Below are 56,362 nucleotides of genomic sequence, written 5' to 3' on the forward strand. Positions count from 1 at the left end.
CCACGTCAGGGTCTGGGAACCGTCGGTGGGACGCTCCCAGACCACCGCGATGAAGTCCTCGACGAACTTGTCCAAGGTCGCGTGCTGGAGCGGCGGGTTCTCCTGGTTACTGCTCATGGTCTTCACGTAGCGCGTGGGCTCACAGAACCTGGGCCGGCTTGCGGCTCGTGGCCTGCTTTGTAGGCGTCCTCGTCGCCGCCGGCGCCGGCGAACCGGCTGGCTGGGCCAGTGCGGCCATGCGCTGGATGCGGGCGCGCTGCTCATCGCTCATGCCGCCATCGTCCTGGGCGCCCGTCTGGCTACTCCTCTGCTGGGGTGCGGCTGGTGCTGCGCTAGGAGCCGGGGCAGTAGCGGCTGTGGTGGCCTCGATCTGGCCGCTCGTGGCCTGGGCGACGGCGCGCCGGTAGGCGAAGGCCTCCAGGTCAGGCACACCGGCGTGCAGACGTCTGAATACCTGCACGGTGTTATCCAGGAGGTGCTGTGCCGTGCGGGTCTGGCCTTCCTGCCGGTAGAGGTCGGCCAGGGCGTCGGCCAGGCGCAGTGCGGACAGCGCGACCAGAACGCCGCTGGAGAAACCGGGGCGCATATGCGCCGTCGAGATCAGGCCAGCGGCCAGCACGATGGCGTCGCTGGTGGGGTTGGACTCGGAACTGCGGGTCTTGGTCTGTGCGTGGCGGCCCACGGCCTGCGAGGCGCGTTCCATCATGGCGCGCTCGGGCGTGCCGGGCTCGTAGCCGTGAGCGACGGCGGCCAGCAAGCCGGCGACGTCGGTGGTGGCGTCAGCCAGTGCTGTGGCGTCGGTGGGGTCGAGGCCGGCAAGGCGTGTGCGGTAGACCTCGAGGGCCACCCCACGCGCCTGAAGCTGCGCAGAGCTGGCCACCGTCTCACGAGCGGGCAGTGTTCCCTTCCAGGCGTCGCGCCAGGTGTCGACGGCGTGCTGGGCTGCGGCTGGTGTGTCGGGCCAGCGCGTGCGCAGCCTGTTCAGTGTCAGGTCGCGTGCGATCTTGCCGCCGGCGTACCACTGCGCCTTGTGACCCTTGGGCTTGTGCAGCGCGACGCTGTAGCCCACGACGACGTCGGTGCGTCCACGCGCGAATCGCGGCCGCGCCCGCACGCCAAGCTCACGCAGGCGCAGCACAAAGTCGCGCTCACTGCTCGCTGAGGTTGCTGCGGCGCGAACGCGGGACAGCAGGATCTCTCGGTCGGTGCGGTCCTGGCCGCGCCGGGCGGAGGCTTGCAGGTCGGCGGCGGTGTCGGCGCGTGCGCTACGGGCGTGCTCACGGGACTCGATGACCTCCAGCCCGTACTTGTGCTCGAGCTTGTTGCATGCGGCGCTGGCCTTGACCATGTCCTGCCACTTGCTCCACTTGGTGCCGTCCTCCCGAATGATGTTGACGGCGATGTGGATGTGGTCGCCACCGTTCTTGGCGGACCCGTGGTGAATGGCGACCCACCGGCACTCAGCCTTGCCGTCAGCGCCGCTGAAGCCCATCTGGTCGGCGAAGTCGCGCGCGATTTGCTGCCACCTCTCATCGCCCTGGGCAGCCTCCTCGGGGCTCAGGGACAGGGAGCAGTGCCACACGTGGTCAGCGACTGGCCCCTTGATGACCTCACGTACACCAGGCTCACCGGTCTTCTCGTCGATCTTGTCCATGTTGACCACGCGCCGGCTGCCCGTGGAGCGGGTGCCGGTCTCGTTCATGAACTGGTCGACGTACTTGGCGATCTCGAATCCCTGGGCGGCACTGAGCCTGTCCCACGCGCCCCAGCGGCGCATGATGACGTCCGAGCCGGCCACCAGGTGCGGGCTGGTGTGCTCGTTGGCCCGCCCCCGGCCGACAAGGTACTGAAGCAGCCCGGCCGTGTTGCCGCCGTCGCTGATTGCGTTGATCATGACCGGCGCACCCCGACCAGGATCGCGTTGATGTCATCGTGCAGCTGGTGAACCTCAGCCACTACAGCGTTGAAGCTCGACGGGATCTCACTGGTGGTGTTGGCATGGTGCGCGACCTGGTTGAGGTTGGTGGTCACGCCGACGAGCTGACGCCGGTAGTCACGCAGCTGGGCTACCAGCTCGTGCACGCCACCCACGTCCACGCCGTCACCCGCGCTGGCCGGGTGCAGCGCGCAGTCCACCAGGATCTTCGCCATCGACTCCCCCGACACCTCGGAGCGAGTCTCCAGCAGAGCACGCTCCTCATCCGTGAGGTACACCGTCAAGCGCTGACGTCGAACACCCTGCGTGCGCGCGCTACGACGACGATCCAAACGCGGCCCGCGCGTTACGACGCCCGCGTCGTCTGCGGTGCTCGTCACCGCAACCACCTCAATTCATGCCCAGCGCAGCGACCCGAAAGGGACCACACGACAAGTGTGCCAAGCGAGACGCGACAAGTCGAGCGCAAACCTACCTAGCACATGTGCTAGGTACTATCTTGCTCCGCGTACGCGGTACCAGACCCGTGGTTACGTTTTGGCAAATGCTAAATGGCTCTGACTTTGCCGCCCCGCCAGGGTGACCACGGGGTAATGATCAATGGGTGTTAGGCGGCGGACGGATGGCGGGCGGCTACGGACACCGGCCGCCGTGCCCATTGATTCCCGACGCTTCCCGGCCCCGGGACCCGCTCACCGACGACTCTGGGTGAGCCCGGGTGGGTGGTTGGGTTCGGGTTTGGTCCGGTCTGGCGTCGAGCGCCAGGGGGCGCTCGACGTTTGGGTCCATGCGTCCTCGTCGCCGTATTTCACCTGGCGTTAGCATTCGGGGTGTGGAGCAGGCGATGTCGATGTTGGTTCCCTCAGCCAGGGAGATGGTCCGCACGTTGGCGTCCGCCTATCCCGACACCGACGTGTGCGTACGCGCACTGCCCTGGAGATGCCGGTGCTGCGAGAGAATCACGCCGGCCTTCGGCCTGGTTCACGTCGATGGCTGTGTTCAACCGGTCTACATCGTTGACGCGGCCTCGGGACTCGGACTGGAGTACGCGCGCGACCTGCTGGAGATTGTCGGACACCCGTTGGTACGCGCGATCAAGGTGCGCACCTTGCGCTCGGGCCGTTCGACATTTACCACCGGCTGTGTCTACTGCGACACGCTGATCGAACCTGGACCTGTCCGAGCAAGGCTCATCGAGATCATGATCGACAACACTGTCGAGGACATGCCACTGATGCTGCGTCTACCGCGACCCGAGCTCGAGATGCACCTACTCAACCAAAGCATCCCCGCCATGTTCTGCTGAGCCCAACTGATTGGTTGTCGGGTACTCATGACGTCGTGAGCACCTGCCGATCAGCGCCACCGAGGGTGTCCTCGTACGGTCGAGACGGCAGGCACCACCGGTGTGCGCCCACGTTCTACGTAGTGGGTGAACGGCCGCCAGCGGGGCGGTCGCACCCTGAACGTAGGAGAAACCGTGACACCCACCGACATGAACCCGGTCGACGAGCTGCTGGCTGCTGAGAGCGACCGTGACAAGCGCGCGCGTGAGCTCGGCACCGCACTGACCGCGCTGCTGGGAGACGTCGAGACCTACAGGACGGCGTGGAAGCAGGCACTGGCCGCCGGCTTCGCCAGAACCGACCTGCTGCGCGCCGGATTCATCGACCCGGCCAAGCTCCCCCGCCCCAGGCGCACCTCCACCGCGACCCCTGCGCGAGAGGCACCAACAGCAACCAGCCCACGCACTGAGTCGGACAGCTAAGCAGGAACGTAAGGGGACGAGAAGATGACAGCGACTGAACAGACCACGCAGCAGACCATGGAGCGCACCAGTACGGCGCGGGCGAGCGTCGAGCTGAGCGAGCGGGGAGGCTCGGTGTCGATTGACGGCACCTTCCACGCCCTACGCGCCAGCAACGTCGATGACGCACGCATGGAAGCCCTCGAGCTGCTGCGCCGCTTCGCCGGCGACGTCGGCGGCCCCGTCACCGTACGCTCCACCGAGCCGTCGGGGGTGTTCAACTTCCTCATCAACCCTGACGGCTCCACCTACCTGCCCGCACACGACGATCCCGCACCGGCGCAGCCCACTCCCCCAACGCCTGCGCCACCCGCCAGTCAGCCCGCCGAGCACACGGAGACACCCACCACGGCGCCCTCACCCGCGCCGGCCACCACCACTACGCCACCTGCTGCCCTGCCGCCGGCCCTCCCGCAGCCCGCGGCGCCGGTGGTTGCGCAGCCAGCACCAGCACGTCCTCCCTCAGGCGCCGCGCCTGGTGTCGATGAGCGTGAGCCCTCCGTGCCGGCTCCGGTTCACCAGCCTCGGCGCAGGGAGGTCCAGGCCGAGCTGCGCCGTCAGTCTCTGCTGGAGGAGATCACGACCCAAGGTCCCGCCCACCACGGTGTGAGGGGCATGCTCAACGCAATGGGCTTGAAGCTGGCGCCGTCGAAGGCCGAGCTGATGGAGCGTGACAACATCACCAAGGTCTCTCGTCACTGGGTCGGCCCCAGGACAATTGCCGTGGTCAACGGCAAGGGTGGGAGCAGCAAGACCCCGTCAACGATCCTGCTTGCTGCGCTGCTGGCTCGTTACGGGGGCGGCAACGTCATCGCCTGGGACAGCAACTCCACCCGCGGCACGCTGGGCTGGAGGACAGAGAGCGGTGGCCATGACGCGACCGTGGCCGACTTGCTCCCCCGCGCCAGCTACCTGCTGGGGACCGAGGCAAGAGCATCGGACCTGGAGGCTTTCACTCACCACCAGAGCGTGGACCGCTTCGACGTGCTGCGCTCTGACCCCACGCAGCTGGCCAGCGAGCAGCCGGCCGATGAGGTCAGCTTCCGGGCCGTGCACGCGGTCCTGGCGCGCTACTACCGCATCATCCTGATCGACACGGGCAACGATGAGTCGTTGCCTGCGTGGTCGTCCATGATCGAGCGCACCGACGCGATCGTGGTGCCGACCATCACCCGTCCGGAGCACGCTGAGTCGGCCAGGCTCCTGCTTGACGGGCTGGCTCGCAGCGGCCGGCACGGTGAGCGGCTGGCTGAGCAGGCCACCGTCATCGTCTCCCAGGCCTCGGCCTCTGAGCCGTCGCCGGCCCGCTACGTCGAGGTCTTCAACGGCATGGCGCGAGCCGCGGTCGGTATCCCCTACGACCCGGCGATGTCCAACAGCCCGCTGCTGCTGGACTCGCTGGGAGCTGCCACCAGGCGTGCCTGGCTCGCCGCCGGCGCCGCCCTGACCGACGCCCTGACCTGAACCCGCGTCACCGCGCATTGAGGGGGTCCCCCAGGCACTGCCTGGGGGACCCCCTCATCCACGCCGGGGAACAAACGCGGCTGGCTAGTCGATGGCTGAGCGCACGGCGCTGACCCTCCACGCGCCGTCGGTGTTGGTCAGGGTCAGCCAGTAGCGGGTGGTGCGTATCTGCCCGTTCCAGCCGTTGTCGGCGTAGGCCCTGGTGCTGACGGCCCGCTGGCGCTGCGCCTTGGTCGCGGTGTCGGGTACTGGGTCGTCTATGTGGCGGTCGATGTGCTCGACGACGTCGTGGGCCTGGTGCTGCTGCATCATGGTCCACCGGTTGTCGGGGCGGGCCAGGTCGGCGCCGCCGGCCCTCTGCGCGGTGGCGGCCAGGTCTCCGGTCAGTAGCGGCCTCGCGCGCGTCCACACTGCCTGAGAGCTGGTATCGGTGCGGGCGTCGTGCACCGACAGGGCCACGGCCACCGCATCGGCCACGGAGTCGGGGTCGGAGTCGTTGGTCTCGCCGAGCACCACCGGGGTCGGTAGCGGGCTCGCCGCCGGCGGAGCAGAGGCGCTGCTGGTCGGCACAGGAGCCTCAGTGGGCTCCTGGCGGTGGGAGCAGGCAGCCGTTCCGGTTGTCAGTGCGGCCGCGGCCAGGGCCGCGAGTACTGGAGCTGCTGATCTCATGGGTGCCTCCTCGTGGGCTAGTTGATGTGGACGTAGTAGGGGCCGCCGACCATCTGGTAGACGGTGGTCTCTCGGACAGGGATGCCCTCGGTGGCAGCCTCAACAATCGTGTTGTTGCCGGCGTACAGGGCGACGTGGCCGTCCCAGCAGACCAGGTCGCCGGGCTGGGCCTGGTCCTGACTCACGCGTGAGCCTGCGGTGCACTGCGTCGCTGAGGAGTGGGCCAGCTCGATGCCGGCGGCGGCGTAAGCAACCTGCACCAGGCCAGAGCAGTCGTAGCCGACGGCATCGTCAGCCGCGCCCCACACGTAGGGCTTACCGAGCTTGGATCGAGCTGTGGCCAGGATCTTTGAGCCTCTCGAACCATCGCCGCCGCTGCTACCTCCGCTGCCTCCGGTCTTGGCCTGGGCGACTTTCTGGGTGATCTGCTGGACGTAGTTCTGAGTGTCCGTAAACGGCGGGATACCCCCGTACTCCTCGACCGCTCCCGGGCCGGCGTTGTAGGCGGCCAGGGCCAGGTTGAGCACCTCGCCCTTGACCTTGCCGGCGTCGATGAGCTTCTTCATCTGGGCAGCCAGGGAGCACATGAAGTGTCCCTGGGAGTAGATCGCGTCGTGGCCGTTCATTGGGTCGGCCTTCCCGTCTCCGTCGCCGTCCTTGCCTTCCGTCTTCCAGGTGTCGGGCATGAACTGTGCGAGCCCCACAGCTCCGGCCTGGCTCTTGGCCTGGGGCTGCCAGGACGACTCCTTGCCGATCTGGACGGCGATCACGGCTGCGCTGATCTCGGGGCAGATCTTGCCCGCGCGGGACACGTCGGCCTGGTACTCGGCCGGCACATTGACCGGTACCGTCCCGTCTGCTTTCTTCTCGTCCTCACCGTCCTTGCCTCCGCCGCCGGAAGCGAACATGAGCGACATGGTCAAGGCAGGCACCACCAGAAGCACCCCAATGACCCCTTTGGCCTTCACAGGTGCATCCCCTCTCCACGCGCGCGGGGGCGCTGCTGCTGGGGTGTGTGCGTGGGCCTACCCCCGCCTCCGCCGCCGTCGGACGGCCCTGGAGTACCAGGGGCCTGCTGTGGGGTCGCTGCGGCCACAATCGCCTTGATCCGGTCCGGGTTGAAGCCCGCCGTGCGCTGCCCGTCCACCTCGATGATCGGCGCCTGGCGTAGCCCCTCGGCCCTGAACTGCTCCACCAGGTCCGGCCGGCTGCTCAGATCAATGGCCTCGTAGGCCACTCCGGCCTTGTCGAGCTGGCGGCGGGTCATCTTGCAGCCGGGACAGTTCGGTGTCGTGTACACGGTCAGCTCTGGCGCCTCCGCCTGGACCTGGGATGCGTCCTGTTCCCGCTCGGTGGCAGGCATCGGGGTCGCCGTGCTAAGGGCGTCCGTGGTGGTGTCGGGCCATGTGGCCCTGACCTGGTCCATCATCTCGGCGGTCGTCATCGTGGACTTGCCTGCGGGGGTGGCGACCGTGACCTGCCCCGGGCTGGTGGTGATGACACGGCAGTCCATACCGTTGCCACGCATCTCAAGCAGCCGCCCAGCGGCGCCGGCCTCGAGAGGGTTCCCTGGGCTGGTCTCGAACACCGAGACGCGGGCGTCGCCGCCGGCCAGGGTCGCCTGGGCCTGTGCCCAGCGCTCCAGTGCGGAGGCCTCCTGCAGCTCCCACCAGCCAGCAGACGAGGCGACACGCATCGATGCCCAGGTGGTGGCCACGCTCTGCTCTCCGTCACGCAGGACAGCGTTGTCGACGTCCCAGGTGGCCTCCCGCTCCGACACCAGCCGGGATCCTGCGGCACGCTGCTCATCACTGAGCGGCTGCGGGTCCGTCCACGGCCCCACCTCACCGTTGGGGACCTCCTTGCGGTCCACGACCTCGAACGTCTGCCCCTCAGGATTAGCACCGACAGTGATGGGGCGGTGCGAGGAATCCATCACTTTGGGCCGCACCCACACCCTGCCTCGCTCCATGTCGAGGCTCGTCGACAGCTCTGACTCCGGCACCCCGTGGAGGACCTGTCGTTTCAGGCGCGCGGCCTGCTCGTTGAGCATGTGGAAAGCTGCCGTGCTGCGAGTTGGGTGGGCTAGCTCTCTCTCGGCGCTCCTCAAGCCGGCCTCGATGCTCTGGGCAGCGGCGTCGAAGGTCTCTGGGCGCATGCCCAGGATCGTGGCCGCAGCCTGGGCGTCGGTCATCTCGCGCACACCCGGGTCAACAGCCAGGTCGGGAGACAGCCACTCCACAATTCTCTCGTCATCAGCCGCAAGAGTCCCGTCCCGCAGCTCGCGGGTCAGTGACCCACCTGGACGGATCGCGAGCCCGTTATCGCGCCCAGAAGCGTCTCGATCCAAGAAGAACGTGACCGCCTGCTCGGCCCGAGCGCCCCCTAGCCATCCACCGGCGTCAGCGGCCGGAGTGAGGACCTGCACCCTGACCGTCCCGTCCGGCCTCACAACCGGGTCGGCGACCTCGAGGCCATGTTCTGTGAACGGCACCGCGTAGGGCCATATCTCCTCAAATGCCACACTGACTGGCTCCTGATTGGCACGTGCCACGGCGTCAGACAGGACCAAACGTGCGTCTGCCTCGCTCAGCTGTCGTGCCGGCACGTCACCCTCGAGGTCCAGGTCAAACCCGTACCGGCTGACCCCGATCTGCCCTCTCATCCCACGAGTAAACGACCCATCAAAGGTCGGTACAGGGACCAGCTCAACATCTGCGGTGACGGCCCCTGCTTGCGGGTCGAACCGTGTCGTTACCTCCTCGGCGTCGATCCCTTCCGGGAGGACTGCGTCAAGACGCCCCAGAAGCTCGCCAGCTAGGGCGCTGTTCGACAGGTAGTGCTCCCAGTCACGGCCCAGCTCCTCAGCGAGGTCGCTCAGCGCCACGCTGCGGTCCTGCACGCCAGGGACGCTGTAGGTGACTTCCTGGTTCTGCTCGTCCCACAGAACCTCGACGTCAACGATATCCGGTACCCCTGCGGGCTGCCCACCAGCCCAGTCAACCCCACGCCGCAGCCGCGTGGGGGCCTGAAGCCCCTCAATCAGCGTGCGCACCTGCTCGGGCACATTCTCAGTGACCCCGTAGAGCACCCCTGCGTGCGTCTCATCGACGTACACCACCGGCTCGGTAAAACCCTCACTCATCGACTTCTCCTCTACAAGAATCGGTCTGCCTGGTCACCTGCTACCAAGCTCGTACCTTTCTCGTAGGACGTGGGCGCACGCCGCTCAGACAAGCAGCGGCGCCAGCACAAGGGCCTTGTGCTGGCACCGGATCGTGGGGGAATACTGTTGTGGTCAGTCCTGGTCCGGGTGGTCAGCGTTGGCCGTGTGGATCAGGTTGTAGGGGCTGGTGGCGCGGTCTCGTAGCTGGACGCTCATGAGCTTCATGCACTTGATGACGTCGTCGGCGTCGACGTCGTGCAGGAGGACCTTCACCACGGGGATGCCATCATGCTGGGCTGCGACCTTCTCCCAGTCCTCGGCTTGGGTGACCTCGTGCTCATGCCGGTCAGCGGCGTAGACGTAGACCATCCACCTGGGGTCCTCGCCGTGGCTGTGGGCAGTCATGTCGATAGCGAGGATCTGCCACCTGTCGTGGTCGAGGCCTGCCAGCTCGTAGAGGTCGCCGCTGGTATTGGTCATACTGATCTCTGCGCATGAGGTTCCCCTCCAGTCGGGGTATGTCGTGCGAGCGTCAGGGACTCTGGTCGGTTCGGTAGGTCTGATGTCCATGACGGTAACGATGACACACGGCAGTGACACGGGTTGCTGGCTGTTAAGACACTGCAATCCAGCCCATGGTGGATGGTTGACGACTGCCCGATCTGTGCGGCCTCCATCCCCGGCAAGAGGGTCGACGGACGGGATGGTTCGGGCGACGGGGTTCAGGCGCTGGCGAGGTACTTCTCGACGGCGTCGCGGATGACGGCACTCCTGGTAGTGCCGTGAGCTCTGACGTACTCGGCGAGCGCCGCGTCGGTGGCGGGGCTGAAGCGCACGTGGCGGGCCGGGGAGCGGCCAGCACCAGTCGCGTGGTTCTCCCCCAGGTTGGGGCGCCCTCGGAAGATCGCGTCGAGCTCGTCGTCGCTGACGCGACTGCCCGGGCTGGTGCGCAGGGTGGTGCGCACGGGCTTCACGTGGCCGGCGACGATGTCCTCGTCGTAGGCGTCATAGTAGGCGTCGTCATTGCGCTCGTTGATCTCGGTCATGATCGATTCTCCTCTCCTGTGGTTCAGCGGTCGTCCCGCGGGACGATATAGCGGTACAGGTCTGTTACTTCCATGGCGTGGAAGATCTTGCGGTTACCGCGTCCGTCGACGGCGACGCCGACCTCGATGTAGCGCATGGCATGCTGATGGGGCAGGCCAACGAACATGAAGCTCCTCTCCCCTGGCCGCCTCGCCGGAAGGTCAGCGTATCCGGCGTGGTGCAGCACCGCGTACACGGCGTCCTCGCGGGGAATCCCGTGCTTGTCGGCGGAGGGGGAGAACTCGAACGGCATGCCATTATGGTAACACCATAATGGTGGTGGGGCAACCCTTCGTCACTCTTTGCTGGTGCAGGTTCTCGCGAGTCGGCAACGAAAGGTGACCGTCTACCCGTCTTCTTCCGCCGTCCCGGCCACCCGTACTGGTCCCGAGCGTGAGCCGACGTGGTGCAGGTCGGTGAGTGGCCTGCTTGTACCGGGCTCGGTGGTGACCAGAGCTGTACCTCGTGCGGGAGGCGGGGTCAGCATGGGGCACCGACCGGTGGCTGCTGTTGGTCAGGGCCGGCGTCGACTCGGCGTTGGGTGGCGTTGGGGGTGGGGTGCAGGCCGCTGAGCGCCGCGCACTGCTGGTCGGTGTTGACGGCGAGGTAGCGGCCGGTGGTGGCCAGGGACTCGTGGCGCATGAGGCTTTGGACGACTCGGCTGTCGGTGCCTGCGCGCAGGAGTGATGTCGCGAAATAGTGGCGCAACTGGTGGGCGGTTGCGGGCGCGTCGGCGCGGTCGAACGCGTCGCTGATGACTCTGCTGACGGTCTTGGCCCGCACAGGCACGGCCGGGTCCTTGGGGGACGGGAACCAGAGACCACGACGGGGGTAGTGACTCGCCTGCTGGAGGATGAGCTGGTGGGCGGGGAGGGTATCGGTTCTGCCTCCTTTGCCGGTGATGGTGATGGTGCCGGCGACGGGGCTGATGTCCTCTCCGCGGATCTTGGCGATCTCGTGGACACGCATGCCGGCGTAGACGGCGAGGATGATCTTGGTTCGGGTGCCCTGGCGCAGTGGGAGTGCGAGGACAGCGTCGAGCTGGGCGTCGGTGACTGGTCGGGGGTGGCCGGCTGGGGTCTTGGGTCTGGGGACGCGGGTAGTGGGGTCGTCGGCGCGGTGGTCGGACTGGAGGAGCCACTTGCTCCAGGCTCTCAGGATCGTGAAGTAGGCGTTCTTGGTGGCTGCGCTGGGGAGGGCGGCGAGCCAGGTGCTGATGGCTTGTGGGGTCAGGGCTGCGGGGTCGGTGCCGGTGGCGGTGGTGATCTGGTTGATGACGCGGATTCGTTCGGTGATGGTGCGGGCGGAGAGGCCTTGTCCCTGCATGGACGCCTCCCACGCCTTGACCAGGAGGGTGGGGGCGTCGTCTTCTCCAACAATTCTTAAAGGTGTTGTCATTACTTAATGATTGATCCCTGGCGCTGCGTTCCGCTGGGGTTTAGGGCAGAGCGGTGCAGGTCAGTCATCGCAGCATGTAGCGCGAACGCCGGGCCCCGTGACAACACGGGTGCACCGGCGTTCCCTTCCATTCCGCGCCGTGACGCGGCGGCAGCATCAGGTTATCCCACGGGCGCATCTCCTTCTAGGGGTGCGGTGGCCGGCCTCGGGGTATCTGGCCGGCGGGTGTCGGGGTCAGGGGTCTGCCGTCGTTGAGGCGTTGCTCGGCCTCGGTGACGCCAGCCTCGATCCAGTCGGCGATGAGTTCGTGGTAGGCACGGAAGGGGGTGTCTGGTTGGGCGCTCTCTAGGCGCCATACGGATCGTGCCCGGCCTGCGAGCTCGGCGGGGATACGGACGGTGATCTTCTTGAGGACTGGAGGGTCAGCGCCGTCATTGCCAGCCTTGCTGCTATTGCCAATATTGCTGGCAATGCTGGCATTAACGGCTTGGCCAGCGGTGAGTGCTGCGGGATCGGGGCCGCCGGCTTTCGGAATAGAGACTTTCCGGCGGGGCTGAGGCTTCACCTGGCCACCTCCGCATCCTGGTTGGTGAGGATGTGGCGTGCTACGGCCTCGATGGCGGCGACGTAGTCGTATGCCTCCCGCTTGGGTACGGGCACATGGTTGGTGGCTGCGACTGCCACGACCTCGCGCTCGGGGAGAGGGTGGTCGATCACGTCGGAGCTGTAGATGGCTCTGAGCTCTTCACGCCATACGGCGCGGTCGAGCCGGTCGTTTCGCCATCGGTTGATGAGGATGCCGGCGACGCTAAGGCCTGGGTTGTAGTAGCGCTTGACCGTGTCGATCGTGACGGTGAGCTCGGCGACGCCCTCGACGGACGATGCGCGGGGTTCAGTGACGATGAGGACGCTTGTGGCGGCAGTGAGCGCACTGAGGGTGAGCGCACCCAGCGACGGCGGGCAGTCAATCAGGACGACGTTGTACTCCTCGATGGCGCCGCCCATGGCGGTGCGCAGGTGAAACTCTCTTCCGGGGCTGGTATCAGCCTCACGTGAGGCGAGCTCGCGTTGTGCGGGGATGACGTCGATGCCGGTCCAGGCAGGGCCGGCGGGGTGGATGGCGGCGGCCAGGGCACCGGCGCCTGCCTGGCCGGTGGCCACGGCGGTGAGGACGTCGTGGAGGGTTCGGCTCTCGTCGTCGAGCTCGACGTCGAGGATTGATGTGGCGTTGGCCTGGGGGTCGGCGTCGATGACGAGGACGCGGTGCCCGTTGCGGGCGAGGGCGTCGGCCAGGTTGACGGTTGTGGCGGTTTTTCCGACGCCGCCTTTCTGGTTGGCGACTGCGATGATGGTGGTGGTCACGGTGTTGGCTCCTTGGTCTTTAGTGGTTGGCCTGCTGACGGCCGGCGTTGTAGCCCTTCTGGTAGGCGTTGCGCACTGATCGGGCGACGCGCTGGAGGACCAGTGTCCGGGCTGTCATCTCGTTATTAAGCGCACGCTCCAGGTAGGAGACTTTGTGCTGAGCAGCTTCGAACTCGGTGTCGTGGGCAGGATCGTCTCGGGTTGTGTGATCGTCCAGGTCTCGAATCATCGTGATAAGGCTGTCGATCTCATTGAGGAGGCGTTGGATGTACTGCTCTGCCTTGTCTTTGAGGTCTTCTTGTGCCATCCATTGCTCGTAGGCATTGCCTCGGCTACAAGTGGCCAGGTCGGCTCGGATTGTGTCGATGTCGATGGTGCCGGCGACCGCCTCGGCTTGGGGCGCGGCGAGGTTGAGAGAGGTGATGACCTGGCGAGCCCTGAGGTTGGCGGCACGGTGGTCTGCGAGTTCTCGCTCGTGAGCAGCTGCTGTGGTGCTCATGTTGATTCTCCGTTCTGTTGCCTATGGCTCAGAACGGGGGCTCGTCACCGAAGGAGGTGGAGCCGCCCGTGGCCCACGGGTCGTCCGCGGCGCCGCCGGCGGGGGCGTTGTACCCGGACTGGCCCTGGCCACCGAAGCCGCCACCGCCGTTGTAGCCGCCCTGCTGGGGGCCGCCCTGGTTGTATCCGCCCTGACCGCCCTGGTTGCCGCCGAAGCCGCCACCCTGGGGGCCGCCCTGGCCGCCGCCGAAGCCACCCTGGCCGCCGCCGCGCGGCTGGCGGGTGACCTGAGCCTTGGCGTAGCGCAGGGAGGGGCCGATCTCATCGACCTGCATCTCTACGACTGTGCGTTGCTCTCCTTCTCGGGTGGTGTAGGAGCGCTGGACCAGGCGGCCCTGGACGATGACGCGTGTGCCCTTGGTCAGTGACTCGGCCACGTTCTCTGCGGCGTCGCGCCAGCTTGAGCAGGGCATGAACAGGGTCTCCCCGTCCTTCCACTTACCGGTCTGGCGGTCGAAGGTGCGCGGCGTGGAGGCGACCGTGAAGGAGGCCACCGCTGCCCCGGAGGATGTGAAGCGGAGCTCGGGGTCCGCGGTGAGGTTCCCGATGATGGTGATGATGGTGTCTCCGGCCATGATTGTTGGGTCCTTTCTTGAGGTTGTCGGTCGTTTAGAGGTTGTCTTCGAGGATGATCTGTACCTTGTCGACGAACTCCTCGGGCCCAACTTCTTCCAGGCGCTGGCTGATCTCTCGGAGTGCGTCGTTGAGTCGGTCGACCTCGTTGAGGAGGTTCTTGATGTCTTCGGGTGCGTGGGCGATGAGGTTGAGGTCGGCGTCTGCGGAGTGGTTGACGTGGTTGAAGACCAGCGCGTCGTCCTCGTAGTCGACGGCGATGTCGTCGTGTCCGATGCCGACGATGGCGATGGGCCAGCTCCCGGCGGTGACGGTGAGCTCGTCGGTACCGCAGCTCCAGGGGCCGCTGGTAGCGGCGGTAAGGCGGGCGCGGATGCCAGTGAGGTCTAGAGGGCCAGCCAACACGCTTGAGGCGGTCATGCTGACTCCTCGGGAGTCCAGGTCTTAACTTGGACGGAGTGACCGGCAGTGATGAGATTCAGGAGCTCCTCATATTCGTTGAGGTGCTCCTTGGTTAATAAGCCTGAGTTGCTTACTTTGCTGCGAAGGTCACTGGCCTGCTTCTCAATCACGCGGACGAGAAGTGCCTTCTGCCTAAAAGTGAGGGTGATGGTTTCGAGCGTCATGCGGCTTCTCCGCTCTGTGTGTCAGTGGGCCCGGCTGTGGTTGCGTGTGGGGCCGGTTCGATGTGGATGGTGCCAGCGGCGATGGTGTTCTCAATGGCCTCGAGTGTTGTGAGTGTGTCTTGGAGGTAGGTCTCACCGGCGGCGACGCGGTCGCGAACTTCGTTAGTGAACCTGTTTACGGCCTCCATGAGTAGGAGGTGCTGCTCGAAGGTCAGTCGCTGCATGGGGCTGCTCCTTCGGTGTCGAGGAAGTCGTAGATGCTTGTCTGGCCAGGCAGGATCTGCTGGTCACCAATGTTTTCAACGGGGATGTCGGTATTACTCATGATGCGCTCATCGCCTCTTTTATGGTTGTGATGATGTCGCGGGCGGTGGGTGGGGTGACGGCGTTGCCGGCTTGTTTGACTTTCTCTCCTCTGTTTCCTCGGATGATGTAGTTGGTGGGGAAGGCCATGGCCCTGGTGATCTCGTGGGGGTTGAGCATCCGGAAGTGGACGTCGTCGATGTTGACGGTGCCGCCGGTTAGTAGTGACTGGTGGCCGGCGGTGGTGATGGTTCTGGCCGGTTCCTCGGTGGGGGTGGTTAGGTGTGCGGATCCGTGGGTGCCGCCGTTGTTGCGCATCAGGAGGCCTTTGGGTGCGACGGCGATGCCGTGACGGTCGCGTGTGGTGACGGTCGGTAGTGGGCGCTGTGTGGGCACGGCGCCTTTCTGGGTTCCGTAGTAAGGGGTGATGAGGGCGTGGTGGTTGCCGGAGGTGGTGACGGTGGCTAGTGGGGCGGTGACGGGGCGGGCGGTGGATCCTCCGCCGCGGAGCTCGGCGATGAAGGGTGCTCGGGGTTCCGTCGAGCTGCTGCTGGTCTTGGTGTTCCATGCCTCGGGCGTTGGGGTGGTTGGCGGTTGCCAGCTGCCGGTCCAGTAGCGGTTGATGCCGGTCTGGATTCGGGCGAGGGTCTTGGCTGCCAGGGGTCTGGAGCGGTCTCCGATGCGCTCGCCCAGGTCGGTCCAGTCGATGATGGACGCGGCGGGGATCGTGGGTGGTTCGACGACGTGGTTGCGGCAGGAGACCTGCGGGCACCGGTAGGTGTACTGGGAGCGGTAGCGTCCGACCTTGCGGGTGGGGTTCTTGAAGGCCTGCATGGCCTGGATCCAGCCGTGCTTGGGGCACCATGCCTGGGGGCGGATGACGTGCTCTACGTCGGGGGCTTTGTCGCCTTTGCGCCACAGGATGACGTAGAGGCGGTCCCGTGACTGCGGGGCCGGCAGGCCACTTAATGCGGCGTGCATGGAGTTCAGGGAGAGCAGGCGCATCTGGTAGCCCAGGGCTACGAGGGCGGCCCTCCAGGCGGGGAAGAGGACCCAGTCGGCGGCGTCGATGACGTTCTCGACGATGATCGCCCGGTAGAGGTGGTGCTCGGCGAATCGGACGACGTCCCACATGGTGGCCCGTGACCTCATGGCCGCGTCATCAGACAGGGGCTTGCCGGCCTCCAGCAGGCCGAGCAGGTCCCGGCGCCGGGCCTCATCCTGCCGCTGGCGGGCGACGCCCTTGGCGATGCTGTGGTTGGTGCAGCTCGGGGAGGCCCACAGGATGTCGGTGGTGGGGTACCGGCGTGGGTCCACCTGGCTGATGTCGGCGCAGTCGTGCGCGGTGTTGGGGTGGTTGGCCTGGTGAGTCTCGATGGCCAGGGCCCAGTGGTTGGCGGCCATGACCACCTCGATGCCGGGCACCATCTCCGCGCCGGTGCTGGAGCCGCCAGCACCGCAGAACAGGTCAGTCAGCGTCGTCGTCATGACTCGGCCTGCCAGAGGCCCCGCTTGGCTGCGATGGCCGTGCACACGGCATCGCAGGCGAGGGTGATGGCTTGAAGTGTCTCGGTGGTGTCGCCGGCGAAGGCGAGGCTGGGTAATGGCTTGTAGGTGGTCATGCGCTTGTCTCCTGTTGTGGTTGCTGTCATTGCTGGCAATTGCATCATTGCCAGCAATTGGGAGGAGACTGGCCTCTCGGGGGAGGTTGGTTCCGCGTAATTACAGGGTTCTTGCTGGTGTGGAGCGCCTGCTTCATCGCAACATCCCCTTGCCGCCGCTATTGCCGGCATTGCCAGCAATAGCGCTATTGCTGGCAATAGAATCGCAGCGGTACATCCATCTGCGGGCGAGCACGTCGACGTACTCGAGCCAGACAATGATGCTGCGGACTTTTAATCCGAAGGTCGTGGGTTCGAGCCCCACAGGGGGTACCGCGCCGGCCTCGGCCCCCAGCCCAGGTAGCCGAACGTGAGCACAGATCACGCAGCCACAGCGACATACCCGTGTCTGAGGGCCACACCTTACGGATCGCAGACCGCTCCAAGGACTCATCATCCATCCTCCGAGGCAGCGTCGTTATTTTCCGCTTGCAGCATCGTCGAGCACGGACCCGACGTAGCGGCCGAACTTCTCAGTGACGCTGCTGTGGTCGTCGTCCGGCCACTCGTTCCAGGTGTGACGGAAGCCCGCCGAGCGGTAGTAGCCCAGGCTGCTCCTGGCGTGCCCGATGCCGTCGAATCCTTCAAAGCTGTTGGCGGGCACGTCGCGCGTCCCGGTCACCCAGTTCAGCCGGAGCCGACTCTTGGCGTCGTCGGAGAACATCGCCTGCTCCTCAGGCGCATCACCACCCCCGAAGAGCAGGAAGCCCCCGCCCGCCATGCGCTCGGCGTAGACCGGGAAGAACCACTGGCTGATGAACTCCGAGCCTCCGGAGTAGCCCACGAGCCAGACCCGATCCGTGGTGGCACCGCACTCGGCGACCACGTAGTCGAGCGTCTGCTCCAGGTAGTGGACCTTGCCCTCCTGATCCTCCAGCCACCAGATTCCGTCGTCTCCGGGAGAGCGCACCGAGACCACGTCGTACCCGCGAGTGATCGCCGCCTCGACGACTCCCCCGGCGCCGGCCAGGCCACCGCGGGCCCTCTCGTCCCGGCTCTGGTTCCCCTGCCTGTGGAAGGACTGCCCGTCGCCATCGAGGTAGACGACCAGTCCGACCGGCACGTCCACGGCCGCGTAGAAGATGCAGTCCGAGGTTTCGTCCTCGTCGTCGGTGTAGGAGAACGCGGCAGGAACCGACAGGTCTCCCGACGTCGGGCGCAGGCTCGGCGCAACGTCACCCCCGCGCGAGCGCAGGTACGAAGGCGGAGTCGAGTGCGCTGCCGCTCGCTGCACCCCCCGAGGAGCGCATCCTGCCAGGATGAGGCTCGTCACCACTCCGGTCAGGGCTCGCCGCGAAAGGTGCGCCGCCACGCTCTCCACCCACCTTCCCGATCGTCGTCAGCCACTTGACGGTAGCACCAGCGCCCCGGTTCCGCTCGGCCGCGAAGGCAGGATCACTCCACCAACGACGAGGCGCACCGAGGTGGATAGGGGTTCAGCGCGGGAGCGCGGCGTCGGACACGACCCAGTTGCGCCCGACCTTTCTGCCGGGCAGGCGGCCGGAGGTAATACGGTCGCGCACCGCCTGCGGAGTGATCCCGAGCCGGATGGCGGCCTCGGACACGCCTACGAACTCGACATCATCGATCTTCAGGCCCTCGCGGCGGTCCCACATCCGGGTAGGGATGACCTCGATCCCCACCAGGTCCCCGATCTGCGCCGCCAGAGCACTGGCCGTGGACACGGCCTGGGCCAGCGTGTGGGCCGGCAGGGTGATGACGGCATTGAGGGCCCCGGGGCATGCGGGTGCGTCCCCAACGGCGGGGTGATAGTCGGCCAGGGCCTCCATGAGGTCGTCGATAGCGTCGTCGCCCTCGACAGGACGGTTCGCGTGAATCGTGAGCGTGGCGTTGTAGTCCACAGTCCCCCCAAATACTTTGCTTACACCAAAATTGTTTCACTTGAACTTGGTGCGTCGCAAGCCGTCAGGCGGGACTGCCCTGACCGCCCGTGACCCCGCGACCACGGGAGCCGCGACCACGACCACCGCCGCTGCGGCCGCCCCGACCGGAGGACTGCCCGGAAACCCGCTCGCCGCTTCCGCCGCGCCGCTTCGCACCGCGCCCACTGTTCCCAGCGTTCCCGCCGCGCCCACCGTGCGCTCCCCCGCCGCGACCTCCACGGCCGGCGCGACCGGACCGACCGCGCCCCGCTTCTCCGTGACCGTGTCCCGGCCGCCCGGTGGAGGCCCGGCCACTGGGGCTACCGCCCTTGATGGCCACGCCCTCGGGCATGTCCTCCAGCGCGACGGCCTCGGCGACCTGCCCCACAAGGGCGTCCACGGCGTCGTCGTCGGGCCGGATGCGCTCGATGTCCGCACGAATCCGCGCCTTCTTGAGCAGGACCTGAACATCGTGCTTCTGCTCGGGCAGGACGAGGGTGATGACGCTGCCGGCGGCCCCGGCGCGGGCGGTGCGGCCCGAGCGGTGCAGGTAGGCCTTGTGCTCGGCGGGCGGGTCGACGTGGACCACGAGCTCGACGCCGGAGACGTCGATCCCCCGGGCGGCGATGTCGGTGGCGACCATGACGTGGACCTGCCCCGCGGAGAAGGCCCGCATGGCGCGCTCGCGCGCCTTCTGGCTCATGTTGCCCTGCAGCTCGACGGCGGGGATCCCGGCCTGGACGAGCTTGCGGGCCAGGCGCCGGGCGAGGTGCTTGGTGCGGGTGAACAGGATGCGCTGCCCCTCCCCGGAGGCCAGGCGCCGCACGATGCCGTCCTTGGCGGTCTTGTCCGCGACCATCCACACGCGGTGGGTCATGGCGTCCACGGACGAGGTCGAGGGGTCCACGGAGTGCTGCAGCGGGTTGTGGAGGAACTCCTTGACCAGGGTGTCCACGCCGTTGTCCAGGGTGGCGGAGAACAGCAGGCGCTGGCCGCGCTGCGGGGTGGCGCGCAGGATGCGGCGGACATTGGGCAGGAAGCCGAGATCGGCCATGTGGTCGGCCTCGTCCAGGACGGTGATCTCGACCTCGTCGAGGCTGACGAGTCCCTGTCCCATGAGGTCCAGGAGCCGGCCGGGGCAGGCGACGACGACGTCAACGCCCGCCTTGAGGGCCTTCTCCTGGGGCTTGGCGGAGACCCCGCCGAAGATGGTGGTCACATCCATGTCGACGACGCGGGCCAGTGGCTCGATGACCTCGGCGATCTGGAGGGCGAGCTCGCGGGTGGGCGCCAGGACCAGGCCGATGGGGTGGCCGGGGCGGGCCTTGTCCTGCTGCGCCAGGCGCTGGACCAGCGGCAGGCTGAAGGCCAGGGTCTTGCCCGAGCCGGTGCGGCCACGGCCGAGCACGTCGCGTCCGGCGAGGGTGTCGGGCAGGGTGGCGGCCTGGATGGGGAAGGGCGCGGCGAAACCGCGGGCGTCGAGGTCGGCGGCGAGGTCGGAGTCCACGCCGAGGTCGGCGAAGGTGGTCTCACCCGCGGCCGGAGTCTTTCCAGAGGCGAAGCGGTGTGAGGCGGAGGTGCGGTGTGCGGCCACGAGGATCCTGTCGGTTGGGACCGCGAGCACGCCGGCGCGTGTCGCTGGCAGCGTGCGCGTCGGTGCGTGAGGTGCCGGCGTATGCGGTTCGACGGCGCAGGGCGTCAGGTGAGTCGACGCGCGCCGGGACCGGGGCACCAGCCAGGCCGGGCGGTGCCCGGACCAGGGAGCCATCCTGCCCGAGATCCCACCACGCCCCAAGGACCCCTCTCACACGCGCGTGGGGCGCGGCGCGCGGCCGTCCGCGCTGGCCAGGGCAACGGCCACCGACACCAGCCCGAGGCCGGCGACCTCCCAGCCGCTGGGCAGCTGGCCCAGCACCGCCACTCCCACCAGCATCGACGTCGCCGGCATGAGCGAGGACAGGAGCGCGAAGGTATCCGCCCCAAGGCGTTTGAGCACCACTTGATCGAGCCCGTAGGGCACCGCGGTCGACAGCAGCCCAACCCCCAGTGCCATCGCTGCCGCCCTCACCGATGTCAGGGCAGCCGCCGCCGTGCCGACGGCGAAGGGAGCGTAGACCAGCGCGCCAAACACCATGCCCACAGCGAGCGAGTCGACTCCGGCCCCGGACGAGGCCACCCGCCGCCCCAGAAGGATGTATCCCGCCCAGGCCGCACCGGCCGCCAGCGCGAGCACGACCCCCGCCCTCTGACCCGGCTCACTCAGGTCGACGCCGAGCCCGGAGATGCACACGACTCCCAGGAGCGCCAGCAACGCGGCCAAGCGCGGTCGCCACCCGCGCCCCGTGAGGGCAGCGACGGCGACCGGCCCGAGGAACTCCAGGGAGACGACCGTCCCCAGCGGGAGCAGTGAGATCGCCGCATAGAAGATGACGTTCATGGTGGCTGTGGCCGCCCCGAAGGCGGCCGCCAGCACCAGAGCCTGACGCGTCCAGCTCCGGCGCCACGGTCGTCGGAGCGCCAGGAGCACGACGGCGCCCACCACCAGGCGCCACCAGGCCACTGCCGTCGAGGGCATGAGCGAGAACAGTGAGACGGCCAGGCCCGCTCCGAGGTACTGGGAGAAGGCGGAGGCGACGAAGACCAGCGGCGCCGGGACCCTTCCCGCCACCGCTCTGCCCACAGCACGTGCGCCTGCGCTGCTGCCCAGGCCGCGGGGCGGGTGGGATTCACCGCTCGTCACGCCCGTATTGTCACCTGCGCTGCAGCTCCTTCACACGCCCCCCCCTCCACGGTTTCAGCGCGGCGCACCCGGCACGGGGGTCGTCCGGCCCGACTACCTGCCCAGGCGGCGCTCCCGGCTGGCGAAGTCGCGTAGCGCCCGTAGGAAGTCCACGCGCCGGAAGGCCGGCCAGTTGACCTCGCAGAAGTAGTACTCGGAGTGCACCGACTGCCACAGCAGGAACCCGGAGAGCCGCTGCTCGCCCGAGGTGCGGATGACCAGGTCGGGGTCGGGCTGGCCCTTGGTGTAGAGATGCTCGGTGATGTCCTCCTCACTGAGTGAGGCGGCCACCTCCTCCAGGCTCGCCCCGGCGGCGGCCCGCTCGCGCAGCAGCTCGCGCACGGCGTCGGCGATCTCCTGACGGCCCCCGTAGCCGACGGCGATGTTGACCTGCATGCGCCGGTCCTCGACCTCGGTGGCCTTGGCGGCATCGCCCGCCGGCCCACCTGGCTCAGATGCCTCAGCGCTCGCGGGCCGGGAGCGGACGACGGCGGCGCGCAGGCGCTCGGCCAGCGGCTCGGGCAGGAGGTCGACGGCGCCCACGAGCCGCAGGCTCCAGCGACCGGTCTCGGCGAGCTCGTCGACGGCGTGGGCGATGATGTCCAGCAGGGGTGAGAGCTCGGCCGGGTCACGGGAGAGGTTGTCGGTGCTCAGCAGCCACAGGGTGACGACCTGGACCCCCATCTGCTCGGCCCACCCGAGGAACTCCTCGATCTTGTCCGCACCGCGCTTGTGGCCCTGCGCGGCCCCGAACCCCATGGACTTGGCCCAGCGCCGGTTGCCGTCGAGGATGACACCCACGTGGTGGGGCACCGTGGCCGGGTCGATGCGCGCAGCCAGCCGGCGCTCGTAGATGTCGTAGAGGAGGTTGTCGCCTGCCATGCCGTATTCCTCAGGGCTCCTCGGTGGGGTTGATGGGGGGGCGGGGCCCGACGGCTCGGGGCCACCTCCAACGCTATCGCGCGATACCCCTCCTGCGCTGGACGAGCCTGCTAACAGCCGAGTCAAATCCGGCCATCAGGTTCGCCCAGGGTTGCCGGGGCACAACAGAGGCATGCGAGGACACGCGACCGCACCGGCTCGGACGACGACGTCCGAGGGACCTGCTGACACACGCGACCGTGGCGCCCCCGTCACATCGTCGCCCGGACCGCTACCACCGAAACCTACGCTCACGTAACCTACGGAGTCGTAAGGTTCAGGATCGACCCCGAGCTCAGCCCACACCACCCAGAAGGACGCTCACGCCCATGTCACCGACATCGCCATCGACGCCACCGGCCTCGCGTCGCTCCGCGTCCACGAGCGCCAAGGGCGTCATGGCCGCCGTCAAGCCCAGGCTGCGCGGATGGATCCACGCCGGCACAGCGCCACTGGCCCTGGCGGCCTGCATCGTGCTGACGGTGCTGGCGCCGGGAGCGGACCTGAAGTGGGCCTGCGCCATCTACCTGACGTGCTCGCTGCTGCTGTTCGCCAACTCCGGCGTCTACCACATCGGCACCGGGCACTGGCCCGCGAAGGTGGCGGCCACGCTGCGGCGGATCGACCACGCGAACATCTACCTGCTCATCGCCGGCACCTACACGCCCCTGTCGGCGGCGCTGCTGCCGACGCGCACGGCCACCCTGGTCCTGGGGATCGTGTGGGCGGGGGCAGCGATCGGCACGGCCACGAACCTGCTGTGGATGCACGCTCCGCGCTGGTTCACCACCGCCCTCTACGTCATCCTGGGCTGGGTGGCGGTCTGGTTCCTGCCGCAGTTCTGGCGGGCGGGCGGCCCCGCGATCGTGTGGCTGCTGGTGGCCGGCGGCGTGACCTACACGCTGGGCGCCGTCGTCTACGCCCGTAAGACGCCCGATCCCTTGCCGCACTGGTTCGGCTTCCACGAGATCTTCCACGTGTGCACCGTGGCCGCATGGGCCTGCCAGTGCGTGGCCTGCTTCCTGGCGGTTCTGCGCTAGAGGGGACAGGCCGGTCGGGAGGCGGCCACCGAGTCCACCAGGTCCAGCGCACGGGCCGCCACGCCGTCGAGCCTCCCACTTTGCCCGCTGAGTCTCCCGGCCCCCCGCGACGACGTCAATCAGGCGGGCCGGCACGGATTCACCCGCCTCGCCGCCCGACCGCAGCCCCGGAATATTCCAGCACCTTTCGCCAACTACACAGCATCCCCTCAGGCTGCGGCGTAGACTCGCGCTTCAAACCCGGTCGGCCCTACGAGGAGCCGCCGGGTGTCGTCGTCGCAAGGTGACCCGAACGGCTGCCGAGCGACCAGCACCAGTCATCCAAGGAGGACCCATGTCCGAGCAGTCACAGGGCACCTGGCTCACCCAGGAGGCCTACGACCGGCTGTCCGCCGAGCTCGAGCACCGCAAGACGACCGAGCGCAAGGAGATCGCCCAGCGCGTGGAGGCGGCCCGCCAGGAGGGTGACCTGCGGGAGAACGCCGGCTACCACGCCGCCCGCGAGGAGGCGGGGCTCAACGAAGCACGCATCATCCAGCTCGAGGAGACCCTGGAGAACGCCCAGATCGGCGATGCGGCCGACGACGGCTCGGTCTCGGCAGGCACCATCGTCACCGCGAAGGTGGCCGGCAAGGAGCAGGTCTTCGCCCTCGGCGGCCAGGAGATCACCGAGGACGTGCCCGACGGCGTCAAGGTCTTCTCCCCCGACGCCCCGCTGGGCCAGGCCCTCATGGGGCACCGCGCGGGCGACACCGTCTCCTACGAGGCCCCCACGGGCCGGGAGATCAAGGCCGAGATCGTCAAGGTCGAGCGGGTCTGAACCTCTTTTCCACTGAGCCGGGCATTTCTCGCGCAGCCCCACCGAATTTCCGTTGGGCACCGAGAGAAATGCCCGGCTCATCACTTCATCCCCTCAGGTCGCCCAGAAAGACCAATCCGGTAAATTACCGAGGCCTCTTTCCAGGAATCGAAGGTAAGGCGCGACACACCCCCCTGAAAGCCAACCAAAACGCCAGAACCCCCCATACTCACACAAGCGCCCTTAGGGTGGTATGACACAAAACTAAGCCACCTAACATTTAGCCGATTTCAGCAGATCACACCCATAATCACCTTAACTTGCTATAAGAGAGTCACGCAATGCCTATTGTAGAATACACAAGCGACAGAAATCTACCTCACATCAATAGTCATGGAGCTGAAGACTTCTCACCTCTCGACGTCCTCCTGCATTCAATAGCAGTTGGCAATCCCAGCATTTTCGCAGCTCACAATTATTCACGTCCACTTGAAAATATATTGCTGCGCATTGCATACATCTACAACGGAATAGATTTACGGAATCAGAATTCAAACTCATGGTTTCGACAGAGTTCATACTTTCCAGCACTCGACGGCAGTGAAAAAACACCGATTAGTTACACTCTCGGCATGACACAATGCTCAATGATGGCAGAGCGTCTATTTAATGCTGCGGTTACCGTTCATCTAGATGCTGTGTACAATTTACTGACCGGGACTGGCATCCCTAGGGGTTGTGCACGACCCGATCTCTTAGCTTACACAACGACCCCCAGAAGCCCTCACGACCCTTGCAAACTCATCATGGAAGCAAAGGGACGTAGCGGGGGATACAGTTCTACAGATATCACAGAGGCAAGCAGACAGTTTTCTAGCATCCCGCAGACTATCGCCAAGATTGCAGGCAATGCACAGGAAGTGATATCCATTTCACACTTTGCATACACCAAATTATTTTGGAGGAACCACTTAACAGCACCCCACGTCAGCCGCAGCAACCCCGGCGGTCCTGGAGGTCCCAGCAACCCCGGCGGCCCCGGCAATCCTCGTAACTCCGGCGGTCCTGGAGGTTCTAGCGGCCCCGGCAAGCCCGGTGTCCCCAGCAGCCCCAGCGACCCCCGCAAAAACCTACCCTCATCTTCCAGACTAGACAGAACTAGCGACAGGAATATCTATCAAGACGACCCGGAGTTTGGCGGCTTACTACTTATTGCACAACTACTTCCATTCTCTCACACCATCTCAAATTCCTCGCACGAACGACAGCACTCACTGTCAAACACCCCCTATATCACCGGATCAATAATCCCTGGGACAGACTACTACGTAGGACTTCCGGCGGAGCTGAATGCTCTTCTGAAGACGATCGACGGCCCGTTAGAACACCTCAAGGCGCGCGAAAAGCTCACAACCAGAGCTTGGAGTATCCTACAAAACACCCACATAGGCGAGGCTAAGTCAATCATTGAAGCAAGAGGTTATGACGCAACCGCCACGAGATCGGGGTTAATTTTCGCCCAAGCATCATCTTGAAATAGCCACCCCCTGTTTAAGCAATCATTTTCGCGGTTGAGATAGTGCAGGGGGCTGACAAACAAATTGATGGAGACGCGCTAGCCCTGGATCACTGGAATCCGTACCGTTCAGGAGATAATTTTATTACGTCAGGCTACGACCGTCGGCGGGTTCCAGAACTTCCTCGACTGGCGCGAGAGGGCCTTCACCCAGCTGGGGCTGACCAGCTGCGGGCCGGAGTCGTCACCGAGCGCCTGACTGACACCCGCACCCGTACCTCCACCCCAACCGCTCCTCGCGGTCAGTGAAGCGCGGGCGGGAATAGGGACCTCGCGCAGTACCGTGTCCTCATGTTCAACGCCCTTCGTCACTCGCTCAGCGGATCGGCGCCGGCCGGCCGTGAGACACCGGTCCTGCCCGTTCCCGGAGACCACCCGGTACTGGGAACGCCCCTGGACGGACCGTGGCCCGAGGGCAGTCGGGTCCTCTACCTGGCGGCCGGCTGCTTCTGGGGCGTGGAGCGAATCCTGTGGCGCCAGGACGGCGTCGTCTCGACGTCGGTCGGCTACATGGGCGGCCAGACACCCAACCCCACGTACCAGGAGGTGTGCACCGGGGCGACCGGTCACGCCGAGACGGTGCGCGTCGTCTACGACCCCACCGTCTGTGGCGAGGGCGGGGAGACCCTGCTGCGGACCTTCTGGGAGAACCACGACTCCACACACCTGAACCGTCACGGCAACGACGTCGGCACCCAGTACCGCTCGGCGGTGTGGACGACCACACCCGCCCAGCACGAGGCGGCCGTGCGGATTCGCGAGGCCTTCCAGGGCGAGCTGACCCGGCTGGGCCTGGGCACCTGCGTGACCACCATTGAGGACGCGGCGGATGCTCCGGCCGAGTTCGGCGGCCCCTACTACCTGGCTGAGGACTACCACCAGGCCTACCTGCACAAGAACCCGAACGGCTACTGCAACCACGGCCCCAACGGGGTGACCTGCCCGGTCGGCATCACGGACCTGCCCGCCCAGACCGACGTCCTGGCCCCAGAAGACACGCCGTCCTGACAGCGTCACCCCAGCCTTTCAAACGTCAATCATCAGCGTTCTCACACGTTGCCTTGAGACGCTGTCCCCCGGCCGCCGGCCAGCACTCCCAGCCTCGAGCGCCCGCGACCGCCTGACCTGTTTTCCCTGCGCACCACAGGAGGCTCAACCCCGATGAGCAGCCAGCAGACGAGCACCCCGTCGGACCGGTCTCCGGCAGAGGTGGACTCGGAGATCCACTGGTCTGAGGACAGGGACTTCCAGTGGCGCGCCGCGACCGAGCTGCTCATCGCCATGGGGGTTCCGCGCTCCACCGCCCGTCTCACCGGCGACCTGCGCACCTCCATCGCGCACCTGGAGGAGGTCGACGCGCGCCTGCCCCGCGACGGCAAGCCCCTGCCGGAGGCCGACCGCCTCACCCGCAACAATGCCGTGGACGACGTCGCCCGGGTCATCCTGCCGCTGGCGCACGCCGCCCTGGAGCGGATCCGGGCCGAGGAGCTGCGCACTGAGGTCGTCGGCGTCGACTACGACGCCCTGTGCGACGCCGTCGAGCAGCTCGAGGCCACCTACCGCGCCGGCTGGTGGCGCGCGGCCGAGAGGGAGGGCGCCGACTTCTTCCTGCGTGAGGTTGAGGCCCTCAACCGCCTCAACGTCGCGCCAGTCCGGGCCAACTGGCGCGACGCCGGCAAGATCGTGAGCATCCTGCGCCAGATGCCCGTCTCGACACTGCGTCGCGTGGCCCGAACGAGCAACCCCATGGCGCTGCGACTCATGGTGCTGTTCAACCTCCAGGCCGGCTACCGCGACGGCCGCTTCGACAAGACCATCTCGATCCCCCGCCTCATCCACACCCGCACCAGCGAGTACCGCACCGAGTACCGCACCGGCTCAGCCGCCTAACGCGAGCCACGCAGCCACTACCAGCTCACTCACCAACAAAAACTTCAGAATCGACGCGGCTCCGGGTCTTTTTTAAAGTTTTGGTCGAAGTGAGGGAGGGGCTCACCAGCGTCGGCCAGTGGGCCTGACTCCCGCAGCGGCCAGTCGCCGCAGCATCTGCGCACCGGTATCGCCCCAGGCCTGCGCCCACGTCCAGCGGGCCACCGTCAGACCCGCGGCCCGCAGCGCGTCCTCCCGGAGCTTCTCACGCCACACAACATCCTCCGGGTCCTGCCCGAAGGAGGCCGACCGGTACTTGACCCGACCATCGAACTCGCCGGCCACCTCGAGGTCCGGCCAGTAGTAGTCCAGGATGTAGAACTCCTGCCCGACCCGCACACTCACCTGCAGCTCCGGCTTGGGAAGACGGTGCTCCCACATGCGGACACGGGACATGGACTCGCCCGGCGACTCGGAGCGGCCGTCGGCCAGGCGCACGGCCTGCCGAGCGCGGGGGCCACCACGGGCCGTCGCAGGCAGACGCTCCAGCGCCTCCTCCAGGGAGTCCGCGGAGCACAGTCCGTTGTGCAGGGCCGCGTCCATGGCGGCAACCCCCGCCATCACTCCACGCCACCGAGCCAGGTCAATAAGCGAGTCCGGCAGCGCGACGGCGAGATGCCCGCCCACCCTGACGACCTCAGTGCCGCGGCGCCGGACGTGGCGCCTCAGCAAGGAGGTCCGCACCCGCCCGGGACGCCCATCCACGACCTCCACCCTGCGCAGGACCGCCCCCACCAGCGGCAGCCCATAGGCGGCGACGGCGGAGGCGCCAGCCAGCACCAGGTCCTCGCCGTACTTCCGGTGCGCCGCCTCGAGCAGCAGCTCGTAGCGCTCCATCCACGGAGCCTCCTGCCAGGCCGAGCGGAGCGCGTAGACGCCCGCGGCGACTCGCAACCAGTCGTGACTGAGATCCGGGCGCGCGCACGCGGCGCCGTCGAGGCCGGTCTCGTTCCATAGGAGCGGATGCAGGGCGCCGCCGTCGGACATGGGAAGGGAGGAGATCGAGGTGGTCATCCCCCTATGCTGCCCGCGGCACTCCGACGCTCACCCGGAGCACTTACCTTCCTGTGGAAACAGGAGGTCAACGGCGCCCTTGTGGACACCGGCCTCGTGGATCACTTCGACCGAATCTTCAGAAACGACCCGGAGCCGCGTCGTTTGTGAAGTTTTTGTTGAAGTGCGGGTGGGAGGCCAGCGGTCAGTGCTCGCTCCGTCAGTCCTCGCCGGGCCGGCCGGCCAGCTCGAGCTTGCGGTAGCGGCTGACGGCCGCCCCGACGTCGACCATGCGGGGGCGCACGAGGAAGGCGGGGCGCTCGCGCTCGTCGGTCAGGGCGTCCAGGCCCTCCTCATCGAGCAGGGCCTCGAGGTCGTCCAGGCACTCGCGCAACGGGGAGACCCCGTCGAAGCGCTGCTCCAGCAGGGCGCGCAGGGCGTGGGCGATGGCCTCGGCCTGCCCGGGGTCGGAGACGCCGCCGACGTCGGAGATGTCGATCTCCTCCCGGTCCAGGACGAGGGTGGAGGTGCCCTGGGCGCGGGTGCGCACCGGTCCACGGCGGGTGCGCGGCGGGGCGGGCTCGGGGACGCGCTGCCGAGGCGCGGCGAAGTCCTCCAGGCCGGTCAGGGGCCGGGGCTGGTCGGCCACGACCCGGCGGGCCTCCTCGGTGACGTCACGCAGGTGGTAGGCGTCCATGAGCAGGACCCGGTCGGCCACGTCCAGGTAGTCCCCGGAGCCGCCCATGACCATGACCGTGGAGACGCCCCGCCGGCGGAACAGCGCGGTGATGCGGTCCACCAGGGGCGTGATGGGCTCGCGGTCGGCGGCCACCAGCTCACGCATGCGCGAGTCGCGGATGAGCAGGTTCGTGGCGGAGGTGTCCTCGTCCAGCAGCAGTGCGGTGGAGCCGGCCTCGACGGCCTCGATGATGGAGGCGGCCTGGGAGGTGGATCCCGAGGCGTTGCGGGTGGTGAAGGAGGCGGTGTCGCGCCCGGCCGGCAGGTGGGAGATGAAGGGGGTCAGGTCGACGCCGGTCACGGCGCGCCCGTCGGCGGCCCGCACCTTGACGGCGTCGGGGACCGTGGCGACGAGCTCGCGCCCGTCCCCGGGCATGTGCGGGTAGACGCCGCGCTCGATGGCGCTCAGCAGTGTGGACTTGCCGTGGTAGCCGCCTCCGACGATGACGTTGACGCCCGCCTCGACGACGGTGCCGCGCACCGTCCCGACGTGCGGGAGCTCCACTGTGGCGGCCATGGACTCGGGGGCCTCGAGGGGGACGCCGCCGTCCAGGGGCTCGTCGCTCACCCCGGAGCGGCGCGGCAGGACGGAGCCGTCGGCGAGGAAGGACACCCAGCCGTTGCGGGCCACCGTCGCGCTCAGGGCCCGGTGGTCCTCGAGGGTGGCGATGTGGCGCACGAGCCGGTCGCCCCGCTCGCCGGTGAGGTCCATGGCCTCCTCCAGCTCGCGCACGAGGTCGCGCCCCACGATCCGGGAGGCCTCGTGACCCTGGATGGAGCGGCCCTGGGCGGGCAGGGCCAGACGGGCACGGACCTCCAGGATCCAGCCGGCCCCCTCCTTCTTCTCGTCGGGGCGCACGACGATGCTGGAGCGCTGCAGGATCTCCTGGCCCGGAGAGGCGATGGACAGCGCCGTGCCGCGGAATCCGGCGTGCAGCTCGCGGGTGAGGAAATCGCCCACGGCCAGGCGCCGGTCGACGTCGGCCAGCAGGTCGGCCTCATCGAGCAGCTCCAGTCCGTGCAGGTCGGTGGGCACGTCCACGTGAATGCGCGTGGGCGGGGCGTAGGGGTCGGCCTGGACGCGGTCGATGTGCAGGAACCAGCCGGCGGGTGCCCGGTAGCGTCCGACGATCGCCTTGTAGGCGGCGTAGGAGCGTCCATCGAGGGTGTGGAGGTGGCCGATGAGGTCTGCCAGGAGGCCGTCGCGGGGCTCGTCGTCGTAGACGCGGCGCGAGCGGCCGCGCTCGCGATCCCGGTAGCCGCGGTCTCCTCGGTAGCCGCGGTCACCTCCGCGACCGCCACCCGAGCCGCCCCGGTAGCCACCACGGTAGCCGCGGTCGCCTCTGTCACCACCGCCGGAGCCTCCCTGGCAGCCACGCTCGCCGTGTCCGCCTCTGTCGTCCCGGCGGGAACCGCCTCGCTCGCTGCGCTCAGTCATGGGGAAACCCTACCCACCCGCCGAAGCGCGCCCCGGCAGCCGCAGCACGAACGACGTCGCCGCCGGGGCACCCGCAGGTACCGCCGACGGCGACGTGGTGGATTGGCGTCCTCCGACTCAGCCGGACAGCCGGGTTCCGAGTCCTCAGCGCAGGGAGGCCAGGGCGTCGGAGTGGGCGACGACGTCGCGCACCATGGCCGGCACCTCGGCGTCGTGGAAGGAGGCCGGCGAGAAGGCGCCGTCGGCGAAGTCGGTGTTGAGCGACAGGAACACGTTGGAGGCCACGACGGTGGCACCCATGCCCTGGAGGATCTGCTGAAGGTGGCTGACGGCGCGGATGCCGACGCTGTAGGAGTAGCCGACCACGCCCACGCCCTTGTTGGCCACGGCGCCGGGCTGGAGGAAGTCGATGGCGTTCTTCAGCGCGCCGGGGATGGAGAAGTTGTACTCGGGGGTGACGAAGATCAGCCCGTCGAAGGACTTCAGGGCCGCGTCGAAGGCGGCGCCGGCCGGGTCGCTGGGGACGGCCATGCGCGGGGGGAGCTCCTCGGCGAACAGGGGCAGGTTGAAGGAGGCGATGTCGACGATCTCGGCCTCGACGCCCTCGATCTTGTTGGCCTGGTCAACCACCCACTGGGCAATGGAGCCACCCACACGGTTGGGGCGAACGGAACCGACGACGACTGCAAGACGGGTCATTTTATTTCTCCTGGTCGAGATGAGCCGGGTCGGGGTCAGCGTCAGGCGGAGACTCCTATGGCATGCCCGGCCGCGACAAATGGTGTGCCGATAACCTTATGGGAGTTTCAACAGAAACAGCGAGCCCTTATTGCATGATACCTGCCACAGCACATCTCAACCCTTTCCCACCTTTCCGGTGATGACGGGTGGAGCCATAGGTTTTTCACGGATTATCGAGCCAGGAAGAAGCGGAAGGCGGGGTCGGTGGTCTCCTCGTTGTAGGAGTAGCCGAGCCGGTCCATGTGCTCGGTCAGCTCGACGTCGTCAGGCCCGGCCGCGAAGGCGCACAGGATGCGGCCGTAGTCGGCGCCGTCGGTGCGGTAGTGGAACAGGGTGATGTTCCAGCGGGTGCCCAGCACCTCCAGGAAGTGGGCCAGCGCCCCGGGAGACTCGGGGAAGAGGAAGGAGAAGAGGCGCTCGGGCACGCCCGGGGTGGCACGCCCGCCGATCATGGAGCGCACGTGGACCTTGGCGAGCTCGTCGTCGGTGAGGTCGATGACCTCGTAGCCGGCCTCCTCCAGGTCCGCCACGATCTCGGCGCGCTCCTGGCGGCGGGCAATGCGCACGCCCACGAAGATGCGGGCGGGGTCGGTGTCGGTGCGGGCCGCGGAGAGACGGTAGTTGAACTCGGTGACCGAGCGGCCCCCTAGGACCGAGGCGAAGCGCAGGAAGGAGCCCTGCTCCTCGGGGATGGTGACCCCGAGGATGGCCTCGCGCTGCTCACCGATCTCACTGCGCTCGGAGATGTAGCGCAGCTGGTGGAAGTTGAGGTTGGCGCCGGACAGAACGAAGGCGAGGCGCTCGCCGGACAGGTGGTGCTCGGCGACGTAGCGCTTGAGGCCCGCCAGGGCCAGGGCGCCGGAGGGCTCGGAGATGGCGCGCACGTCGTCGAAGATGTCGCGCACGGCGGCGGAGGTCTCGTCGGAGGAGACGGTGACGACGTCGTCGAGCAGGGCCCGGCACATACGGAAGGTCTCCTCGCCGATGCGGCGCACGGCCACTCCTTCGGCGAACAGGCCCACGTGGTGCAGGGTGATGGGCTCACCGCCCAGCAGGGCGGCCTTGAGGCAGGCCGACTCCTCGTGCTCGACGCCGATGACCTTGATCCCGGGCATGAGCTGCTTGATGAGGACGGCGACGCCGGCCGCCAGTCCGCCGCCCCCCACGGGTACGAAGACGCGGTCGAGGTGGGCGTCCTGCTGGATGAGCTCCAGGCCGATGGTGCCCTGGCCGGCAATGACGCGGGGATCGTCGAAGGGGGCGATGTAGGAGTAGCCCTCGACCTCGGCCAGACGGGTGGCCTCGGCCTTGGCGGCGTCGAAGTTGTCCCCGTGGAGGCGGACCTCGCCGCCCAGGGCGCGAACGGCGTCGACCTTGATCTGGGGGGTGACGGTGGGCATGACGATGATGGCGCTCATCCCCAGCAGGGCGGCGGAGCGGGCCACGCCCTGGGCATGGTTGCCGGCCGAGGCGGTGACGACGCCGCGCTCGCGCTCGGCCGGGCTCAGGGAGCGCATGGCGTTGTAGGCGCCGCGGATCTTGAAGGAGTGGACGGTCTGGAGGTCCTCGCGCTTGACCTCGACGGTGTTGCCCAGGCGGGCCGACAGGGTCGGCATCTCCTGCAGGGGCGTGTGCTCAGCCGCCTCGTAGACGGGGGCCTTGAGGATCTCCCGCAGGTAGCGGGCGCTGTCCCAGGCCGGGGTTCCGTTGCTGCTGACGCTGTCGAGCTCATTCACGAGTGACAGCGTAACGGGCAGGCCGCAGTCAAGCTCAAGCCGACGCTGGCGCACCTGCCGTACGTGAGGCAGAACGCGCAGCCGTCAGCTCATCGACGAATCGGGCGATGGGCGGGGCCGCGTCCGACGCCGATATCGCGGCGATCGGCGGATGCGGAGGAAGCCCCGGGATGTCATAGACCTGAACGTCCGGCCCCTCCTTCTCCACAGCCGACTGCGCGATCAGCGCGCACCCCAGGCCGGCCGCCACCATCTCACGGATACTGGCCGGACTGTGCGTCTCGAACTCCACCCGCGGCACCGCATCGACCGCGCTGAATGCTGTGTTCAGCAAACGCCGCAGTCCACTGTCCGAGGACAGGCACACGAACGGTTCGTCCGCCACATCGGCCAACGACCTCACTCGTCGAGCAGTCGATAACGGGCTGATGAGGACCAGCCGTTCGTCCGCGATCTCGGTGCGACGAGTTCCTTCCTGCTCCCAATGCTCCACCACAGGGCCGACAACGACATCGACCCGTCCTCGATGGAGCTCTTCGAGCAGGTCGGCGATGAGCCCGGTACGCAGCGACACCGTGACTCCCGGATACCTCAGCCGGAACCGGCCGATCGTACTCACGAGGTCGAACCCGCCCAGGAGCGACGTCGCAGCCACTCGGACGTGCCCCACGGACACGGACCGGAAGGCGCGCACGGCCCGCTCCCCCTCATCAAGACTCGCCAGGGCTCGACGCACGTATGGCAGGAAGGACTCCCCCGCGGCACTGAGGGACACCGGCCGGGCGCGGTGCAGCAGCGTCACTCCCAGCTCCAGCTCCAACCGCTTGATATGGGCGGAGACGACCGGCTGAGCCAGGTGGAGGTCGGTAGCCGCCCTGGTGAACCCACCGCACCGCACGATCGCCTCAAATGACCGCAGATATCGCAGTTCCACCTCGCCATATTAAATCGATATGGTAAGCATGTGAACTCAGTCTTGGACGTATAGAAGTCCAGATACCTACCGTTCAGGTATGACATTCATCAAATCCGCAGACACCACAACCCACCATCTGGGCGCCCTGGAAACCTCCGCGCTGGGACTCGGCTGCATGGGCCTGTCCCAGGGGTACGGTCCAGCCGACGACGGGGAGTCCCTGGCCGCCATCCATGCAGCCCTCGATTCCGGCATCACGATGCTCGACACCGCCATGAGCTACGGGCAGGGCCACAATGAGGAGATCGTCGGCCGAGCCGTCTCCACCAGCGGCATCGCACGCGACAGTCTTCAGATCGCCACGAAGCTCGGTATCGTCCGGCGCGAGGGCGGGGTCCAGCTGGATGCTCATCCCAGCCGCATCGCCTCCTACTGCGACGCATCGTTGCGCCGGCTGGGACTGGAGACCATTGACCTGTACTACCTGCACCGCGTGGACCCGCAGGTTCCGATCGAGGAGTCCATCGCAGCCATGGCTGACCTGGTCGCTCAAGGCAAGGTCCGCCATCTCGGGGTATCAGAGGTGACGCCCGAGGAGCTCAGGCGCGCTCACGCCGTTCACCCCATCGCAGCAGTGCAGATGGAGTGGTCGCTCATGTGGCGCGAGCCGGAGCTCAGCATCGTGCCCGCTGCCCGGAACCTCGGAGTCGGCCTGGTGCCGTACAGCCCTCTGGGCCGCGGGCTGCTCAGCGGGCGAATCGATGCCACCACCGTTGCCGACAGCCCATTCCGGGTGAACGACCCCAGGTTCAACGGCGGTCATCTCAGTGCCAACCTGACTCAGGTCGAGGCCCTCACTCACCTCGCAAGGTCCTGGGACATGACGACGGCCCAGGTCGCCCTCGCGTGGCTACTGTCCCAGGGCGACGACGTCGTCCCCATCCCTGGAACGCGTAGATCGGACCGGGTGAGGGAGAACGCCTCAGCCATGTCCTCCCGGCTCACAGCGGAGAACTTGGAGAAGCTGAACTCGGCCGTTCCAGCCGACGCGTGGGAAGGTGACCGAAGGTCCTTCGCCGTCCCCGTCACAGCTCGGTCGACACCTCACCTGGGCGAGAGATGAGGACGCACGGTGACTATTCGTGCATCGCCCCTCGTGCCCCGAGACGGCGCTGAGTGGCGACGCGTCCGCACGCGGTGCTCACCCCGCGGTGTGTCCGCAGAGCGAGCAGGTCCTTGGCCCACCGGAGCCGGCGGGAATAATTCGGATGGACCGAAAGGTTGGTACGCACACCCTACGGAAAGGAGCCGCCATGTCGCTCCAGCTCTTCGAGCTCGTCCCCACCACCCCGTCGCGTGAGGCCGCCGAGGCCCTCATCGCCCAGGTCTCTCAGGCCGTTGAGGCCGCCGGCGCCTCCGTCCTGGAGTCGCAGGTCACCGCCAGCCACGAACGCATCTTCACCATCGTCGAGCTCACCTCCGACGACGTCACCGGCCTGACCGAGGCCGTCCGGTCCGCTGCTGCCGACGCCGAGGTCACCGGCCCCGACGAGGTCCGCCTCGTGGGCGCCGAGCTGGAGGACGTGCGCGCCCTGGCCCGCAAGGCCGACTACCTCGTGGAGTGGGACATCCCCGAGGAGATCTCCATGGAGACCTACCTGGCACGTAAGAAGGCCAACTCCCCCAAGTACGCCCAGGTGCCGGAGGTGAGCTTCCTGCGCACCTACGTGCGTGAGGACACGGTCAAGTGCCTGTGCTTCTACGACGCCCCCGACGAGGAGGCCGTGGTGCGCGCCCGTGAGGCCGTCTCCACCCCGATCGACCGCCTCCACGCCCTGGAGGGCTGAGGTCCCGATCAACCGATGAGGCGGGCGCCAACCCATAGCGCGGTTGGCGCCCGCCTCATGTCCTGTTCCCGACGGCGCAGCCCCTTCGCGCCTCGCCGGAGCCGCTGCCGCGAGGTCCCAGGGGTCTCAGCGCCGCATGCTGCGGGAGGCGGCGACCGACGTGATCGACAGGACCACAAGGGCGGCGGCGGGCGTGGCCACGGCCCAGGGTGCCCGTTCGATGTAGGGCAGTGCGTCGGACAGGACCAGCCCCCACTCGGGTGTGGGACTCTGGGCACCCAGGCCCAGGAATCCCAGGGCCGCCAGGGCGAGGGCCTTGCCGGGCAGCCTCAGGGCCGCGTGGCGCGCCAGGGGGCCGACGACGGCGGGCAGGACCCGGGTCAGGGTGATCCGCACACGCCCCTCCCCCAGGACCGGGGCGAGGAGGACGTCGGGACGTTGCCGGTTCTCGGCGACGAGCCCGGCGGCGTGGGAGGCCAGGGGCGCCCAGCCGACGCAGGCCACGGCGATGGCGGCGCCCGTGGCGCTGGGCCCGGATACGCCGGCGACGATGAGCCCGGCCAGGATCGGCGGGGCGGCGTTGGCCACCTCGATGAACCCCGTGGCGGCCCGCGGCGCCAGCCCCACCAGCATGGCGATGACGAAGCACACGACCGTGACGACGACGGCGCCGCTCACGGTGGATACGGCCCCGTGAGCCACGCGCGCCAGGACGTCGCGCCCGAGCGAGTCGGTGCCCAGTGGAAGGGCGGCGCTGGGCTCGGCGAGCTTGTCCGCGACGACGGCGTAGGGGTCGCGGCGGATCCCGACAGCCGCCATGAGGGCCAGCAGGGCGGCGCCGCTGACGGCGATGACGCGGGCGGCCCGCCCCGGGTGCTCCACGGGGGGCGGGGCCGTCAGTCCGCCCGCCCCGGCGGCCCGCCCCATGAGGAGGCGCCGGGCCGCTCCGGCGATGACGCCGGCGGCGAGCGCCAGGGCGAGCAGCAGCAGGATCTGGGCCTGGAGCGCCGGCACGTCCTGGGCGGAGGCGGCGTCCAGGAGCTCGCGCCCCAGCCCGGGGATGGCGAAGATCTTCTCCACGGCGACCGCGCCGCCGGTCAGGGCGACGACGACGAGCGCCACCTGTCCGGTCAGTGGCGCCAGGGCCCGCCGCAGGACGGCTCCGGCCAGGGTTCGGCCGCGGATGCCGGCGGTGGACCAGGTGGCCACCCACCGTTCGGAGAAGGTGGCGGTGACGGCGTCGGAGACGAGTCCACCGAGGTAGCCGCCGGTGGGCAGGCCCAGGCTGAGGGCCGGCATGATGACCTTCTCGGGGCTGCCCCACCCGAAGGGCGGCAGGATCCTGAGGTAGACGGCCAGGACGAGCATGAGGATCGGGGCCAGGAGGTACTCGGGCAGGGAGATGAGGACCGCGGAGGCGGCGCCGCCGCGAGGCCGGGGGCGCCCTCGCAGTCCGTCGCGCATGGCGGGCAGGACCAGGGCGGCGGCAACGACGACTCCGACACCGAGCGCGGCGGCCATGAGGCTCAGGGAGACCCCGAAGGCGTCGACGGCGTCCGGTCCGACATCGGCCCCCGAGACCCAGGAGCGCCCCAGGTCGCCGCGGGCCACCCCGGCCAGCCAGTGCCCGATGACGTGCAGGGGGCCGCCGTCGATCCCGATGCTCTGGCGGATGGACTCCAGGACCTCCGGTGTGGGCTCCCGGTCGGAGGAGGTGGCGCGCAGGATCGTCAGGGCCGGGTCCTTGCCCGAGAGCCACGGCAGCATGCCCACCAGGCCGACGAGGCAGGCCAGGGCGAGCAGGCGCGAGATGCCGGTGACAAGGTCACCCGTGCGCAGGCGTCCGGCAACCTGGGTGAGCACGCCGCTCACTTCTTCACGGTCGTGGCCGAGGTGATGAGGGCGCGCTCGCCCGGGTCGCGCTCGGCGCCGGAGACCCCGGCGGCCTCGCCCTGGATGACGCGCTCGTGGGCCAGCGGGATGGCAGCGCCGGAGGCGAGGATGGCCTGCTCGGCGGCCATGACGGCCTTGCGGCGCTCGTCGCCGGGTTCCGTGGCGGCGGCCTTGGAGATGGCGGCATCGACCTTCTCATCGTGCAGGCCGCTCATGGAGTAAGAGCCGGAGGAGGAGAAGTCGGCGGTCATGTAGGCGACGGCGTCGCCGGAGTCCAGGACGGTGGAGCGCGACACGAGGACGGCGTGGAACTTGCCGGCCAGGGCCTCGGACTCGATCTGGTTGTACTCGCGCACGTCCTGGGTGACCTTGAAGCCGGCGGCCTCGAGCTGTTGGGCCAGGAGGGGGACCATCTCTCCGAGCTCGGGGCGGTCGGTGTAGGAGGCCAGGGTGATGGCGGTGCCGGCGGGGACGGTCCCGGCGGCGGTGGCGCCGGGGACCTTGCCGGTGGCGGCCGCGCCCGAGGCTCCGGGGTAGGTCTCCTTCTTCCAGGCGCGCAGCTCGGCAGCCCACGGCACGGCCGGCCCCAGGAGTCCGACGGGAGAGTCGGCATGGCCCTCGAAGACGGTCTTGATGAGGGCGGCGGGGTCGACGGCATTGCGGGCGGCGGCGCGCAGGGCGGGGTCGGCGAAGGGGCCGGAGCGGGTGTTGAGGTAGAGGGTGGAGGTGCGCGGGGTGGCTACCTCGTGGAGAAGGTTCTTGTCGATGTTGCCGACCTGGGCGACGGGGACGGCTTCGACGATGTCAGCGGTGTCGGTGCGCAGGGCGTTGGCGCGGGCGGCGCCGTCGGGAACGTAGGTGACGTCGATGCCGGGGGCGGTGGCCTTCGTGCCCCAGTACTTGTCGTTGCGTTCCAGGGTGGCACCGGAGGAGCCGTTGGCCTGCTTGAGGATGAAGGCGCCGGTGCCGTGGCCGACGGGGTCGATGGCGCCGTCGGCGGAACTGGGGTAGGCGGCCGGGGACAGGATGACGAGCTGGGGACTGGACAGGCGCTGCGGCATGAGGGGGTCGGGGGCCGCGGTCGTCAGGAGGAGGTCCTTGCCGTCGGCCTTCGCGGTGAGCTTGACTCCGTCCAGGACGCGCGGCGGCTTGGCCGCGGTGGCGGCGAAGGTGAGGGCGGCGGCCACGTTCTCGGCGCTCAGGGCGGTGCCGTCGTGGAAGGTGACGCCCTCGCGCAGGGTGAGTCGCCAGGTGATCTCGCTCTCGCGCTTCCAGGCGGTGGCGAGCAGCTCCTGGGCATCGCCGTCGGCGTTGAGCGTGGTGAGGCTCTCGGCGCAGGACCACCGGGTGAGCTTGAGGCCGTCGGTGAGTGGGTTGAGCTTGCTCTCGGGGGCGTGGAACATGGCCAGGCGGATACGGCCGTCGCCCGAGGAGCTGCGCGAGCAGGAGGCGATGGCGGCGGCGCCTGCTCCGACGCCGAGAGCGGCGAGGACCTGGCGGCGGGTGACGGCGGGGCTGGGCACGGACATGGATGCTCCTTCGGGCCTGGGTCGGGGTGTCAGCTGTCGGGGTGTCATCGGTCGGGAGGTCGTCAGTCGGTGGCGGCGGTCGGCAGGGTGGGGACGGCGTCACGCAGGGCGCGGGTGGCCGTGTGCGTGGGCTTAGTGAGGAGGCGGCGCATGGGGGCGTCCTCGACGATGGAGCCCTCGTCCATGACCAGGGCCCGCTGGCAGACGCCGGCGACGGCGGCCAGGTCGTGCGACACCACCAGCAGGGCTGGGGCGGGCACGGCGCCGGAACCAGCTGGGGCGGGCACGGCGCCGGAACCAGCCGGGGCGGGCACGGCGCCGGAACCAGCCGGGGCGGGCTCCGGCTCGCCACTCGCGCCGGACTTTGCGGGGGGCTTCTGCTCATCGCTGGTGGCGGCGTCGGGCTCGGCCTCGATGGCCGCAAGCAGGTCGAGGGTCTGGCGGCGCAGGGCGGGGTCGAGCCCGGAGACCGGCTCGTCGAGCAGGAGGTAGCGCGGGGACAGGGCCAGGGCCCGGGCGATGGAGACCCGCTGCGCCTGGCCGCCGGAGATCTCGTGGGGCCGGCTCTCCCATATCTCGCGGCGAATCTCGAGGCTCTCCAGGATCTTCCGGGCCCGACTGACGGCCTCCTCGCGATCGCGGACCACCCCCAGGGTTCTCAGCGGGGTGGTCACCTGCGCCAGCACCGTGCGGCGCGGGTCGAGTGTGGCGGCGGCGTCCTGGGGCACGTACTGCACCGCCCGCCGGAAGGCCCGCAGCGCTCGGGCGCCACCCCGACGTACGGGCTCGCCGTCGAGCAGGATCTCGCCCGTATCTCCCGGGGCTGGGGAGTCGAGCAGCAGCAGGGCGCGCAGCAGCGTCGTCTTGCCGCATCCCGAGCGCCCGATGAGCGCCACGTTCTCCCCCGGCTCCAGGCGCAGGTCCACGCCGCGCAGCACCTCTCGCCGCTCGCCGCCCGGCCCCGGGTGGGAGCGCCTGAGGCCACGGGTCTCAAGTCCGCTCATGCGGCGGCTCCCGCTGCGGCCAGGGCCCCGTCGATGGTTTCCTCGGCGCCGGCCTCGCACATGGCGGCCGTGACCGGATGCTCGGGGCGGGTCAGAACGGCCTGGGTGTCCCCCGACTCGATGATGGCACCGTCGTGGAGGACGGCGATGTTCTCGCAGATCGCGGCGGCGGGCAGGTCGTGGGTGATGAGGAGCAGCGCGGGGGCCTCGGGCAGGCTGGTCAGCGAGCTCAGGAGCCTGAGGATCTCGGCGCGGGCGACGACGTCGAGGGCGGTGGTGGGCTCGTCGGCGATGATGAGGACGGGTTCGACGGCCAGGGCCAGAGCCAGGCTGGCGCGTTGGCGCTGGCCTCCGGAGAGGCGCCCGGGGACACGGTCGGCGAAGGACTCATCGAGCCCGACGGCGTAGAGGTAGTCGGTGGCGCGCTCATCGGCCTCACCCCGGGGATGTCCGGCGGCCTGGGAGGCTAGGGCGATCTGGCGACCGACCGCGATGAGCGGGTGCAGGGCGGTGGAGTGGTCCTGTGCGACAAGGGCGATGCGGCTGCCCCGGGGGCGGCGGGCGGCGGGCAGCCCCAGCAGGTTGGCGCCGCCCGCCTCGCCTCCCACCGCGAAGCTCGCGCGCGGGGCGTTGTCGGGGTCGACGTCGTCGGGCTCAACGGTCAGGGAACCGGTGACCTCCAGTGAGGCCGGGAGGGTGCCCGCGAGCGCGGCGCAGGTGAGGGACTTGCCGGCCCCGGAGGCACCGACCAGGGCGGTGCGGCTTCCGGGGGCGAGGCTGAGACTGACGCCGTTGACCAGCGTCGTGCCGCTGGAGCGCACCACCAGCGATCTGAGAACGATTGTCACATGCAAACCCTAAATGCGAGTGACAACGATTTTCAAATATGCAGTTGGTCAGCACGGGCCGTCGCCGATGGCCCGCTTGGGCTACTTGACGCCGAGGCGCTTGAGGTCGCGCACGGCGCCCAGGTCGGCGCTGGTGGCGAGCATCGCGTAGGCGCGCAGTGCCGCGGAGACCTTGCGGGGCCGGTCCACGTGCGGGGTCCAGGCGTCCTCACCACGGGCCTCCTCCTCGGCCCGGCGGCGCTCGATCTCCTCATCGCTCAGGCGCACGGAGATGGAGCGGCGCGGGATGTCGATGTCGATGATGTCGCCGCTGCGCACGAGGCCGATGAGTCCGCCGGCCGCCGCCTCCGGGGAGACGTGACCGATGCTGAGCCCGGAGGTGCCCCCGGAGAAGCGCCCGTCGGTGAGCAGGGCGCACTCCTTACCCAGGTGCATGGACTTGATGTAGGTGGTCGGGTAGAGCATCTCCTGCATGCCGGGGCCGCCGCGCGGTCCCTCGTGGCTGATGATGACGACGTCGCCGGACGTCACCCGCTTGCCGAGGATCCCGGCGACGGCGTCCTCCTGGGACTCGAAGACGACGGCGGGTCCGGAGAAGGTCAGGATCGACTCGTCGACGCCGGCGGTCTTGACGATGCAACCCTTCTCGGCGATGTTGCCGAAGAGGACGGCCAGGCCGCCGTCGGCGGAGTAGGCGTGCTCGATGTCGCGGATGCAGCCGCCGGCGCGGTCGGTGTCGAGGGACTCCCAGCGGGAGGCCTGGGAGAACATCTCGGTGGTGCGCACGCCGGCGGGGGCGGCGAGGTAGCCGGTGCGGATCTCCTCGCCGACCTGGGAGCCGGGGACGCCGTCGGGGCCGGGGCGGGCGACGTCATAGGCGGCGAGCTCGTCGCCCAGGGTGGTGCGCAGGACGTTGGTGGTGGTGGTCTCCAGCAGTCCGCCGCGGTCGAGCTCGCCGAGGATGCCGATGATGCCTCCGGCGCGGTGGACGTCCTCGATGTGGTAGAGGTTCGTCGACGGCGCGACCTTGGCCAGGTGGGGGACCTTGCGCGAGAGCCGGTCGATGTCGGCCATGGTGAAGTCGACCTCGGCCTCCTGGGCGGCGGCCAGCAGGTGCAGGACGGTGTTGGTGGAGCCGCCCATGGCGATGTCCAGGCTCATGGCGTTCTCGAAGGCGGCCTTGGTGGCGATGGAGCGCGGCAGGACGGAGTCGTCGTCGTGCTCGTAGTAGGCCCGGGTGATCTCGACGATCTGGTAGCCGACGCGCTTGAAGAGCTCGCCGCGGTCGGCGTGGGTGGCCAGCAGGGTGCCGTTCATGGGCAGGGCCAGACCGAGGGCCTCGGTGAGGCAGTTCATGGAGTTGGCGGTGAACATGCCCGAGCAGGAGCCGCAGGTGGGGCAGGCCAGGCGCTCGATGGCGCTGATGGTCTCGTCGGTGACCGTGGGGTCGGCGGCGTCCATCATGGCGTCGATGAGGTCGAGCTTGCGGGTGGTGCCGTCGGCGGCGGTCATCTTGCCCGACTCCATGGGGCCGCCGGAGATGAAGATGGCCGGGATGTTGAGCCGCATGGCGGCCATGAGCATGCCCGGGGTGATCTTGTCGCAGTTGGAGATGCACACGAGGGCGTCGGCGCAGTGGGCGCTGACCATGTACTCCACGGAGTCGGCGATGAGGTCGCGGCTGGGCAGCGAGTAGAGCATGCCGTCGTGGCCCATGGCGATGCCGTCGTCGACGGCGATGGTGTTGAACTCCTTGGCCAGGCCGCCGGCAGCCTCGATCTCGGTGGCCACGAGGCGCCCGACGTCGCGCAGGCCCACGTGCCCGGGGACGAACTGGGTGAAGGAGTTCGCGATGGCGATGATCGGTTTGCCGAAGTCGGAGTCCTTGACGCCGGTGGCGCGCCACAGTGCACGGGCGCCCGCCATGTTGCGGCCGTGGGTGGAGGTGGCACTGCGGTACTGCGGCATGAGCGATTCCTTCTGGGGCAGACGGACTGGAACGGCGTCGCAAGGAGCCGGCCTCAGGGGGATGGCCAGCGCTTCACGACGCCGTGTTGCCATAGCGTAGCCCTCGTTGGCTCCGGGCGCCGCGCCGCTTCCTGTCCCTGAGACACGCTAAGGCCGACCCGGCGCGGTCACGGGCCTCCGTCCTGCGCCCCAAGGGGCCGCCCTCACCGCCGCGATTTGCGGAACAGCGGGCTTGCGTCATCGGCCGCGGTGGCGACGCTTGGCCCGCTCCCGACGACGGGCCCACTCCTCGTCCGCCTTCTGGCGACGACGACGACTCCGGTCACGGGAGGTACGGGTCGCGGTCTCCTCTCGGGCAGCGGCCAAGGCCGCCTGCGCAGCGGTGGATGGGCGCGCCCGAGCTGCCTCCTTGGCGGCCTGCCGGGCGGCGCGCTTGGGGTTGGGGCGGGGAGTCGACGACGAGCCCACCGGCCTGGACGCCGGTACCGGAGGAGAAGCCGCAGCCCGGTCGATGAGGGCCCCGCCGTGAGTCAGGAGGAAGTCGTAGAGCTCGGCATCGCTGGGCTCAGCCCCGAAGACGTGCCGTGCCGCCCGCACCGTGATGGCACGACTGATCGCGTCGCCGCCATGGCGGAGTTCATGGTGCTCGAGGACGCCGACCCAGAAGCGGCCGTCGAAGTAGAGGGTGAACTGGGCTGAGATGCAGGCGAGGACGGTGGACCGGCTGTCAGAGGCGGACATGTTCGACATGGGACTCCTTCGGGTGCGAGTGATCGCACCCGGCGCAGCAGGAGTCCCCGTGGCGACCGATGAACGGCATCCCCGAGGTGACGAACGCCTGGTTGTCGCTTGCCCACGACGAGTTCGGGGCGGATGCAGGGCCTGTGGCCCGACGGCGTCATCCGGACTTCCTCCGGACCGTGCAGTTCGTGCTACCGGGTGTGGCGCGAGCGCGCCGCCCCCAGGCTAGCGCAGTGATCGCAACCCCGGGGCGCCGTACGCAGACGCGCGTTCGTACCGTAGGGCTCCGGAACGCACCCCTGAGGTACGTCTGGCGCCTACCGTACGAACGCGCGGACAGTGCCGGAGAGCTCGGCTCAGATGACGCCGAGGATCTCCGTGACGAAGACGAGCGTGTCGCCGCCGCGGATGCCGGCCTGCGGGACGCCGCGGTCGCCGTAGCCGAGCTCGGAGGGGATGGACAGCAGGAGGCGCGAGCCCACGCGCTGGCCCACGAGGCCGTCGTCCCAGCCGCGGATGACCCTGCCGACACCGACCTGGAAGTTCAGCGGCTGGCCGCGGTCGTAGGAGTTGTCGAAGACGTCGCCACCCCAGATCTGGCCCAGGTAGTTGGCCACGATCGTGTCGCCGGCCTCGACCACCTGGCCGTCGCCGGCGTCGAGCACCTGGACCTGCAGCCCCTCGGGGGCCTCGGGCCCGGGGAAGGTGAGCGTGGGCTTCGTGCCCTTGGCGCCCTCGACGGAGGGCATGTTGGTGTTGATCATGCGGTGAGCCTACGCGAGGGCCCCGGTTCGACGCCGCAGCGGGCCTCGGCCCAGCGCGAACCCGGCGAGCGGGTCACGCAGTCCCGGGCGCTCAGGCGTTCGGGGCAGCGCCGGACATGCCTGGCAGCGTCTGGGACCGGAAGAGGCCCAATGCCGCCACGTACACGGCTGGGGCCGGGACGCAGGTGATGCGTCCCGGCCCCAGCCGAGGTAGTGGCGTGAGGCCGGATCGGACGAACCGGTCCCGGCCCCGCGCCGTGAGCTCAGTCGCGGAAGTAGCTCAGCAGGCGCAGGAACTCCACGTAGAGCCACACGAGGGTGACGACCAGGCCGAAGGCCCCCGCCCAGGCGTAGCGTCGGGGCAGCCCGTTGCGGACCCCGTTCTCAATGAACTCGAAGTCCATGGCCAGGAAGTGGGCGGCAAGAATGACCCCGAGGATTCCCAGCGGAATGCCCAGTGGGATCCCCATGATGGTCAGGGAGCGCAGGCCCCAGGCGCCAGTGGTCGCGCCAGTCATCTGGAGGACGACGTTGATGAGGCTGAAGATCATGTAGCCGAAGGTGGCCACGACCACCACCTTGCGCAACCTGCCCTGGACCCGGAAGCCACCAAAGGAGTAGGCCACGAGCATGACGCCGAAGGTGGCCAGTGTTGCGAGCACGGCCTGGACGACGATGCCCTCGTAGCGGGCCTCCATGAAGCCGGAGATGCTGCCCAGCAGCAGTCCCTCGAAGGCCGCGTAGACCAGGATGAGAGCCGGGGAGGGCTCCCGCTTGTAGGTGTTGACCAGGCCGAGGATGAAGCTGCCGACAAGGCCGCCGAACATCGCCAGGAAGCTCAGCCCGGCGACCGCCTCATCGGTGCTGGTCGCCAGGTTCCAGGACAGGGCGCCCATGGCCAGGATGACGGCGAACATACCGGCGGTGCGGATGATGACGTCGTCGTAGGTCATGCGGCGCATGACCGCGTTGGTGGCCGACGGCGCCTGGTACTGGGCCTCCAGGCCGGCCATCTGCTCGGGACTCACCTGGCCGTAGCCGGCCGTCTGCTGGCCGTACTGGTTGGCGGTCTGACCGTACTGCCCGTACTGGCCGTAGCTGGCCGCCTGCTGGCCGTACTGGCCGGCCTGGTAGCCGGGCATCGTGGGGTAGCCGTTGGGCGTCTGAGCCGGGGCGCTCCCAGGTGCCTGGCCGCCGGTCTGGAAGGCGGCGCTTCGGTCGAAGAAGGGGTTGGACATGTTCCTCTCATCCTCTCTGAGGGGGCTGGGACCGTCGGCCCGGAGAGGCCGCCGCTCGCAGTGCGGTCCGGCCGTCGAGGGCCGGCACCGGAAACTGCGCACATTATGCGCATCCCCAGCACGGTCAGGGGAACCCATTTCCCTCACAACGTAGCCCTCAGGGGAGAGCTCCCCACTCATGTGACGAGCGCCGTCGCCTCCTCGGCCACCTCCCACGGCTCCCTTCGACCGATCGGTTCTCATCCTCCAGGAGGACCCTCCTCCCCCTGTCGGCCCCGCCCCAGCCGGCCCGGAGTTCGTCACCTCGGCCGATTCGCCCACGACGGCGCGCTCCTAGGCTGAAGCCATCCGGTTGCTCCTTAGGAGAAACCCCCGAAAAACCACGGCGAACCACCCACCCATCCCCCTCGTCAGAGGCCCACGTCGAAGAGAGAACATCATGATCGAGGCAGTCAATCTCACCAAGCGCTACGGCAGTAAGACGGCGGTGGACAACATCTCCTTCACCGTCGAGCCCGGCACCGTCACCGGCTTCCTGGGCCCCAACGGGGCGGGCAAGTCCACCACGATGCGCATGATCATGGGCCTGGACAAGCCCACCAGCGGCAAGGTCACTATCAACGGGCGCCCCTACCGGCAGCTGTCGGCCCCCCTGTGCGAGGTCGGAGCCCTGCTGGACGCCAAGGGCCTGCACGGCTCACGCAGCGCCCGCAGTCACCTGCGCCAGCTGGCCGCCTCCAACGGCATCTCCGCCAAGCGGGTCGACGAGGTCCTGGAGATCACCGGCCTGACCTCGGTGGCCAAGAAGCGCGTCAAGGGCTTCTCCCTGGGCATGGGACAGCGCCTGGGCATGGCAGCAGCCCTGCTGGGCGACCCCGGCGTGCTCCTGTTCGACGAGCCCGTCAACGGCCTGGACCCCGAGGGCGTCAAGTGGGTGCGTGAGACCTGCCGCCGTCTGGCCGGCGAGGGCCGCACCGTGTTCATCTCCTCCCATCTCATGAGTGAGATGGCGCAGACCGCGGACCATCTCCTGGTCATCGGCCGCGGCCGGATCCTGACGGCCGGCCCGGTCGAGGACGTCATCGCCTCGGCCACCACCGACCGGGTGCGCGTGGCCTCCCCTCAGGCCACACAGCTCGCCGAGCTGATGGCCTCCCGCAACCTGGCCGCCCGGCCCGTGGCCCCCAACGTCCTGGAGACCACCGCAACCACCGCCGCGACCATCGGTGAGCTGGCCGCCCAGGGCGGCATCGTCCTGCACGAGCTCACCACCATCCGCGCCAGCCTCGAAGAGGCCTACATGAGCCTGACCAGCGACTCCGTGGAGTACCGCACCGACCCCGCGTCCCAGGCCCAGATGCAGCAGGCCGTTCCTCAGGGCTCCGCCCGGGGCTGAGGTGCGCCTCCTCGGCGCACCGCGCCCGCCATCAGCAGCTCCATCCGTCTCACTCCGGAAGGCCCAGCCATGAGTACCCACATCCCAGCACATGCCTCAGCCGCCCCCACAGCCCAAGCCCCGGCGCGCACCGCCATCGGGACCGCCCCTCGCCCAGCCGGCCCACGCATCCGGGGCCGCCAGACCATCCTGCACTCCTTACGTGCGGAATGGATCAAGTTCTGGTCCCTGCGCTCGACCTGGATCACCTCCTTCATCACCATCACCCTGACCGTCCTGTTCGGCGCAGGCCTCACCGCCGCCTTCGGACGGTCGGAGCAGTACCAGGACATGGCCAAGGACATGATCACCTCCGGTCTGACATTCGGGCAGGTCGTGGTCGCGGTCCTGGGGGCCCTCATCATCACCGGGGAGTACTCCTCCGGTCAGATCCGATCCTCCCTGGCCGCCGTCCCCAGGCGCGGCCGGCTCCTGCTGTCCAAGGCCGTGGTCCTCAGCGTTGTCGCCTTCCTGCTGGGCTCGGTGTCCGTGTTCCTGTCCTGGGCGATCTCCAAGCCCTTCATCGGAGAGCACGCCGGTTCCCTCACCGACTCGCAGTACGCCGGCCACATCTGGGGCTCGGGCCTGGTCTTCGCCGCCATCGCCCTGATGGCCCTGGGCATCGGCTTCCTGCTGCGCTCCACCGCCGGCACCATCACTGTGATCGTCTCCCTCCTGTTCATCATCACCACTCCCCTCCAGCTCGCGGCCGGCAAGTGGGAATGGATCTACAAGATCATCGGCTGCCTGCCCAGCACCGTCTCCGAAGCCGTCTCCGACCCGTTCCAGCGCATCACCGAGTGGGGTGGGCAGGGCGCCCAGTTCCTCACCCACGGCCAGGCCATCGCGGTCTTCGCCGCCTGGGCGCTCATCCCGCTCATCGTGGCCTGGTTCGTCTTCTCCCGGCGCGACGCCTGAGCCCGGCGGGCCTCAGACGTCAGCCGGAGGTGATGCCCCATGTCAGCCTCCACTCCCTCCCACCCGGCCTCCGGCCCCTCCTCACCTCGAGACGGCACCGGCACCCCGTCTGGCTCCTCCGCCGCTGACTCCCCCGGCAGTGCAGCCGCATCGGCCGCCGAGAGCCAGGTGGGCGCAGGGCTGCCCGCGGTTCTGACCAACCCTGCTCTCCTGCGGACCCTCATCCGTTCCCTACCGACGACGCCCTTCCCCGATCCGACGATCCCCGCCTCCGACGATGGCAGGAAGAGTCCCCATCTTCGGGGGCGGGCCTCTCAGCCGCACAAGTCGACGTCGATCACGACCCCCTGGAATGACACACTGAGCCCTATGTCCAGCCAGCTGCCCAGCCCCCAGCCCGGCCGTGCCGCCACCACCATGCCCGACGAGGACGACCTGGAGCTCCAGACCGAGTCACGGGGCCTGCTGCGCGCGATCAGGCAGTGGTACTACCGCCATCCGACGATCATCGACATCTCCATCGCTGCCGGCGTCGTTGCATACGCCTTCTTCGCGGGTGTCACGTTTCTTCTGCGGCCAAGCAGCCTGGTAAAGGCCCATCCCATCCTGCCTTTGGCGTTGATCGCGATCGCACTGTTGGGGATCGCGCTGGCACTTCGCCGACGCGCCCCTCTGTGGAGCTGGGCCGCCATCCTCCTGGTCCCGGAGGTCTATCAGTTCGCAATCCAGCGGGCCTTCCATCTCACGATGGAGCAGCTGCTGTACGCGGCCATCGGTGTCAGCGGCATGGGGTTGATATCACTCCCCTTCGCCCTGGGCGCCATCGCCTCGCACCGCAGGCCGGCCGCCGCATGGACCGCGGGGGGCATCTCCCTGGTGGTTCTCATGCTGGACCTCAGCCTGACAACTCCTGGTCTGTCGGTTGGGGAGCTCCTGCGCAACATCGCCTTGCTGGTTCTCCTCATCCTGATCGGCATCGTGATCGGTTTCAATACCCGCTCCGCCCGCCTGCGACTCAAGGCCATAGAGCTCCGCTCGGCCCGGATGGCCCTGGCGAGCGAGCAGGCGGCGCTGCTGGCGGCCGCCGAGGAGCGCAGTCGCATCGCCCGGGAGATGCACGACGTCGTCGCCCACTCCCTGGCCGTCATGATCACCATGGCCGACGGCGCCGCCGCCACCGTGGAGCGCAATCCGGCCACGGCCAAGCAGGCCATGGAGACCCTGGCCGAGGCCGGACGCAGTGCCCTGGCCGACACCCGCCGCCTCGTGGGGGTCCTGCGGGAGGACCCCTCAGTCGCCGCGGGGCACTCCCCCACCTCGGAGGACTCGTCGGGCTCCGCCTCCTCATCCGGCGCGCAGGACGCGGCACCGCTCCCCGACCAGTCCTCCTCCACCCACCTCCCCCACTGGAACCTGAAAGGCAGGACGGCGGGAGCCTCGCAGTCCCCGGAGCCCCCAGCACCCCCTGAGAGCTCACCGTCGTCGGCCCACCAGCACGAGGTCCGAGACCTGCCGGTGCCCGAGTTCGCACCCCTGGGGACAGTGACGCCGGTCGAGCCCAGTGCCCCCATCGCCAGTCTGCGCCAGCAGGCCACCGATGGCGCGGGCGACCAGTCCCAGGGCGACCTGCCCCTGGCTCCTTCCCCGGAGCAGGCCGACATCACCGAGCTGGTCAAGCGCTTCGTGGCTGCGGGGGTACCCGTCAGCTACCGGTGGGTGGGGGCGGCACTGCCGGAGGACAAGGCCCTCCAGCTCACCGTGTTCCGCATCGCTCAGGAGGCGCTGACCAACGTGCTGCGCTACGCCCCGACGACGCCGTCCGTCAGCGTCGACGTCGAACGGCACATCGGCACCGTGGTCCTCACCGTGGACAACGAGGCAGCCCCCGGCACACGTCCGATGCACGGATCCGGCAAGGGTCTGATCGGCATGCGGGAACGCGCATCGGTCTATGGTGGGACCGTACAGGCCGGCCCGACCCCCACGGGTTGGCGAGTCCGTGCAGTCCTGCGCTGGGACGAGCATGACGAAGGGACTTTCTCATGGCAGACGCCCCTATGAGCAGTGGCGAGCCCCTCCAGCCCGACGAGTCGGAGCGCCCCGGCGAGGTCAGGGGGCCGATCAGCGTCGTGCTCGCCGACGACCAGGCGCTCATGCGCATGGGCTTCCGCATGGTGCTGGAGGCCGAGGAGGACATCACCGTCGTCGGCGAGGCCTCCGACGGGACCTCCGCCCTGGCCCAGGCCAAAGCCCTGCACCCCGACGTCATCCTCATGGACGTGCGCATGCCGGGCATGAACGGCATCGAGGCCACCGAGCTCATCGCCCGGGACTGCCCGGGCACGCGCGTGCTCATCCTGACCACCTTCGACCTGGACGAGTACGCCTTCGCCGGGCTGCGCGCCGGGGCCTCCGGCTTCCTGCTCAAGGACACCCGGCCCACCGAGCTCGCCGAGGCGATCCGCACCGTGGCCTCCGGGGAAGCAGTCGTCTCACCGCGCATCACCCAACGGATGCTGGAGATGTTCGCCGCCTCGCTGCCGAGCTCGAACACGCCGGCACAGCCCTCATCGGACCCGCGGATCGACTCGCTGACCCCACGCGAGAAGGAGATCCTCGTGCTCATGAGTCAGGGCATGTCGAACGCGGAGATCGCCGCGCACCTCGTCGTCTCAGCCACCACCGTCAAGACCCACGTGGGCAATGTGCTCGCCAAGCTCGACGTGCGCGACCGGGTCCAGGCCGTCGTCGTCGCCTACGAGACCGGCCTCATGGCCTGAGGACCGTCCACCGGGGTCGGGTGGGACAGGTGCTCGACGGCGTGGACGGGCCTGGCGGGAGCGCAGTGAGGAACGAACAGCGCGGGTGGTTGCCAAGAGTGTCTGTACCACGCGGCCCGATGAGGCGGCCGCACGTCAGCGGGGGGCGTGGAGGCGCTGCTGGGCGTCGTCGAAGCCGAGCGTGACGACCTGCTCGACGGCGTCGGCGGCCTGTTCCAGGGTGACGCCGAGGTCGGCGCGCTCGCGGCCGGGGAAGTCGGACAGGACGAAGTCGGAGGGGTCCTGGCGGCCCGGCGGGCGACCGATGCCCACGCGCAGCCGCGCGTAGTCCTTGGTGGATACGGACTTGCTGATGGAGCGCAGGCCGTTGTGACCACCCTCGCCGCCACCGCGCTTGAGGCGCAGCTCGTGGGCGGGCAGGTCGAGCTCGTCGTGGATGACGAGCAGGCGGCTGGCAGGGTCGATGCCGTAGTAGGAAACGAGCCCGGCCACGGGGCCGCCGGAGAGGTTCATGAGCACCGAGGGCTCGGCCAGGATGACACGGGGGCCGGGGGCTCCGCCGGGCATCATGCCCAGTCGCCCCTCGGCCACGCGGGCGCGAGCCTTCTTGTGCTGGGAGAACCGGGACCCGGTGCGCTCGGCCAGGACGTCGAGCACCATGTAGCCGACGTTGTGGCGGTTGCGGGCGTACCGGGTCCCGGGGTTCCCCAGCCCGACGACGAGCCAGGCCTCACTCATGCACTCTGCCCCGGGGTGAGCCCGGCGCGGGCGGCACGGGTGGTGCGGGAGGCGCCTGCCGGCGCGTCGTCATGGCTGGACATGTCAGTCACGCGCGATTCACTCGGCCTCGGACTCGGCGTCACCCTCGGCGGGGACGACCTCGGGGACCTCGGAGGCGACGGCGTGCTCGTTGGCCACGTTGACCACGGCGGTCTCGGCGTCGGAGACGGCCTCGACGCCCTTGGGCAGGGTGATGTCGGCGATGGTCAGGACGGTGCCGGCGGCGACGTCGGTGATGTCGACCTCGATGGCCTCGGGCACGGAGACGGCCGGGGCGGAGACCATGACGGTGACGGCCTCGATCATGTGCATGGTGCCGGGGGCGGCCTCACCGATGACGGTGACCGGGACCTCGACGTCGACGCGCTCGTTGCGGTTCACCAGGAGGAAGTCGACGTGCTGCACGCCGGGGCGGATGGGGTGGCGCTGCACGTCCTTGGCCAGGGCCAGGAGGGTCTCGCCGCCGGCGATGTCCAGCTCGACCAGGGCGTTGTCGTTGCTGCGCAGGGCCAGGCGGGTGGCGTGCTCCTCGAGCAGGAGGTGGCGGGGCTCGGTGCCGTGGCCGTAGACGACGACGGGGACCTGGCCGGCGCGGCGGGCCTGACGGGCGGAGCCCTTGCCGAAGTCGGTGCGGTCCTGGGCCTTGAGGGTGATGGCGTTGTTGGCCATGTGGCTCTCCTTGCGGATGAGGCGGGGCCTGGTGCCCCGCGGCTGATGGTGGTCCGGCTGGGCGCGACAACGCGCAGTACCGCCAGGTACCACCACGTCGATCACGGATGCGCGCCTTGCTGACGCGTCCCTCGCCGGGGCAACGTGGGCAAGACTACGGCATGGGCAGGCCGCGCGAACAGCCGCGCAGCCGGTGAGGCGCCCCACCTGGGGCCCGTCGCGGAGCTGGTACGCACGCTGAGCCCTTGTCAGACCGGACCGGCTCGCGCGTTCGTACCTTAGGTCGCGCGGTCGAGGGTTAAAGGTACGAACGCGCGGATGCATCGGCCGGAGGTTCAGAATATGTGCTCGTTGGCCATGAGGATCAGGAGGTTGGCGTCGGCGCAGACCGCCGCCTGATCCACCCCGACACCGTCTGATCCATGGGCGTTCGGATCGTCTCGCATCATGTGCTTGACGTCGAGGATCTCATCGGCCTTCTCCTTCGGGACCGTGGTGAAGACCTTGCCTACGGGGACGTACTGGCGAAGGTCCGGGTAGATGCCCGGGAGCGGATCGGCCTTTCCGGTCGAGGCCTCGGCGAGCGCCCGGGTGCTGGCGGGATCGAGTGCCAGCACCCCGTGTATCCATATCGGGCGGTCCGGCGCGGGCAGGAGCTCGCGTTCCTCCTGCCAGTACTGCGCCACCCAGTGGGCCGAGGAGATGGTGATGCCCGGCATGCGCCTGTCGAGGCGTCCCAGATCGGTCCGGATCTCCAGCTTGTCGGGGACGTACTCGGTGAAGCTCGCGAAACGGCCATCCGACGTCGGCGTCGAACCCGACCGCGACCGGTCCTCCTGCGCTGAGGCACAACCGCCCAGCGACAGTGCTACTGCACCAACGAGGCCCATGCCGACGACGCCGCGCCGCCCGTAGTCGGCCATGCTCGCCCCTCCTTCATTCCCGGTTCCGCCCGCGATCCGACCTGTCACAAGGCGCCGCGGGTGCAGCGAAGCCTACTCACGCGGTGCGACGAGGGCCCGTGATCACGGCGGTCGGCGGCGGGCACTTGTCCCCATGTCCCGGTCACGGGAGCACGCACGGAGCGCGGAACTGAGATCATCCGGAGGACAACGGCCACGAACCCACCAGCGCCGCCTCGCACTATTGGTGGCCCCCCTTCATCGACTACCAGAAAGCAGACCATGAGGTACTTCGCCGAGTACATCGTCGGCAGGAACGGCCCCATCGACGTCTTCCTGCAGCCCCAGACCCCGCAGCTCATTGCCGATGAGGTAGCCCGTAAGCTCACCTCCCCCAACTACCTGGACGGCAAGAGGCACTTCGCCGTCGTGGTGTGGGCACTGCCCGACGGAATGACGCATATGGACGACGTCCCGGAGTCCTCCCCGGCGCGAGCCACCTTCATCCAGTGCGGCGGCTCCTCGGCAGCCATGAGCGTTGAGATCCGCATGACCCACGAGGACGACTCCTACGAGCACTACGCCGTGGCCCGTGAGCCCGTCGCCGCCCCCGGAACGTGGACCACGATCACCTGGGACAACGGGAGTCCCGAGCCCTTCTCCCTGCGTCTGCACCCCGAGGAGGTCTTCACAGGTGAGCAGGCTGCGCCCGTCTTCCGCGCCTACATCGAGGACGGGGCCCTTCCACCGGCCGGGCTCCTGCGCAGGCTCGACATCTAGCTCCCGCCGGGCTCCACGCGTTCGTACCGTAGGGGTCGCGGTCGTACCCTTTACCCCTCGAACGCACGACCTACCCTACGAACTCGCGGGCACGGAACATCACTCAGGCCCGCAGGAGCTCCAGGCAGCGGCGCACGTCCTGGATCGGCATCTGGCCGGGGGCGGAGGCCCGGGCCTCTCCCTGCTCGTCGGGGACGACGGCGAAGGTCAGCGCCGACCCGAAGGCCGGCGCCACGCGGCTGACCGCCCCGAGCGCCCCCATGGACATGGCGGCCACGGGCACACCCGGGCCGGTGCCCTCTCCCCTGCCCGCCGTGGCCCGCGCGCACACGCCCAGGAGGCGGGCGACGTCGGCGGCGCTGGTGGGCCATACGGCGATCTTGGCCAGGTCGGCCCCCTCGGAGGCCATGCGGGCCAGTACCTCCTCAAGCACCTCATCGGGCGGCGTGGCCTCGAAGTCGTGGAAGGAGGCGACGACGTCGACCCCCAGCTCATGGGCCTGCTCGCAGACCCGCCTCAGGCAGCCGCGCTGGACCTCGACGTCGATGGCGGCCGGGCGACACTCGGGCGCCCAGTCGGCGAGCCCGTCGAGGACGGAGCGCAGGAGGGCGCCGTAGGCGGCGTCGTCCAGGTGGGCCCGGCCCCCCTCGGCGGCGGTGCGGCAGGTGAGCAGCAGGGGGGCTCCGTCGGCAGCGTTGACAGCATCACCCAGACCCCGCAGACACTCCAGGGTCTGGGCCGCGGCGGTGGCCGCGTCCAGCGGATCGGAGGCGGGCGGCTGCGCACCGGTGGCCTTGGCGGAGGCGACCAGGGCGTCGACCTCCTCAAGCAGGTCGACGCGCAGCTCGAGGACGTCGGCACCGGCGTCGATGGCGCTGCGGGCCTGGGCCCGCGCGTGGGCGACGGTCGGCCCGGTCAGGGAGACGGCCACCGCGGGCAGGCCACCGGGGCCGGGGATGCGGCACCCGCCCCAGGTCAGCGACGTCGCGCTCACGCCCGGGCCTCTTCGGTCGGCGCCTGCTCGGGCACGAGCGACAGGGCAATGCCGTCGAGGATGTCGTAGAGGCTGGTGGTGACCCGTTCCAGCGGGCGCCCGGCGGCGGTGGTCCGCTCCACCACGCGGGAGACGACCTCGCTCCATACGACGGCACCGGCGGCGATGACGTCGCGGCGACCGGGGGCCAGGTATCCCCAGGAGGCGCGCTGCTCGGCCGTGGAGTGGATGATCGCCTCGCAGGAGGCCAGGACCGTCTCAGGGCTCAGATCGGCGCCATTCAGGGCCTGCGGGTCGAAGGCCTGAAGGTCCAGGGCGTGGGCGGTGACGGTGGTGATGGTGCCGGCCAGGCCGACCAGCCGCCCGGGGGCGGACAGGTCGACGACCCGCTCGGCCACGTCGAGCAGGCCGCGCACCTCCGCCCGGGCGGCGGCCTCGGACTCGGGGGTGACACCGCCTGCCAGGAAGCGTTCGGTGATGCGCACGCTGCCGGTGTCCAGGCTGATGGCGGCGCTGGGCTCGTCCACGCCCAGGACCAGCTCGGTGGAGCCGCCCCCGAGATCGACGACGAGTCGAGGCGCCGGCGCGCACTCGCCCTGTCCCTGGCCCGGTGCCTCGGCGCCCTCTCCCCCGCGGGCGCCCAGCAGGGAGCCGGTGAAGGACAGGCGGGCCTCCTCCTGGCCGCTGACGACCTCGGGCTCGATGCCCAGCAGGCGGCTCACCCCGGCCACGAAGTCCTCTCGGTTGCGGGCGTCACGGGTGGCGGAGGTGGCCACGAAGCGCCGCACGTCTCTCCCGGGGGCGACGCCCAGCTCGGTGCAGTCGGCGGCGTAGGAGGCCACGGCGGCCAGGGTGCGTTCGAGGGCCTCGGGGTCGAGCAGGCCGGTGCGGTCCACGCCCTGGCCCAGGCGCACGATCTCGTTGCGGCGGCGCAGCACCTCCAGGCGGGGGCGGCCGGAGTGGTCGCGGTCGGCCTCGGCGATGAGGAGGCGGATGGTGTTGGTGCCGCAGTCGATTGCGGCGACGCGGGTCATGGCGGCGGCCTCCTGGGCTGGGTCGGCAAGGTGAGAGCAGGACGGGTGAAAGTGCGGTCGTGCCTGAGGGCTCCTGGACGTACCTTAAGGGGCCGCCCCCAGGGCCGTCAGGCACGGCCACGAGGGGGCCGCAGCCGCCC

General features: G+C 68.8%; 55 protein-coding genes. 15 read left to right on the forward strand and 40 right to left on the reverse strand.

Annotation, left to right across the window (positions count from 1 at the left end; translation table 11 throughout):
• Positions 1–139: 139 nt before the first annotated feature.
• Together BKH28_RS10725 and mobC are read right to left on the reverse strand one after the other, a co-directional pair.
• The gene (locus BKH28_RS10725) at positions 140–1,894 is read right to left on the reverse strand and encodes a relaxase/mobilization nuclease domain-containing protein (RefSeq protein ID WP_075418792.1); all 1,755 of its coding nucleotides are present in this window, start codon (positions 1,892–1,894) and stop codon (positions 140–142) included.
• On the reverse strand, positions 1,891–2,316 hold the full coding sequence (gene mobC / locus BKH28_RS13875) for a plasmid mobilization relaxosome protein MobC (protein WP_256695799.1): 426 nt from the start codon (positions 2,314–2,316) through the stop codon (positions 1,891–1,893). The genes BKH28_RS10725 and mobC overlap by 4 nt, the downstream gene beginning before the upstream one ends.
• Before the next feature lie 452 nt (positions 2,317–2,768).
• On the opposite strand from mobC, the gene BKH28_RS10735 reads away from it, so the two are divergent.
• The 3 genes from BKH28_RS10735 to BKH28_RS10745 all read left to right on the forward strand — a co-directional run bounded on the left by BKH28_RS10735 (position 2,769) and on the right by BKH28_RS10745 (position 5,207).
• On the forward strand, positions 2,769–3,242 hold the full coding sequence (locus tag BKH28_RS10735) for a hypothetical protein (RefSeq protein WP_143224135.1): 474 nt from the start codon (positions 2,769–2,771) through the stop codon (positions 3,240–3,242).
• Between the two features lie 174 nt (positions 3,243–3,416).
• Positions 3,417–3,704: a hypothetical protein gene (locus BKH28_RS10740; RefSeq protein WP_075418795.1), complete on the forward strand. Its 288-nt coding sequence runs from the start codon at positions 3,417–3,419 to the stop codon at positions 3,702–3,704.
• 24 nt (positions 3,705–3,728) lie between these two features.
• Positions 3,729–5,207, forward strand: coding sequence for a MinD/ParA family ATP-binding protein (locus BKH28_RS10745; RefSeq protein ID WP_081380123.1), 1,479 nt, complete (start codon positions 3,729–3,731; stop codon positions 5,205–5,207).
• A gap of 84 nt (positions 5,208–5,291) precedes the next feature.
• Here BKH28_RS10745 and BKH28_RS10750 read toward each other — a convergent pair whose 3' ends face one another.
• The 20 genes from BKH28_RS10750 to uppS form a co-directional block, all read right to left on the reverse strand.
• Positions 5,292–5,876, reverse strand: coding sequence for a hypothetical protein (locus BKH28_RS10750; RefSeq protein ID WP_143224136.1), 585 nt, complete (start codon positions 5,874–5,876; stop codon positions 5,292–5,294).
• 17 nt (positions 5,877–5,893) lie between these two features.
• The gene (locus tag BKH28_RS13880) at positions 5,894–6,784 is read right to left on the reverse strand and encodes an NlpC/P60 family protein (protein WP_256695803.1); all 891 of its coding nucleotides are present in this window, start codon (positions 6,782–6,784) and stop codon (positions 5,894–5,896) included.
• Positions 6,785–6,840: 56 nt separating this feature from the next.
• Positions 6,841–9,021 (reverse strand): glutaredoxin family protein, encoded by a 2,181-nt coding sequence (locus BKH28_RS13885; protein WP_075418798.1) that lies wholly within the window; start codon positions 9,019–9,021, stop codon positions 6,841–6,843.
• A 153-nt stretch (positions 9,022–9,174) separates the two neighbouring features.
• On the reverse strand, positions 9,175–9,522 hold the full coding sequence (locus BKH28_RS10765) for a hypothetical protein (protein ID WP_075418799.1): 348 nt from the start codon (positions 9,520–9,522) through the stop codon (positions 9,175–9,177).
• A 242-nt stretch (positions 9,523–9,764) separates the two neighbouring features.
• The gene (locus BKH28_RS10770; RefSeq protein WP_075254309.1) at positions 9,765–10,088 is read right to left on the reverse strand and encodes a CopG family transcriptional regulator; all 324 of its coding nucleotides are present in this window, start codon (positions 10,086–10,088) and stop codon (positions 9,765–9,767) included.
• A 23-nt stretch (positions 10,089–10,111) separates the two neighbouring features.
• Positions 10,112–10,381 carry a hypothetical protein gene (locus BKH28_RS10775; protein WP_075254310.1) on the reverse strand — a complete coding sequence of 90 codons (270 nt, stop codon included), beginning with the start codon at positions 10,379–10,381 and terminating at the stop codon, positions 10,112–10,114.
• Between the two features lie 227 nt (positions 10,382–10,608).
• Positions 10,609–11,526 (reverse strand): tyrosine-type recombinase/integrase, encoded by a 918-nt coding sequence (locus BKH28_RS10780; RefSeq protein ID WP_081380124.1) that lies wholly within the window; start codon positions 11,524–11,526, stop codon positions 10,609–10,611.
• A gap of 561 nt (positions 11,527–12,087) precedes the next feature.
• Positions 12,088–12,888: a ParA family protein gene (locus BKH28_RS10785; protein WP_143224137.1), complete on the reverse strand. Its 801-nt coding sequence runs from the start codon at positions 12,886–12,888 to the stop codon at positions 12,088–12,090.
• Between the two features lie 19 nt (positions 12,889–12,907).
• A complete protein-coding gene (locus BKH28_RS10790) occupies positions 12,908–13,387 on the reverse strand; it encodes a hypothetical protein (RefSeq protein WP_075418801.1) in 480 nt (159 codons plus the stop codon).
• A 28-nt stretch (positions 13,388–13,415) separates the two neighbouring features.
• Positions 13,416–14,021, reverse strand: coding sequence for a single-stranded DNA-binding protein (locus BKH28_RS10795; protein ID WP_075418802.1), 606 nt, complete (start codon positions 14,019–14,021; stop codon positions 13,416–13,418).
• A 34-nt stretch (positions 14,022–14,055) separates the two neighbouring features.
• Positions 14,056–14,439, reverse strand: coding sequence for a hypothetical protein (locus tag BKH28_RS10800; RefSeq protein WP_075418803.1), 384 nt, complete (start codon positions 14,437–14,439; stop codon positions 14,056–14,058).
• Positions 14,436–14,645 (reverse strand): hypothetical protein, encoded by a 210-nt coding sequence (locus BKH28_RS10805; RefSeq protein ID WP_075418804.1) that lies wholly within the window; start codon positions 14,643–14,645, stop codon positions 14,436–14,438. Before BKH28_RS10805 ends, BKH28_RS10800 begins: the two co-directional genes overlap by 4 nt.
• Positions 14,642–14,869: a hypothetical protein gene (locus BKH28_RS10810; RefSeq protein ID WP_075418805.1), complete on the reverse strand. Its 228-nt coding sequence runs from the start codon at positions 14,867–14,869 to the stop codon at positions 14,642–14,644. The genes BKH28_RS10805 and BKH28_RS10810 overlap by 4 nt, the downstream gene beginning before the upstream one ends.
• A 97-nt stretch (positions 14,870–14,966) precedes the next feature.
• Positions 14,967–16,436 (reverse strand): DNA cytosine methyltransferase, encoded by a 1,470-nt coding sequence (locus BKH28_RS10815; RefSeq protein ID WP_075418806.1) that lies wholly within the window; start codon positions 16,434–16,436, stop codon positions 14,967–14,969.
• Positions 16,433–16,570: a hypothetical protein gene (locus tag BKH28_RS13580; protein ID WP_178388870.1), complete on the reverse strand. Its 138-nt coding sequence runs from the start codon at positions 16,568–16,570 to the stop codon at positions 16,433–16,435. Before BKH28_RS13580 ends, BKH28_RS10815 begins: the two co-directional genes overlap by 4 nt.
• Positions 16,571–17,027: 457 nt before the next feature.
• A complete protein-coding gene (locus BKH28_RS10820) occupies positions 17,028–17,930 on the reverse strand; it encodes a hypothetical protein (RefSeq protein WP_075418807.1) in 903 nt (300 codons plus the stop codon).
• A gap of 115 nt (positions 17,931–18,045) precedes the next feature.
• Complete coding sequence (locus tag BKH28_RS10825; protein ID WP_075418808.1) at positions 18,046–18,471, reverse strand: helix-turn-helix domain-containing protein; 426 nt, start codon at positions 18,469–18,471, stop codon at positions 18,046–18,048.
• Between the two features lie 64 nt (positions 18,472–18,535).
• Positions 18,536–20,116, reverse strand: a complete 1,581-nt coding sequence (locus BKH28_RS10830; protein ID WP_178388871.1) for a DEAD/DEAH box helicase — start codon at positions 20,114–20,116, stop codon at positions 18,536–18,538.
• A gap of 180 nt (positions 20,117–20,296) precedes the next feature.
• Positions 20,297–21,232, reverse strand: a complete 936-nt coding sequence (locus tag BKH28_RS10835; protein WP_081380125.1) for an EamA family transporter — start codon at positions 21,230–21,232, stop codon at positions 20,297–20,299.
• 93 nt (positions 21,233–21,325) lie between these two features.
• Complete coding sequence (gene uppS, locus BKH28_RS10840; RefSeq protein ID WP_075418810.1) at positions 21,326–22,153, reverse strand: polyprenyl diphosphate synthase; 828 nt, start codon at positions 22,151–22,153, stop codon at positions 21,326–21,328.
• 368 nt (positions 22,154–22,521) lie between these two features.
• Between uppS and trhA the strand changes: the two genes are divergently transcribed.
• The 5 genes from trhA (at position 22,522) to BKH28_RS10860 (ending at position 27,497) form a co-directional block, all read left to right on the forward strand.
• On the forward strand, positions 22,522–23,232 hold the full coding sequence (trhA, locus tag BKH28_RS10845) for a PAQR family membrane homeostasis protein TrhA (RefSeq protein WP_075418811.1): 711 nt from the start codon (positions 22,522–22,524) through the stop codon (positions 23,230–23,232).
• A 334-nt stretch (positions 23,233–23,566) separates the two neighbouring features.
• Positions 23,567–24,052, forward strand: a complete 486-nt coding sequence (locus BKH28_RS10850; protein WP_075418812.1) for a GreA/GreB family elongation factor — start codon at positions 23,567–23,569, stop codon at positions 24,050–24,052.
• Between the two features lie 320 nt (positions 24,053–24,372).
• Positions 24,373–25,566, forward strand: a complete 1,194-nt coding sequence (locus BKH28_RS13585) for a hypothetical protein (RefSeq protein WP_178388872.1) — start codon at positions 24,373–24,375, stop codon at positions 25,564–25,566.
• Positions 25,567–25,898: 332 nt separating this feature from the next.
• Positions 25,899–26,615 (forward strand): peptide-methionine (S)-S-oxide reductase MsrA, encoded by a 717-nt coding sequence (msrA, locus tag BKH28_RS10855; protein ID WP_075418813.1) that lies wholly within the window; start codon positions 25,899–25,901, stop codon positions 26,613–26,615.
• Between the two features lie 153 nt (positions 26,616–26,768).
• Positions 26,769–27,497, forward strand: coding sequence for a hypothetical protein (locus tag BKH28_RS10860; protein WP_075418814.1), 729 nt, complete (start codon positions 26,769–26,771; stop codon positions 27,495–27,497).
• 102 nt (positions 27,498–27,599) lie between these two features.
• Here BKH28_RS10860 and BKH28_RS10865 read toward each other — a convergent pair whose 3' ends face one another.
• From BKH28_RS10865 to BKH28_RS10885, 5 genes are all read right to left on the reverse strand, one after another.
• The gene (locus tag BKH28_RS10865) at positions 27,600–28,550 is read right to left on the reverse strand and encodes a hypothetical protein (protein ID WP_075418815.1); all 951 of its coding nucleotides are present in this window, start codon (positions 28,548–28,550) and stop codon (positions 27,600–27,602) included.
• A gap of 199 nt (positions 28,551–28,749) precedes the next feature.
• Positions 28,750–30,705 (reverse strand): ABC-ATPase domain-containing protein, encoded by a 1,956-nt coding sequence (locus tag BKH28_RS10870; RefSeq protein WP_075418816.1) that lies wholly within the window; start codon positions 30,703–30,705, stop codon positions 28,750–28,752.
• Between the two features lie 144 nt (positions 30,706–30,849).
• Positions 30,850–31,404 (reverse strand): NADPH-dependent FMN reductase, encoded by a 555-nt coding sequence (locus tag BKH28_RS10875; protein WP_075418817.1) that lies wholly within the window; start codon positions 31,402–31,404, stop codon positions 30,850–30,852.
• Between the two features lie 212 nt (positions 31,405–31,616).
• A complete protein-coding gene (gene ilvA / locus BKH28_RS10880) occupies positions 31,617–33,182 on the reverse strand; it encodes a threonine ammonia-lyase, biosynthetic (protein ID WP_178388873.1) in 1,566 nt (521 codons plus the stop codon).
• A 34-nt stretch (positions 33,183–33,216) separates the two neighbouring features.
• Positions 33,217–34,116 carry a LysR family transcriptional regulator gene (locus tag BKH28_RS10885; protein WP_075418819.1) on the reverse strand — a complete coding sequence of 300 codons (900 nt, stop codon included), beginning with the start codon at positions 34,114–34,116 and terminating at the stop codon, positions 33,217–33,219.
• A gap of 79 nt (positions 34,117–34,195) precedes the next feature.
• Between BKH28_RS10885 and BKH28_RS10890 the strand changes: the two genes are divergently transcribed.
• Positions 34,196–35,221, forward strand: coding sequence for an aldo/keto reductase (locus BKH28_RS10890; RefSeq protein WP_075418820.1), 1,026 nt, complete (start codon positions 34,196–34,198; stop codon positions 35,219–35,221).
• 190 nt (positions 35,222–35,411) lie between these two features.
• A complete protein-coding gene (locus BKH28_RS10895; RefSeq protein WP_075418821.1) occupies positions 35,412–35,945 on the forward strand; it encodes a DUF4242 domain-containing protein in 534 nt (177 codons plus the stop codon).
• A 126-nt stretch (positions 35,946–36,071) separates the two neighbouring features.
• Here BKH28_RS10895 and BKH28_RS10900 read toward each other — a convergent pair whose 3' ends face one another.
• The 8 genes from BKH28_RS10900 to BKH28_RS10935 all read right to left on the reverse strand — a co-directional run bounded on the left by BKH28_RS10900 (position 36,072) and on the right by BKH28_RS10935 (position 45,930).
• A complete protein-coding gene (locus BKH28_RS10900; protein WP_075418822.1) occupies positions 36,072–37,808 on the reverse strand; it encodes an ABC transporter permease subunit in 1,737 nt (578 codons plus the stop codon).
• A gap of 5 nt (positions 37,809–37,813) precedes the next feature.
• Complete coding sequence (locus BKH28_RS10905; RefSeq protein ID WP_075418823.1) at positions 37,814–39,367, reverse strand: ABC transporter substrate-binding protein; 1,554 nt, start codon at positions 39,365–39,367, stop codon at positions 37,814–37,816.
• Between the two features lie 62 nt (positions 39,368–39,429).
• Entirely contained in the window at positions 39,430–40,371 is a 942-nt protein-coding gene (locus BKH28_RS10910; protein WP_075418824.1) for an ABC transporter ATP-binding protein, read from the reverse strand.
• Positions 40,368–41,219, reverse strand: coding sequence for an ATP-binding cassette domain-containing protein (locus tag BKH28_RS10915; RefSeq protein WP_075418825.1), 852 nt, complete (start codon positions 41,217–41,219; stop codon positions 40,368–40,370). Before BKH28_RS10915 ends, BKH28_RS10910 begins: the two co-directional genes overlap by 4 nt.
• Before the next feature lie 81 nt (positions 41,220–41,300).
• Positions 41,301–43,187 (reverse strand): dihydroxy-acid dehydratase, encoded by a 1,887-nt coding sequence (gene ilvD / locus BKH28_RS10920; RefSeq protein ID WP_075418826.1) that lies wholly within the window; start codon positions 43,185–43,187, stop codon positions 41,301–41,303.
• Between the two features lie 237 nt (positions 43,188–43,424).
• Positions 43,425–43,937, reverse strand: coding sequence for a YjdF family protein (locus BKH28_RS10925; protein WP_334070533.1), 513 nt, complete (start codon positions 43,935–43,937; stop codon positions 43,425–43,427).
• 347 nt (positions 43,938–44,284) lie between these two features.
• A complete protein-coding gene (locus BKH28_RS10930; protein ID WP_075418827.1) occupies positions 44,285–44,692 on the reverse strand; it encodes an FKBP-type peptidyl-prolyl cis-trans isomerase in 408 nt (135 codons plus the stop codon).
• A gap of 263 nt (positions 44,693–44,955) precedes the next feature.
• Positions 44,956–45,930 carry a Bax inhibitor-1/YccA family protein gene (locus BKH28_RS10935; RefSeq protein ID WP_075418828.1) on the reverse strand — a complete coding sequence of 325 codons (975 nt, stop codon included), beginning with the start codon at positions 45,928–45,930 and terminating at the stop codon, positions 44,956–44,958.
• A gap of 439 nt (positions 45,931–46,369) precedes the next feature.
• On the opposite strand from BKH28_RS10935, the gene BKH28_RS10940 reads away from it, so the two are divergent.
• From BKH28_RS10940 to BKH28_RS10955, 4 genes are all read left to right on the forward strand, one after another.
• Positions 46,370–47,326: an ABC transporter ATP-binding protein gene (locus BKH28_RS10940; RefSeq protein ID WP_075418829.1), complete on the forward strand. Its 957-nt coding sequence runs from the start codon at positions 46,370–46,372 to the stop codon at positions 47,324–47,326.
• Between the two features lie 69 nt (positions 47,327–47,395).
• On the forward strand, positions 47,396–48,283 hold the full coding sequence (locus BKH28_RS10945) for an ABC transporter permease subunit (RefSeq protein WP_075418830.1): 888 nt from the start codon (positions 47,396–47,398) through the stop codon (positions 48,281–48,283).
• Between the two features lie 39 nt (positions 48,284–48,322).
• On the forward strand, positions 48,323–50,344 hold the full coding sequence (locus tag BKH28_RS10950) for a sensor histidine kinase (protein ID WP_256695825.1): 2,022 nt from the start codon (positions 48,323–48,325) through the stop codon (positions 50,342–50,344).
• Complete coding sequence (locus BKH28_RS10955; protein WP_075418831.1) at positions 50,326–51,063, forward strand: response regulator; 738 nt, start codon at positions 50,326–50,328, stop codon at positions 51,061–51,063. Before BKH28_RS10950 ends, BKH28_RS10955 begins: the two co-directional genes overlap by 19 nt.
• Positions 51,064–51,198: 135 nt before the next feature.
• On the opposite strand, the gene pth is transcribed toward BKH28_RS10955, so the two are convergent.
• The 3 genes from pth to BKH28_RS10970 form a co-directional block, all read right to left on the reverse strand.
• Positions 51,199–51,801, reverse strand: coding sequence for an aminoacyl-tRNA hydrolase (gene pth / locus BKH28_RS10960; protein ID WP_075418832.1), 603 nt, complete (start codon positions 51,799–51,801; stop codon positions 51,199–51,201).
• 99 nt (positions 51,802–51,900) lie between these two features.
• Complete coding sequence (locus BKH28_RS10965; RefSeq protein ID WP_075418833.1) at positions 51,901–52,512, reverse strand: 50S ribosomal protein L25/general stress protein Ctc; 612 nt, start codon at positions 52,510–52,512, stop codon at positions 51,901–51,903.
• A 335-nt stretch (positions 52,513–52,847) separates the two neighbouring features.
• Entirely contained in the window at positions 52,848–53,435 is a 588-nt protein-coding gene (locus BKH28_RS10970; protein WP_075418834.1) for a hypothetical protein, read from the reverse strand.
• Between the two features lie 261 nt (positions 53,436–53,696).
• On the opposite strand from BKH28_RS10970, the gene BKH28_RS10975 reads away from it, so the two are divergent.
• On the forward strand, positions 53,697–54,194 hold the full coding sequence (locus BKH28_RS10975; RefSeq protein ID WP_075418835.1) for an NTP pyrophosphohydrolase: 498 nt from the start codon (positions 53,697–53,699) through the stop codon (positions 54,192–54,194).
• A 103-nt stretch (positions 54,195–54,297) separates the two neighbouring features.
• On the opposite strand, the gene BKH28_RS10980 is transcribed toward BKH28_RS10975, so the two are convergent.
• The gene (locus BKH28_RS10980) at positions 54,298–55,188 is read right to left on the reverse strand and encodes a type I 3-dehydroquinate dehydratase (RefSeq protein ID WP_075418836.1); all 891 of its coding nucleotides are present in this window, start codon (positions 55,186–55,188) and stop codon (positions 54,298–54,300) included.
• On the reverse strand, positions 55,185–56,222 hold the full coding sequence (locus BKH28_RS10985) for an exopolyphosphatase (protein WP_075418837.1): 1,038 nt from the start codon (positions 56,220–56,222) through the stop codon (positions 55,185–55,187). Before BKH28_RS10985 ends, BKH28_RS10980 begins: the two co-directional genes overlap by 4 nt.
• Between the last annotated feature and the right edge of the window lie 140 nt (positions 56,223–56,362).

This window comes from Actinomyces oris (assembly GCF_001937665.1).
GTDB classification, from domain to species: Bacteria; Actinomycetota; Actinomycetes; order Actinomycetales; family Actinomycetaceae; genus Actinomyces; species Actinomyces stomatis.

Bases quoted from the DNA above. Each gene is read 5' to 3' on its own strand.
- BKH28_RS10725 (WP_075418792.1), bottom strand. From the start codon at position 1,894: ATGATCAACGCAATCAGCGACGGCGGCAACACGGCCGGGCTGCTTCAG.
- BKH28_RS10745 (WP_081380123.1), top strand. From the start codon at position 3,729: ATGACAGCGACTGAACAGACCACGCAGCAGACCATGGAGCGCACCAGT.
- BKH28_RS10750 (WP_143224136.1), bottom strand. From the start codon at position 5,876: ATGAGATCAGCAGCTCCAGTACTCGCGGCCCTGGCCGCGGCCGCACTG.
- BKH28_RS13880 (WP_256695803.1), bottom strand. From the start codon at position 6,784: ATGTTCGCTTCCGGCGGCGGAGGCAAGGACGGTGAGGACGAGAAGAAA.
- BKH28_RS13885 (WP_075418798.1), bottom strand. From the start codon at position 9,021: ATGAGTGAGGGTTTTACCGAGCCGGTGGTGTACGTCGATGAGACGCAC.
- BKH28_RS10765 (WP_075418799.1), bottom strand. From the start codon at position 9,522: ATGACCAATACCAGCGGCGACCTCTACGAGCTGGCAGGCCTCGACCAC.
- BKH28_RS10770 (WP_075254309.1), bottom strand. From the start codon at position 10,088: ATGACCGAGATCAACGAGCGCAATGACGACGCCTACTATGACGCCTAC.
- BKH28_RS10775 (WP_075254310.1), bottom strand. From the start codon at position 10,381: ATGCCGTTCGAGTTCTCCCCCTCCGCCGACAAGCACGGGATTCCCCGC.
- BKH28_RS10780 (WP_081380124.1), bottom strand. From the start codon at position 11,526: ATGACAACACCTTTAAGAATTGTTGGAGAAGACGACGCCCCCACCCTC.
- BKH28_RS10790 (WP_075418801.1), bottom strand. From the start codon at position 13,387: ATGAGCACCACAGCAGCTGCTCACGAGCGAGAACTCGCAGACCACCGT.
- BKH28_RS10795 (WP_075418802.1), bottom strand. From the start codon at position 14,021: ATGGCCGGAGACACCATCATCACCATCATCGGGAACCTCACCGCGGAC.
- BKH28_RS10800 (WP_075418803.1), bottom strand. From the start codon at position 14,439: ATGACCGCCTCAAGCGTGTTGGCTGGCCCTCTAGACCTCACTGGCATC.
- BKH28_RS10805 (WP_075418804.1), bottom strand. From the start codon at position 14,645: ATGACGCTCGAAACCATCACCCTCACTTTTAGGCAGAAGGCACTTCTC.
- BKH28_RS10810 (WP_075418805.1), bottom strand. From the start codon at position 14,869: ATGCAGCGACTGACCTTCGAGCAGCACCTCCTACTCATGGAGGCCGTA.
- BKH28_RS10815 (WP_075418806.1), bottom strand. From the start codon at position 16,436: ATGACGACGACGCTGACTGACCTGTTCTGCGGTGCTGGCGGCTCCAGC.
- BKH28_RS13580 (WP_178388870.1), bottom strand. From the start codon at position 16,570: ATGACCACCTACAAGCCATTACCCAGCCTCGCCTTCGCCGGCGACACC.
- uppS (WP_075418810.1), bottom strand. From the start codon at position 22,153: ATGGCAGGCGACAACCTCCTCTACGACATCTACGAGCGCCGGCTGGCT.
- trhA (WP_075418811.1), top strand. From the start codon at position 22,522: ATGTCACCGACATCGCCATCGACGCCACCGGCCTCGCGTCGCTCCGCG.
- BKH28_RS10850 (WP_075418812.1), top strand. From the start codon at position 23,567: ATGTCCGAGCAGTCACAGGGCACCTGGCTCACCCAGGAGGCCTACGAC.
- BKH28_RS13585 (WP_178388872.1), top strand. From the start codon at position 24,373: ATGCCTATTGTAGAATACACAAGCGACAGAAATCTACCTCACATCAAT.
- msrA (WP_075418813.1), top strand. From the start codon at position 25,899: ATGTTCAACGCCCTTCGTCACTCGCTCAGCGGATCGGCGCCGGCCGGC.
- BKH28_RS10860 (WP_075418814.1), top strand. From the start codon at position 26,769: ATGAGCAGCCAGCAGACGAGCACCCCGTCGGACCGGTCTCCGGCAGAG.
- BKH28_RS10865 (WP_075418815.1), bottom strand. From the start codon at position 28,550: ATGACCACCTCGATCTCCTCCCTTCCCATGTCCGACGGCGGCGCCCTG.
- BKH28_RS10870 (WP_075418816.1), bottom strand. From the start codon at position 30,705: ATGACTGAGCGCAGCGAGCGAGGCGGTTCCCGCCGGGACGACAGAGGC.
- BKH28_RS10875 (WP_075418817.1), bottom strand. From the start codon at position 31,404: ATGACCCGTCTTGCAGTCGTCGTCGGTTCCGTTCGCCCCAACCGTGTG.
- BKH28_RS10890 (WP_075418820.1), top strand. From the start codon at position 34,196: ATGACATTCATCAAATCCGCAGACACCACAACCCACCATCTGGGCGCC.
- BKH28_RS10895 (WP_075418821.1), top strand. From the start codon at position 35,412: ATGTCGCTCCAGCTCTTCGAGCTCGTCCCCACCACCCCGTCGCGTGAG.
- BKH28_RS10905 (WP_075418823.1), bottom strand. From the start codon at position 39,367: ATGTCCGTGCCCAGCCCCGCCGTCACCCGCCGCCAGGTCCTCGCCGCT.
- BKH28_RS10910 (WP_075418824.1), bottom strand. From the start codon at position 40,371: ATGAGCGGACTTGAGACCCGTGGCCTCAGGCGCTCCCACCCGGGGCCG.
- ilvD (WP_075418826.1), bottom strand. From the start codon at position 43,187: ATGCCGCAGTACCGCAGTGCCACCTCCACCCACGGCCGCAACATGGCG.
- BKH28_RS10925 (WP_334070533.1), bottom strand. From the start codon at position 43,937: ATGTCGAACATGTCCGCCTCTGACAGCCGGTCCACCGTCCTCGCCTGC.
- BKH28_RS10930 (WP_075418827.1), bottom strand. From the start codon at position 44,692: ATGATCAACACCAACATGCCCTCCGTCGAGGGCGCCAAGGGCACGAAG.
- BKH28_RS10935 (WP_075418828.1), bottom strand. From the start codon at position 45,930: ATGTCCAACCCCTTCTTCGACCGAAGCGCCGCCTTCCAGACCGGCGGC.
- BKH28_RS10940 (WP_075418829.1), top strand. From the start codon at position 46,370: ATGATCGAGGCAGTCAATCTCACCAAGCGCTACGGCAGTAAGACGGCG.
- BKH28_RS10945 (WP_075418830.1), top strand. From the start codon at position 47,396: ATGAGTACCCACATCCCAGCACATGCCTCAGCCGCCCCCACAGCCCAA.
- BKH28_RS10950 (WP_256695825.1), top strand. From the start codon at position 48,323: ATGTCAGCCTCCACTCCCTCCCACCCGGCCTCCGGCCCCTCCTCACCT.
- BKH28_RS10955 (WP_075418831.1), top strand. From the start codon at position 50,326: ATGGCAGACGCCCCTATGAGCAGTGGCGAGCCCCTCCAGCCCGACGAG.
- pth (WP_075418832.1), bottom strand. From the start codon at position 51,801: ATGAGTGAGGCCTGGCTCGTCGTCGGGCTGGGGAACCCCGGGACCCGG.
- BKH28_RS10965 (WP_075418833.1), bottom strand. From the start codon at position 52,512: ATGGCCAACAACGCCATCACCCTCAAGGCCCAGGACCGCACCGACTTC.
- BKH28_RS10970 (WP_075418834.1), bottom strand. From the start codon at position 53,435: ATGGCCGACTACGGGCGGCGCGGCGTCGTCGGCATGGGCCTCGTTGGT.
- BKH28_RS10975 (WP_075418835.1), top strand. From the start codon at position 53,697: ATGAGGTACTTCGCCGAGTACATCGTCGGCAGGAACGGCCCCATCGAC.
- BKH28_RS10985 (WP_075418837.1), bottom strand. From the start codon at position 56,222: ATGACCCGCGTCGCCGCAATCGACTGCGGCACCAACACCATCCGCCTC.